This window comes from Shinella sp. BE166 (genome assembly GCF_051201095.1).
Classification (GTDB): Bacteria; Pseudomonadota; Alphaproteobacteria; order Rhizobiales; family Rhizobiaceae; genus Shinella; species Shinella lacus.
Genome location: NZ_JBPEHL010000026.1, coordinates 1 through 47,752 on the forward strand (window position 1 = coordinate 1; position 47,752 = coordinate 47,752).

At 60.9% G+C, this 47,752-nt stretch carries 44 protein-coding genes; 25 read left to right on the top strand and 19 right to left on the bottom strand.

Going from position 1 to position 47,752, the window contains the following annotated elements; genetic code table 11:
- The 3 genes from J2Y63_RS32585 to J2Y63_RS32595 form a co-directional block, all read left to right on the top strand.
- Window positions 1-768 (top strand): FAD-dependent monooxygenase (locus tag J2Y63_RS32585; protein ID WP_435269435.1); only part of this gene is annotated, 768 nt, incomplete at its 5' end.
- A 13-nt stretch (window positions 769-781) separates the two neighbouring features.
- Window positions 782-2,008: an MFS transporter gene (locus tag J2Y63_RS32590; protein ID WP_435269436.1), complete on the top strand. Its 1,227-nt coding sequence runs from the start codon at window positions 782-784 to the stop codon at window positions 2,006-2,008.
- A 233-nt stretch (window positions 2,009-2,241) separates the two neighbouring features.
- Window positions 2,242-3,246 (top strand): patatin-like phospholipase family protein, encoded by a 1,005-nt coding sequence (locus J2Y63_RS32595; protein ID WP_435269437.1) that lies wholly within the window; start codon window positions 2,242-2,244, stop codon window positions 3,244-3,246.
- A gap of 38 nt (window positions 3,247-3,284) precedes the next feature.
- Here J2Y63_RS32595 and J2Y63_RS32600 read toward each other — a convergent pair whose 3' ends face one another.
- Window positions 3,285-3,638, bottom strand: a complete 354-nt coding sequence (locus J2Y63_RS32600; RefSeq protein ID WP_435269438.1) for a hypothetical protein — start codon at window positions 3,636-3,638, stop codon at window positions 3,285-3,287.
- Between J2Y63_RS32600 and J2Y63_RS32605 the strand changes: the two genes are divergently transcribed.
- The 7 genes from J2Y63_RS32605 (at window position 3,583) to J2Y63_RS32635 (ending at window position 13,237) form a co-directional block, all read left to right on the top strand.
- Window positions 3,583-4,863 carry an ABC transporter substrate-binding protein gene (locus J2Y63_RS32605; RefSeq protein WP_435269439.1) on the top strand — a complete coding sequence of 427 codons (1,281 nt, stop codon included), beginning with the start codon at window positions 3,583-3,585 and terminating at the stop codon, window positions 4,861-4,863. The two genes, J2Y63_RS32600 and J2Y63_RS32605, sit on opposite strands and share 56 nt — an antisense overlap.
- An 11-nt stretch (window positions 4,864-4,874) precedes the next feature.
- A complete protein-coding gene (locus J2Y63_RS32610; RefSeq protein ID WP_435269440.1) occupies window positions 4,875-6,779 on the top strand; it encodes an ATP-binding protein in 1,905 nt (634 codons plus the stop codon).
- Window positions 6,776-8,101 (top strand): sigma-54-dependent transcriptional regulator, encoded by a 1,326-nt coding sequence (locus J2Y63_RS32615; RefSeq protein ID WP_435269441.1) that lies wholly within the window; start codon window positions 6,776-6,778, stop codon window positions 8,099-8,101. Before J2Y63_RS32610 ends, J2Y63_RS32615 begins: the two co-directional genes overlap by 4 nt.
- 158 nt (window positions 8,102-8,259) lie before the next feature.
- A complete protein-coding gene (locus J2Y63_RS32620) occupies window positions 8,260-9,579 on the top strand; it encodes an ABC transporter substrate-binding protein (RefSeq protein ID WP_435269442.1) in 1,320 nt (439 codons plus the stop codon).
- Between the two features lie 109 nt (window positions 9,580-9,688).
- Complete coding sequence (locus J2Y63_RS32625; RefSeq protein WP_435269443.1) at window positions 9,689-11,401, top strand: ABC transporter permease; 1,713 nt, start codon at window positions 9,689-9,691, stop codon at window positions 11,399-11,401.
- Window positions 11,402-11,418: 17 nt separating this feature from the next.
- The gene (locus tag J2Y63_RS32630) at window positions 11,419-12,519 is read left to right on the top strand and encodes an ABC transporter ATP-binding protein (RefSeq protein ID WP_435269444.1); all 1,101 of its coding nucleotides are present in this window, start codon (window positions 11,419-11,421) and stop codon (window positions 12,517-12,519) included.
- A 58-nt stretch (window positions 12,520-12,577) separates the two neighbouring features.
- Window positions 12,578-13,237 carry a histidine phosphatase family protein gene (locus J2Y63_RS32635; RefSeq protein WP_435269445.1) on the top strand — a complete coding sequence of 220 codons (660 nt, stop codon included), beginning with the start codon at window positions 12,578-12,580 and terminating at the stop codon, window positions 13,235-13,237.
- A gap of 77 nt (window positions 13,238-13,314) precedes the next feature.
- Here the strand turns inward: J2Y63_RS32635 and J2Y63_RS32640 are convergent, their stop codons facing one another.
- The 3 genes from J2Y63_RS32640 to rnk form a co-directional block, all read right to left on the bottom strand.
- Entirely contained in the window at window positions 13,315-13,992 is a 678-nt protein-coding gene (locus J2Y63_RS32640) for a PTS sugar transporter subunit IIA (RefSeq protein ID WP_435269446.1), read from the bottom strand.
- Window positions 13,985-14,269: a DUF1127 domain-containing protein gene (locus J2Y63_RS32645; RefSeq protein WP_435269447.1), complete on the bottom strand. Its 285-nt coding sequence runs from the start codon at window positions 14,267-14,269 to the stop codon at window positions 13,985-13,987. The genes J2Y63_RS32640 and J2Y63_RS32645 overlap by 8 nt, the downstream gene beginning before the upstream one ends.
- A gap of 481 nt (window positions 14,270-14,750) precedes the next feature.
- A complete protein-coding gene (rnk, locus tag J2Y63_RS32650; protein ID WP_306040933.1) occupies window positions 14,751-15,194 on the bottom strand; it encodes a nucleoside diphosphate kinase regulator in 444 nt (147 codons plus the stop codon).
- A 1,166-nt stretch (window positions 15,195-16,360) separates the two neighbouring features.
- Here rnk and J2Y63_RS32655 point away from each other — a divergent pair.
- From J2Y63_RS32655 to J2Y63_RS32680, 6 genes are all read left to right on the top strand, one after another.
- The gene (locus J2Y63_RS32655; RefSeq protein ID WP_435269471.1) at window positions 16,361-16,861 is read left to right on the top strand and encodes an NUDIX hydrolase; all 501 of its coding nucleotides are present in this window, start codon (window positions 16,361-16,363) and stop codon (window positions 16,859-16,861) included.
- Window positions 16,862-17,070: 209 nt separating this feature from the next.
- Window positions 17,071-17,277, top strand: coding sequence for a hypothetical protein (locus J2Y63_RS32660; protein ID WP_435269448.1), 207 nt, complete (start codon window positions 17,071-17,073; stop codon window positions 17,275-17,277).
- A gap of 157 nt (window positions 17,278-17,434) precedes the next feature.
- Window positions 17,435-19,144, top strand: a complete 1,710-nt coding sequence (locus J2Y63_RS32665) for an FMN-binding glutamate synthase family protein (RefSeq protein WP_435269449.1) — start codon at window positions 17,435-17,437, stop codon at window positions 19,142-19,144.
- A 284-nt stretch (window positions 19,145-19,428) separates the two neighbouring features.
- Window positions 19,429-20,472, top strand: a complete 1,044-nt coding sequence (locus tag J2Y63_RS32670) for an ABC transporter substrate-binding protein (protein ID WP_435269450.1) — start codon at window positions 19,429-19,431, stop codon at window positions 20,470-20,472.
- Window positions 20,473-20,491: 19 nt separating this feature from the next.
- On the top strand, window positions 20,492-21,619 hold the full coding sequence (locus J2Y63_RS32675; protein ID WP_435269472.1) for an ABC transporter ATP-binding protein: 1,128 nt from the start codon (window positions 20,492-20,494) through the stop codon (window positions 21,617-21,619).
- Between the two features lie 2 nt (window positions 21,620-21,621).
- Entirely contained in the window at window positions 21,622-22,869 is a 1,248-nt protein-coding gene (locus J2Y63_RS32680; RefSeq protein WP_435269451.1) for an ABC transporter permease, read from the top strand.
- Window positions 22,870-22,888: 19 nt separating this feature from the next.
- On the opposite strand, the gene J2Y63_RS32685 is transcribed toward J2Y63_RS32680, so the two are convergent.
- On the bottom strand, window positions 22,889-23,227 hold the full coding sequence (locus J2Y63_RS32685) for a hypothetical protein (RefSeq protein WP_435269475.1): 339 nt from the start codon (window positions 23,225-23,227) through the stop codon (window positions 22,889-22,891).
- Here J2Y63_RS32685 and J2Y63_RS32690 point away from each other — a divergent pair.
- The gene (locus J2Y63_RS32690; RefSeq protein ID WP_312415018.1) at window positions 23,163-23,684 is read left to right on the top strand and encodes an ABC transporter permease; all 522 of its coding nucleotides are present in this window, start codon (window positions 23,163-23,165) and stop codon (window positions 23,682-23,684) included. The two genes, J2Y63_RS32685 and J2Y63_RS32690, sit on opposite strands and share 65 nt — an antisense overlap.
- On the opposite strand, the gene J2Y63_RS32695 is transcribed toward J2Y63_RS32690, so the two are convergent.
- Both J2Y63_RS32695 and J2Y63_RS32700 read right to left on the bottom strand, forming a co-directional pair.
- Window positions 23,685-24,560, bottom strand: coding sequence for a LysR family transcriptional regulator (locus J2Y63_RS32695; RefSeq protein ID WP_435269452.1), 876 nt, complete (start codon window positions 24,558-24,560; stop codon window positions 23,685-23,687).
- Between the two features lie 69 nt (window positions 24,561-24,629).
- Window positions 24,630-25,844, bottom strand: coding sequence for a M24 family metallopeptidase (locus J2Y63_RS32700; protein WP_435269473.1), 1,215 nt, complete (start codon window positions 25,842-25,844; stop codon window positions 24,630-24,632).
- Window positions 25,845-26,094: 250 nt separating this feature from the next.
- Here J2Y63_RS32700 and J2Y63_RS32705 point away from each other — a divergent pair, with 250 nt between their 5' ends.
- Complete coding sequence (locus J2Y63_RS32705) at window positions 26,095-27,195, top strand: GlxA family transcriptional regulator (RefSeq protein WP_435269453.1); 1,101 nt, start codon at window positions 26,095-26,097, stop codon at window positions 27,193-27,195.
- A gap of 107 nt (window positions 27,196-27,302) precedes the next feature.
- On the opposite strand, the gene J2Y63_RS32710 is transcribed toward J2Y63_RS32705, so the two are convergent.
- The 8 genes from J2Y63_RS32710 to J2Y63_RS32745 all read right to left on the bottom strand — a co-directional run bounded on the left by J2Y63_RS32710 (window position 27,303) and on the right by J2Y63_RS32745 (window position 34,812).
- On the bottom strand, window positions 27,303-27,482 hold the full coding sequence (locus tag J2Y63_RS32710) for a hypothetical protein (RefSeq protein ID WP_435269454.1): 180 nt from the start codon (window positions 27,480-27,482) through the stop codon (window positions 27,303-27,305).
- Between the two features lie 178 nt (window positions 27,483-27,660).
- Entirely contained in the window at window positions 27,661-29,022 is a 1,362-nt protein-coding gene (locus tag J2Y63_RS32715) for a sensor histidine kinase (RefSeq protein WP_435269455.1), read from the bottom strand.
- On the bottom strand, window positions 29,019-29,606 hold the full coding sequence (locus J2Y63_RS32720; RefSeq protein ID WP_435269456.1) for a response regulator transcription factor: 588 nt from the start codon (window positions 29,604-29,606) through the stop codon (window positions 29,019-29,021). The genes J2Y63_RS32715 and J2Y63_RS32720 overlap by 4 nt, the downstream gene beginning before the upstream one ends.
- A gap of 233 nt (window positions 29,607-29,839) precedes the next feature.
- Window positions 29,840-30,133 (bottom strand): hypothetical protein, encoded by a 294-nt coding sequence (locus J2Y63_RS32725; protein WP_435269457.1) that lies wholly within the window; start codon window positions 30,131-30,133, stop codon window positions 29,840-29,842.
- A 120-nt stretch (window positions 30,134-30,253) separates the two neighbouring features.
- Window positions 30,254-31,093, bottom strand: coding sequence for an alpha/beta hydrolase (locus J2Y63_RS32730; RefSeq protein WP_435269458.1), 840 nt, complete (start codon window positions 31,091-31,093; stop codon window positions 30,254-30,256).
- Window positions 31,094-31,110: 17 nt separating this feature from the next.
- Complete coding sequence (locus J2Y63_RS32735) at window positions 31,111-32,574, bottom strand: NAD-dependent succinate-semialdehyde dehydrogenase (RefSeq protein WP_435269459.1); 1,464 nt, start codon at window positions 32,572-32,574, stop codon at window positions 31,111-31,113.
- A gap of 14 nt (window positions 32,575-32,588) precedes the next feature.
- A complete protein-coding gene (locus J2Y63_RS32740; RefSeq protein WP_435269460.1) occupies window positions 32,589-33,788 on the bottom strand; it encodes an iron-containing alcohol dehydrogenase in 1,200 nt (399 codons plus the stop codon).
- A 19-nt stretch (window positions 33,789-33,807) separates the two neighbouring features.
- Window positions 33,808-34,812, bottom strand: a complete 1,005-nt coding sequence (locus J2Y63_RS32745) for an Ldh family oxidoreductase (protein ID WP_435269461.1) — start codon at window positions 34,810-34,812, stop codon at window positions 33,808-33,810.
- A gap of 73 nt (window positions 34,813-34,885) precedes the next feature.
- Here J2Y63_RS32745 and J2Y63_RS32750 point away from each other — a divergent pair, with 73 nt between their 5' ends.
- Genes J2Y63_RS32750 through J2Y63_RS32770 form a run of 5 tightly spaced genes read left to right on the top strand, consistent with a single transcriptional unit; the run spans window position 34,886 to window position 39,795 of the window.
- Window positions 34,886-35,599 carry a GntR family transcriptional regulator gene (locus J2Y63_RS32750; RefSeq protein ID WP_435269462.1) on the top strand — a complete coding sequence of 238 codons (714 nt, stop codon included), beginning with the start codon at window positions 34,886-34,888 and terminating at the stop codon, window positions 35,597-35,599.
- Window positions 35,596-37,188, top strand: a complete 1,593-nt coding sequence (locus J2Y63_RS32755; RefSeq protein ID WP_435269463.1) for a sugar ABC transporter ATP-binding protein — start codon at window positions 35,596-35,598, stop codon at window positions 37,186-37,188. The genes J2Y63_RS32750 and J2Y63_RS32755 overlap by 4 nt, the downstream gene beginning before the upstream one ends.
- The gene (locus J2Y63_RS32760; protein ID WP_435269464.1) at window positions 37,154-38,149 is read left to right on the top strand and encodes an ABC transporter permease; all 996 of its coding nucleotides are present in this window, start codon (window positions 37,154-37,156) and stop codon (window positions 38,147-38,149) included. The genes J2Y63_RS32755 and J2Y63_RS32760 overlap by 35 nt, the downstream gene beginning before the upstream one ends.
- A 29-nt stretch (window positions 38,150-38,178) precedes the next feature.
- Entirely contained in the window at window positions 38,179-39,147 is a 969-nt protein-coding gene (locus tag J2Y63_RS32765; protein ID WP_435269465.1) for a substrate-binding domain-containing protein, read from the top strand.
- A gap of 60 nt (window positions 39,148-39,207) precedes the next feature.
- A complete protein-coding gene (locus tag J2Y63_RS32770; protein ID WP_435269466.1) occupies window positions 39,208-39,795 on the top strand; it encodes a DJ-1/PfpI family protein in 588 nt (195 codons plus the stop codon).
- A gap of 171 nt (window positions 39,796-39,966) precedes the next feature.
- Here J2Y63_RS32770 and J2Y63_RS32775 read toward each other — a convergent pair whose 3' ends face one another.
- From J2Y63_RS32775 to J2Y63_RS32790, 4 genes are read right to left on the bottom strand one after another with little or no spacing between them, the layout of a single operon-like run.
- Window positions 39,967-40,212 (bottom strand): MoaD/ThiS family protein, encoded by a 246-nt coding sequence (locus tag J2Y63_RS32775; RefSeq protein WP_435269467.1) that lies wholly within the window; start codon window positions 40,210-40,212, stop codon window positions 39,967-39,969.
- A gap of 10 nt (window positions 40,213-40,222) precedes the next feature.
- A complete protein-coding gene (locus J2Y63_RS32780; protein ID WP_435269474.1) occupies window positions 40,223-42,475 on the bottom strand; it encodes a xanthine dehydrogenase family protein molybdopterin-binding subunit in 2,253 nt (750 codons plus the stop codon).
- 2 nt (window positions 42,476-42,477) lie between these two features.
- Window positions 42,478-42,954, bottom strand: coding sequence for a (2Fe-2S)-binding protein (locus J2Y63_RS32785; RefSeq protein WP_435269468.1), 477 nt, complete (start codon window positions 42,952-42,954; stop codon window positions 42,478-42,480).
- Entirely contained in the window at window positions 42,954-43,814 is an 861-nt protein-coding gene (locus J2Y63_RS32790; protein WP_435269469.1) for an FAD binding domain-containing protein, read from the bottom strand. The genes J2Y63_RS32785 and J2Y63_RS32790 overlap by 1 nt, the downstream gene beginning before the upstream one ends.
- Window positions 43,815-44,231: 417 nt before the next feature.
- On the opposite strand from J2Y63_RS32790, the gene htpG reads away from it, so the two are divergent.
- Together htpG and J2Y63_RS32800 are read left to right on the top strand one after the other, a co-directional pair.
- A complete protein-coding gene (gene htpG / locus J2Y63_RS32795) occupies window positions 44,232-46,124 on the top strand; it encodes a molecular chaperone HtpG (protein WP_435269470.1) in 1,893 nt (630 codons plus the stop codon).
- 810 nt (window positions 46,125-46,934) lie between these two features.
- Window positions 46,935-47,309 carry a VOC family protein gene (locus J2Y63_RS32800; RefSeq protein WP_031233257.1) on the top strand — a complete coding sequence of 125 codons (375 nt, stop codon included), beginning with the start codon at window positions 46,935-46,937 and terminating at the stop codon, window positions 47,307-47,309.
- Window positions 47,310-47,752: the final 443 nt, after the last annotated feature.

A 47,752-nucleotide genomic window follows, 5' to 3' on the forward strand; every position in this document is an offset into this window, starting at 1 on the left:
GAAAAGCTGATCGTCGAGCGGACGGGCCGCAACGAGGTGAAGGTCCACGACGTCAGTTGGGCATCGGCCTACGCTATGAACGCCCGACTAGCCGACAGATACAGGGTCGATCGCGTATTCTTGGTGGGCGACGCTGCTCATATCCACCCGCCCACCGGCGGCCAGGGTCTCAATACCAGCATTCAAGATGCCTACAATCTCGGCTGGAAGCTCGCGGCCGCGCTTTGTGGAGCCGGCGATGAACTTCTCGACACCTACCAGGCCGAGCGCCGTCCTGTGGCGGAGGAGGTTCTGGGTCTGTCAAGTCGACTGCTCGAAGCGGGAAAGCATGGCGAGATCCGTCGCGGGCGCGAGGTGCAGCAGCTCGACATCGGATATCCGCAATCGCCTCTCGCGTTGCGCGCAGCAAGCCGCAACAGCGGTCTGCAGGCGGGCGATCGCGCACCGGACGCGCCCATTAAGGGGGCAGGAGGGCAGCCTTCGCGGCTCTTCAGCTTGTTCATCGGGCCGCATTGGACGCTGCTCGTAAACGGAGAATGGAGCGTGGCATCGCGGCCGGGATTGCATATCCACCGCCTCGGCCAGCGCGGCGACGTGCTCGATGCGTTCGGTCATATCCGAGCCGCGTACGGATTGGAGGCGGATGAGTGCGTCCTCATCAGACCAGACGGGTATGTCGGTGCGATTCTGGCTTTTGACGCGGAAGGCGTGGCGCAACTGGAAGCCTATCTCGAACGCGTGGGCTTGCCGGCAGGCGAGGCCGTATAGGGGGGGATGGAATATGACGACCAAACCGCAATTCGACATAAGTCCATCCAAGCCGCTCGATTGGCGGATCATCCTTCCGGTCTTCGCAATCGTCTGCGCGAACGCCGCCGGCACCGCTTCCGTTTTGCCGGTTCTGCCCTTTCATGTCCGTGCAATGGGCGGCACACCGCTTGTTCTGGGAATGGTCATCGCCGCCGAGGCAGTCGGCCAATTCGCCTCTGCTCCTGCTCTTGGGCAGCTCTCGGATCGCTTCGGCCGCAAGCATGTCCTGTTGACGAGCCAGTGCGTTGCGGCGGTGAGCCTAGCTCTGCTTGCCGTCGCGCCGAGCGTAGCGTTCATCCTCGTCGCTCGTGCACTTTTCGGACTAACTTCGGGCAATATCTCTGTCACTGCGGCCTATATTGCGGATCATACCGATGCCGCAAATCGCAGGCCCGCCATGGGCATCCTCATGGGCGGCGCAGGCCTTGGCGGGATTGTTGGCGCGGGGCTTTCAGGCATTCTCTCCGGCATATCATTGATGATGCCCGTACTCGCGGCGCTGGGGCTTGTGGTCGCCTCCCTTGTCGTTACATCTCTTTGCCTGGGTGGAGGACGTCCAACAAAGACTTCAAAAGAGCAGCCCCACCGCGGAAACATATCGTTCCGCGCGATCCTCGCGTCGCCTGTCGTCCGTGCTCTCGTCATCGTCATGCTATGCCATTTCTTCGCCTACGGGACATACATCTCGCAAATGCCGGTCTTCCTCGCGGAGACGTTTCAATGGAATGGTCGTGTTTTCGGGGCGAAGGAATTGAGCTATCTCATCATGATGGACGGTGCGGTCAACGTCGTTGCCCAGTTGTTCCTACTCGGTTGGCTTGGCAAACACCTCACCGAACGGAACCTGATCCTCCTGATATTCCTTCTGATCTGCTTGGGGTTCATCACCGCTGGTATCGCTAGCAGCATACCGGTGCTGATTGTGGCGGTTGTGTGCGTCAGCACCGGCGATGCTCTTGCGAAGCCGACTTATCTCGCTGCGCTATCTATCCATGTCCCGTCCGAGCGGCAGGGCGTCGTTCTGGGCGTAGCACAGTCCCTGCTAGCGGTGACAGATATTGTCGCACCGGTTCTCGGTGGGTTCATCCTTGGATACGCGCTCTATAGTCTATGGATTGGCATTGCCGTAGCCGTTGCAATCGTTGGCGCGATCATAGCGGCGACCCGGCTTCCGCGTCAGGGCGGCGCTGAAGCGTGACGATGCGCTCCGTACCATGTTCCTGCGGGATTTGCACAAATCTCATTGTGCTATCTCTTCTCCTCATTCTCAGCGGGTGTACGGCACCCGCTCGCCCGACATACACCGCATCGGAAGCCGGGCGGGCACAAATCGTCGGCTTTGAAAATATAAGGGCTCACGTCGATGATCCCCAGCCCTCGGAGTCGGTGCACGCGTCCTGGCGACCCGTTGTCGGTAAACAAAAGCCGGTTATGCTGGCCATATCGGGCGGTGGCGCGGGAGGCGCGTTTTCCGTCGGAATTCTTTCCGCCTGGAGCGAACTTGGCAACCGACCACGCTTCGAGGTGGTCACCGGCGTGAGCACGGGCGCCCTGATTGCGCCGTTCGCGTTCTTGGGCTCCGCCTATGATGCGCAGCTGAGACGCCTCTATCTTTCCGATGAAGCTCGCAGCCTTGTCGACATCGACTGGAGAGGGCTTGGCCTTCTCTCAGCAAGCCTCCTTCAGGGGGATGCTCTTAGAAAGATGGTCGAAGACAACATTACGGATGAAATCCTGCGCGAAATCGCGCGCGAACATCAAGCGGGACGCCGTCTCCTGGTGATGACCACAAACCTCGACACGCAGCGGGCCGTCGTCTGGAACATAGGCGCCATCGCGGATAGCGGCAGCCGGGATGCTCTCGCCCTTGTGCGCCAGATACTGATCGCATCAGCAAGCGTTCCCGGCATCTTTCCGCCGGTTTCTATCCGGGCGGTGGTGGATGGGAGGCAGATTCGTGAACTGCACTCTGACGGAGGCAGCTCGTCGCAGTTTCTGACATTGCCCGAACATCTGTTCGTCGCATCGGGTGAGGCACGCAACGAGAACCTGCACATCTATGTGATCATCAACAACGCGCTCATTCCGGAGTTTTCGATGTCACCTGAAAGGGCGTTGCCAATTATGGCACGAGCATACGCGATCCTCCTCAAGTCACAAACGAAGCAAGGGTTGATCGCCCTTTACAACTATGGGCGGAGATCCGCCATTGATCTCAATATCACTTCGATCGATGAACAGGTGCCCTATTCCATGACCGACCCGCTGAACGGGAGCTACATGCGCACGGTGTATGACATCGGCTATCGAAATACGGTCGAAGGCCGTGTCTGGGCGCAGCAGCCGAAGTTTCCACGCTCACAACGACACGAAGCAAACCGGGGAAGTCGGCATTCGTGTTCAGATGTTGCCGGGACATGTGGGTCTGTTAGATGAACAGCCAGATCAGTTCACTGTCGTCAGTCACCGCGAGATCAGCGGTTCGGCTCATTTCGAGAGCTTTTGCCCATCAGGTGAAGCACGCCGCGCTCATCCCAGTAATTAGCAATTGTGTAAAATCGAACGTAGTCACATTGCACCAAATGATGAGAAGGATGGTTCGACCATAGCTGTGCATTAGGATAATGAGCAGGTTTGGCGGAATAGGTGACATCCGCGCGGAACGCGGTCATATTTTTGGCGCTGCGCGTATCGCGATCCAGTTCTTGAATCGACGAATTCGGCTTTGGATCGGCAAGGACATGATCGTTGCTTAAATCGGTTTCTGCATTTGTGATCTCCCTAGCTTTTACGCTTAACAGCGTAAAAGCAGCAGAGCTGTCTATCATCACCTCCTATCCGCCGTCCTTCTACGAGCCGTTCCAGCGGGCCTTCGAGGCGCGCAATCCGGATGTGCGTGTCACGGTCGTCCAGCGCAACACGGGCAGCGCGAGCCGTTTCATCCTTGAGAAGCCCGAGGTCGCGGCGGATATCTTCTGGGCTTCGGCGACGGATGCCTTCGAGCTTCTGAAGCGCAAGGGGGCGTTGCGGGCGATCCGCGCGCGGCAGACCGGCGCGCCCGAGCGCATTCTCGGTTATGCGGTCAACGATCCCGACGGTTTCTATCTCGGTTTTGCGCTGTCCGGCTACGGGCTCGTCTATAATGCGGCCTATCTCGCGCAATTCGACCTGCCGGCGCCGCAGAACTGGCAGGATCTGCTGAAACCCGTCTATGCCGGTCATATCGGTATCACCTCGCCCTCCCGTTCCGGCACCACGCATCTCATCGTGGAAGCCTTGCTGCAGGCCTATGGCTGGGAGCGGGGATGGGCGCTGCTGTCGGAGATCGGCGGTAATCTCTCAACCGTCACGGCGCGCAGCTTCGGCGTCGCCTCGGGCGTGGCGCAACGCCGTTTCGGCATCGGTGTCACCATCGATTTCCTGGCGAAGGCGCCGGATGTCGCTGGTAGCGAGAATGTCTTCGCGCTGACGCCGGACCCGATCTACGTGCCGGCCAACATCGCCATCCTTTCGCGGGCGCGGAACGGCGAGGCGGCCGAGCGCTTCGTCGATTTCCTGTTCTCTGAGGAGGGGCAGGATATTCTCCTGCGTCCGGCCATCGGGCGCATTCCGGTGCGGGCGGAGCTGAATGCTGGCCTGCTGCCGCCCGAAAGCACCGGCGGCTTGCTTGCCGCCAACGGTTTCGATGCGCGCCTTTCGGCCGAGCGCTACGGCATCGTCAACCTGATCTTCGACGACTATATCGTCCGCCGCCGGGCGATGCTCGTCCGCCTCTGGGCGCGGCTGCGGCAATTCGAGGGGGAGGCGACGGATGATGCCGCGCGGCGCAGCACGCTGGCAAGCGTGCGCCGGCTGCTCGGCACGCCGCCGCTTTCGGCCGGTGACGTCGAGAAACTGGCGGAAGAGCTGAAGGGCGAATGGCCGCGGGGCATTGCCCGCACGGCGGCGCAGCAGACCGTCGCGCGCGACATAAGGGGCGTCGTGGAGCAGAACCTTGCCCGGGCGGAAAGCCTGCTGGTGACGATCTCGACCCCGCCCGGCCGGCGATGGTAGAAGCTGGCGCGATGGAGACCCATGATGCATCACGACGGAAGGGGCCGAGGCGCTGGCGCTTCGGCATCGGCGCGCGCCTCGGCGCGGCCTTCGTCGCGATCGTTGGCCTTGCCGTCGGCGCCAGCCTCGTCGGCTGGCTTTCCTACCGGGAACTCTCGGGCGAGCTTTCGCGCATTGCCGAGGTGCAAATGCCGCAGCTTGCCTTCGCCTCGCGGCTCTCCAAGGCGGGCGCGGATATCGGCTCGGTCACGGCGGCGCTGACGGGTGCGGAGACGCGGGCGGAATATGACGAGACCCGCCGCATCTATGCCGAACGGCTCGCGGCCTTGCAGGCATTGCTGGAGGACAACGAGGCCGAACCTTCCGTGCAGAAGCTCCTGCCGCTGGCTGCCGAGATCAACGGCAATCTCGCGCGGATCGACCTTGCGGCCGGCAAGCGCTTCACGCTCGCCGAGGCCATGCGTGCGGATGTGGAGGAACTGCGCTGGGTACAGGCCGACCTCATCGAGGAGGCCGATCCGCTGGTCGACGACATCCGCTTCAACATCGAGGCGGAAACGCGCAACGGCCGCAGCACCGCGGCGCTCAGCGAGCAGCGTCGCAGCGAGGCGCTTTTGACTGTGGTCTCGCAGGCTAATCTCGCGACGGGTCTGATCGCCCGGCTCGTCAGCAGCGCGACGGCGGAGGAGGTGCAGGAGGCCAATGCCTTTCTCGGCGACAGCGCGGACGAACTGGCCGCGCGCCTTGCAACGCTGGAGGGCTGGCCGGACAGCCTGACGGTGCGCCAGCTTGCCCGGCGCATCCTGCAACAATCCGACCCCGGGACGGGCACGCCCAACCGCAAGCGCTCCGAAATGCGCGAGGCGGAGCGCCTCGGCGAACTGGCGAAGGAGAACGGCCGGTTGGTGGCGGCGCTCGGCCAGCGCATCGAGGCGGAGGTGGTGGCCATCGAGGCGAGCGCCGGCGCGGCGGCGCAGAGGGCGGCCGCGGCCATCGATCTCGGGCGAAAGCTGCTTGCGGCCATCGCCGTGCTGGCCGTCGTGCTCGCCATCGTCATCGGCGTCTTCTACGTGCATCGCAGCCTGCTCCGGCGCATCGACCAACTGGCCCATGCCGCGACGGCGATCAGCGAGGGCAATCCGGCCGCGCCCATCCCCTCGGGCGGCGACGACGAACTGGCCGACCTCGCCCGCGCACTCACCCTTTTCCGCCAGACGCGCGACGAACTGGTGCAGTCGGCAAAACTTGCGGCGCTCGGCCAGATGGCGGCCGGCATCGGCCATGAGCTGAACCAGCCATTGGCGGCGATCCGTGCGCATATCCACAGCGGCTCCACGCTGATCGCCCGCGGCAACAGCGAGCAGGCGCTGAACAACCTCGAAAAGATCCGCGCTCTGACGGCGCGCATGGCCGGGCAGATCAGCCATATCCGTCGCTTCGCGCGCCGGCCGGATGCGAAACTGCAGCCGGTTGATTTTGCCGCCGTCGTGCACGAGGCGCTGAGCCTGCTCGAACACCGTTTCGAGGAAGAGGGCGTGACGTTGCGGCTTGCCTTGCCGCCCGGTCTGCCGCAGGTCATGGCCGAGCCGGTGCGTCTGGAGCAGGTCGTGGTGAACCTTGTCGCCAATGCGCTCGATGCCGTGGCGGAGCGGCCCGAACGGGTGGTGACGGTGATGGCGGAGGCGAGCGGCGAGGGGGCGAGCCTGATCGTCGGCGATACCGGCGCGGGCATTGCCGCTGCGGATCGCGATGCGGTCTTCGATCCTTTCTTCACCACCAAGCCAGTCGGTGCGGGCCTCGGGCTCGGCCTTTCCATTTCCTACAACATCATCAAGGACTTCGGCGCGGATATCGCCGTGCTGGAGACCGGACCCGGTGGTACGCGCTTCATCGTGTCCCTGAAAGGAGCGGCATGACCGCATTGACAGACATCATCCTCGTCGACGACGACGCCAATGTGCTCGACGCCTGTCGCGAATTGCTGGAGATCGAGGGGTTTCGCGTTTCCGCGCATGGGTCCGTCGCCGCCGCGCTTGCGGGGCTTGCGGCCGATAGCGAGGCGGTCGTCGTCTCCGACGTGCGCATGCCGCGGCAGGATGGTTTCGACCTCGTTACCGCCGTGCAGGCCATCGATAGGGAAATACCCATCGTTCTGATGACTGGCCACGGCGATATCCCGATGGCGCTGCGCGCGATGCGCGATGGCGTCTGGGATTTTCTCGAGAAGCCGGCCGATCCGGTGCATCTCATCGAGACCGTGCGCCGTGCGCGCGATCATCGCCGCCTGCTCGTCGAGAACCGGCGCTTGCGGCTTTCCATCGCGGCCGATGGCTGGGAGGCGCGGCTGATCGGCCATTCGGCGCCGATGGTGACGCTGCGCGAGCGGCTGAAACGCATCGCGGGCGCGGCGACCGATATCCTCGTGCTCGGAGAGACCGGCACGGGCAAGGAGGTGACGGCGCGGGCGCTGCACGATTTCAGCGGCCGTAAGGGCCGCTTCGTCGCGGTCAATTGCGGCGCGATCCCGGAGACCATGCTGGAATCGGAACTGTTCGGCCACGAGGCCGGTGCCTTTACCGGGGCGAAGGACAAGCGCATCGGCAAGATAGAGCATGCCCATGGTGGCACGCTCTTCCTCGACGAGATCGAATCCATGCCGTTGCCCGCACAGGTGCGGCTGCTGCGCGTGCTGCAGGAGCGGGTCATCGAGCGGCTCGGCTCGAACGACGAGGTGGCGGTCGACCTTCAGGTCGTCGCCGCGACGAAGGCGGATTTGCACCAGCTTGCCCGGCAGGGCAGGTTCCGCGAAGACCTCGCCTATCGGCTCGACATCGCCCGTGTCGAGCTGCCGGCGCTTTCGGTGCGCCGGGGCGACGTCGCGCTGCTCTTCCGCCACTTCCTGGATCTGGCTGCCCGTCGTCAGGGCCGTGCGGCCCCGCATGTCGATGCGGTCTTTCTGGCCGATCTCGACCGCCGCAACTGGCCCGGCAATGTGCGCGAGCTGCGCAACGTCGCCGAACGTTACGTGCTCGGCCTTGAAGACCTGCCGACCGGTGGCGGCGCGGCCGGCGAGACGCTGGAGGCGCGCATGGACCGGGTGGAGCGGGCGATCCTCGTCGACAGCCTCGCCGAGCGGGACGGCCGCATCGGCGCGACCGCCGACATGCTCGGCATCTCGCGCAAGACGCTGTACCTGAAGATGCGCAAGCACGGTCTCGGCGGAGACGAGGAGGTCTGACGTTACCGTTTCGACCCCGAAAAACGGGGTCGATGTTACCTTTCTTTCCCATTTTTCGCGGGGGAATGCTGGAAAACCGGCATTTTCGAAACTGGCACGGGCCTTGCTGATATCCCGATGACCGCCGGAAAGCCGGCGGGCCATTGGGAGGAAACCATATGCTCAAGACCATTGCCGCGGCGATGCTGATGTCCGCTGCCGTTCTTTCGACCGTCCACGCGCAGGACGGCGGAAAAGTCACCGTCATCACGTCCTTCTCCAAGGACGTCACCGATCCCTTCAAGGCCGGCTTCGAGGCCGCCAATCCCGGTTATACGCTGGACGTTCAGAACAAGAGCACGAGCTCGGGCGTCAAGTTCGTCGACGAGACGAAGGGCAACAACCAGGTCGACCTGTTCTGGGCCTCCGCGCCCGACGCCTTCGAGAACCTGAAGAGCCGCGACCTGCTGGCCCGGTTCACGCCATCGGTTACGGGCCTGCCGGAAAAGGTCGGTTCCTATCCGGTCAACGATCCGCAGGGCTACTATTTCGGCTTTGCCGCGTCCGGCTACGGCATCATGTCGAATGACCGCTATCTGGAAGCCAACAACCTGCCGCAGCCGACCGAATGGAGCGACCTCCTGAAGCCGGAATATCACGACCATATCGCCATCGCTGCGCCCTCGCGCTCCGGCACGACGCACCTGACGATCGAGACGATCCTGCAGGGCGAGGGCTGGGAAAAGGGCTGGGCGACGCTGACCGGCATCGGCGGCAACCTCCAGCAGGTGACGGAGCGCTCCTTCGGCGTGCCGGATGCGGTCAATTCCGGCCAGACGGGCATCGGCATCGTCATCGACTTCTTTGCCTTCTCCGCCAAGGCGAGCGGCTTCCCGGTCTCGTTCAGCTATCCGTCGATCACGACGGTCGTGCCGGCCAATGTCGGCATCATCGCCAATGCGCCGAACCAGAAGGGCGCCGAAGCCTTCGTGAATTACCTGCTGTCGGAAAAGGGGCAGGCCGTTCTGCTCGAACCGGCGATCCGTCGCCTGCCGATCAATCCGGCGCTCTACAAGAATGCGCCGGAAGGCTTCCCGAACCCCTTCGAGGATCCGCGCTTCCAGTCGATGATCACCTTCGATTCCGACGTCTCCAAGCAGCGCACGGATGTTGTCGACGCCCTTTACGACCAGCTGATCACCTTCCAGCTCGACAATCTGCGCGATGCGACGAAGGCGATCCATGCTGCCGAAAAGGCGCTGGCAGCCAATGACCAGGCCGAAGCGCGCGCGCTGATCGCGGAGGCCCATGGCCTGATGGCCCGCATGCCGGTCTCGGCGGAAGAGGCGGCGACCGACGAAATGCGCGCGGCCTTCACCGGCGGCGAGGAAAAGACGGCCCGTCAGGCCGAACTGGAGCAGATCTGGGCGGCCTTCGCGAGCGAGAAATACGCTGCCGCCAAGTCCAAGGCCCAGCAGGCGCTCGACCTGATCAACTGATGTTGCCAGGGCCGCCCGCCCGGCGGGCGGCCTCCCTCCCAGCCCTGTCTTCGCTCCTCCCGGCGCCCTTGGTCGCCGGGCCGGCCGATCTCACTCCGGAGACTGCCTCATGGCCTTCGCACTTTCATCCCTTCCTGCCCGGCGCACCACGGCGCGGCCCGGTCAGGTTCTGGCGGTGACGCTGATCGCGCTGTTCCTCGCGATCTTCCTCGTCATCCCCGCCGGAACGGTGATCTACACCGCCTTCACGGAGAAGGGCACCGGCGCGCTCACCGCCGTGAACTTCGTCGATTTCTTCAACACCGATCTCTTCCGCCGCTCCTTCTTCAACTCGGTCTATGTCTCGGCCATGTCCGTGGTCTGGGCGAGCGCCATCGCGCTGCCGCTTGCAGTGCTGACGACGCGCTTCGAGTTCCGCGGGGCGCTGGTCATCCAGACGCTCGGCTTCGTGCCGCTCATCATGCCGCCCTTCGTCGGCGCGGTGGCCATGCAGCTGCTCTTCGGCCGCAACGGGACCGTCAACCTGCTGCTCAATGACTGGTTCGGCATCCGCATTCCCTTTATGGAGGGGCTGAACGGCGTGATCTTCGTGCAGTCGCTGCACTATTTCCCCTTCATCCTGATCAACCTCTCCACCAGCCTGCGCAACATCGACCGCTCCATGGAGGAGGCGGCACAGAACCTCGGCTCGTCCGGCATGCGGCTCTTTCGCCGCATCGTCTTCCCGCTCGCCATGCCCGGCTATCTCGCCGGCGCCTCGCTGGTCTTCGTCAAGGTCTTCGACGATCTGGCGACGCCGCTTCTGCTCAACGTGAAGGACATGCTGGCACCGCAGGCCTATCTGCGCGTCACCTCGGTCGGCCTCACGGACCCGATGGGCTATGTCATCTCCGTCATCCTCATCGTCGTCTCGATTTTCGCCATGTGGCTGTCGGCCGTCGCCATGCGCGGCAAGGACTATTCCACCACCCAGCGCGGCGGCGGCGGCCTGTCGCGTCGCAAGCTCGGCCTTCGGGAGAGCATCGTCGCCTATGGCGTCGTCGGCCTCATCCTGCTGCTCGTGCTCTCGCCGCATATCGGCCTGCTGATGCTGTCCTTCGCCACGGTGTGGTCCTTCAGCCCGCTGCCGGATGCCGTGACGCTCGCCCATTACGGCCGGGTGTTCGGCGAAAGCTCGATCTACATCAAGAACACGCTGATCTACGCCACGCTCGCCGGCCTCATCGACGTGGTCGTTGGCGGCGCCATCGCCTATCTCGTGTTGCGCACCAAGATCGTCGGCCGGCGCTGGCTCGATTGGGCGGCGACCTCGGCGCTCGCCATTCCCGGCGTCGTGCTCGGTATCGGCTATCTGCGTACCTTCTATGGCGTCTCCCTGCCGGATGGTACGCCGCTCGCCACGCTCTGGATCATGGTCGTGCTAGCGCTCGCCATCCGCCGCCTGCCCTATGCGCTGCGCGCCTGCTACGCCGCCCTGCAGCAGGTATCGGAATCGCTGGAGGAAGCGGCGGAGAACCTCGGCGCGACCAAGCAGCGGACTATTCGCCGTATTGTGCTGCCACTGATGACGGGGGGCCTCCTCGCCGGCTTCGTCACCAGCTTCTCCACCGCCGCCGTCGAGCTGTCGGCAACGCTGATGCTCATCCAGAGCAATTCCGACGCGCCGCTCGCCTACGGTCTTTATGTCTTCATGCAATCGCCGGCCGGCCGCGGCCCCGGCGCGGCTCTCGGCGTCATCGCGGTCGTCATGGTCGCGCTGTGCACGCTGCTGTCCCACTACGTCATCGAGCGCCGCCAGAAGGCGCTCGGCATCGGCAAATGATCCGGGAGGAACGGACTATGACCATCAATATCGACAAGGCTGCCCTCGCGGAAAGCCCCGCCAAGGCCATCAGCATCCGCGACGTGAACCTCTATTATGGTTCGCTGCATGTGCTGAAGGACATCAACCTCGAAATCCAGCCCGGCGAGTTCTTCGCCTTCCTCGGCCCGTCTGGCTGCGGGAAGACGACGCTGCTGCGCCTCATCGCCGGGTTCAACCAGGCCCAGAACGGCGCGGTCGTCGTCGGCGGCGAGGATGTGCTCGACATGCCGCCATGGAAGCGCGACATCGGCATGGTGTTCCAGTCCTACGCGCTTTGGCCGCACATGACGGTGGCGCGCAACGTCGCCTTCGGCCTGGAGGAGCGGCGCCTGCCCCGCGCCGAGGTGGAAAAGCGCGTGGCCGCGGCCCTTGCGCTGGTCGGCCTGTCGCATCTTGCCGACCGGCGGCCTTCGCAGCTCTCCGGCGGCCAGCAGCAGCGTGTGGCGCTCGCCCGCACCATCGCCATCGAGCCCAAGGTGCTGCTGCTCGACGAGCCGCTGTCGAACCTCGACGCGAAAATGCGCGTGGAGGTGCGGCGGGAGCTGCGCGAACTCCAGCAGCGCCTGAAGCTCACCACCATCTTCGTCACCCACGATCAGGAGGAGGCGAATACGGTCTGCGACCGCATCGCCGTCTTCAACGAAGGCAGCATCCAGCAGGTCGGCACGCCGATGCATCTCTACGAGAAGCCGGCCAACCTCTTCGTCGCCAATTTCCTCGGCACGGCGAACATCCTGGAGGGCAGCGTGAAGGGTGAGGGCGCGGTGCGCAGCTTCGAGGTTGCTGGCGGCGACAGCATTCCAGTGCCGGCGGGCGTCGAGGTGCCGGCGGGAGCGAAGCTCGTCTTCCGTCCACAATATGCGACGATCGGCACGGTGGAAGCCGATGCTGTCCCGCTATCCGGCACCATCGCTCATCGCGAATTCCTGGGTGCGACGGTGCGCTACGGCGTGGAGGTCGGCACGGCGACCGTGCTGGTCGACGCGCCCTTCCATTCCGGCGACGGCCTGCTTGCGCCCGGCAGCAGCACAGTGCTCGGCATCAAGCCGGCCTCGGCACTTTGGCTTGCCGACTGACAAAGACCGCCTTCGCCGCGCCCGCGGCGAAGGCTCCCCATGCGAGAGGCCACAAGACATGACTGATACCCTGCCCACCCTCCTCGTCATCCGCCACGGGGAGACCCAATGGAACGTCGCCGGACGCCTGCAAGGAAGCCTCGACACGCCGCTGACCATCAATGGCGTGCGACAGGCGCAGGCGGTCGCCGTGCGTCTTTCGGAGGCGGTGGCCGGCCTGGAGGGGGCGGCGTATTGGGTCAGCCCTCTTGGCCGCGCGCGGCAGACGGCTTCCATCCTCGCCGATCTCTGGTCTCTGCCTTTCGACCGCTTCGGTCACGAACCTCTGTTGGCCGAACGCTGTTACGGCGCCTGGGAAGGACGCCTGCACGGCGAGATCGAACGCGACCTACCCGAACAGTACGGCGCCCATGCATCCGATCCCTGGGAATACGCCATGCCGGGCGGTGAGAGCAGAACGGTGCTGACCGAAAGGCTGCGGGCTTGGCTCAAATCTCTCGACCGGAACCGCCCGCACGTCGCCGTGACCCATAGCGGCTGCCTGCGCGCCCTGCGCGGCATCTACAGCGCGGCTTCGCCCGCTGAAATCCTCGCCTATCGGGAGCCGCAGACATCGGCGTTTCTCCTGAGCGCGAGCGCGGAACGCGTACTCAACGTTCCCAAGGCGACGCTTGATGCCTTCGGCTGCGAAGGCGAGGGGCGGACGGTGTGGATATAGCGATGCCTAATATCGGCAATATCGCCGACCGAATGTAAGTGCTGCACGTGGCGTGAAGCACATTCCCAGACCTGCGATCAGAACGTGGCGCACCCTGCCGTGCGAACGCGAAGCGGGGTGAGAGATCGAAGTGCGCGGCTGCGAGCGTGGAGAAGACGACGAATGCGGCCGTGATCATCTGACTGCCGAACAACCTCAGCAAGGGTAGGATCTGAGAGAACCCGACTGGTCAATACGGAAAATCGGACAAAATCTCCGGCTCTGTGGTGAGGCCAAATCAGTGCAAGAACCACATCGACGTCGCGGTGGTCAGGAGCATCGAAGTCGACGGAAGTTGCCAGCCCGATCAGTGAGACCGCCGGGCGAAGACACGCCGGGGCGATAGCGTGCGGCATCGCGATTCCCTTGCCAAGAGCGGTGGAACCCAGCGCTTCTCTGCCAGTGAGCGCCGCTTTGACATCTCCATAAGCCATACCAGCCCTATCCGCGAGTCGGTCAGCGGCAAGGGCGATCGCCGCCTCCTTGTTCGGCACGATGGCGCCAAGAGATATGTCCATAGCCAGAAATAGCTCGTGATTGTCCAATGCACTCTCCGTTGGCTCCCCGTAAACAATATCGGGGTCTGCAGAAGCGTTGAGAATTACAAAATTCGGCTTAGAGTTCAGATCAACGCGAATGCGATGATCATGAGCGAAAGAAGGCCGGCGGCCACGATCGTTTTTGTTGCCAGATCCATCTCCTTCCTCCTCACTCAAACGCGCGATCTTTAGGGATTACGTGGCACAAGCGTCCCCAAGGATCTTTCATTTGGTAGGATCTTGACGATAGCTTGACTGCCGAAATGCGAAGAATGTCGTTGCGCGACATTCCGATGTCTTCCAACTGCCTGCGGTCAAGTTGAGAAAGCGTGGCCAAGGTCTGCCGATGGTGCCAGCGCGCTACGACGCCAGGAAAGAGGCCAATCAAGCCTGCACGAACGGTGGGCAGAAGATGCCATGCGCTCAGGACTGACGACCGATTGATTTTTGACATTGATTGTTGCTCCACTTCACAAAGTTCATCGAGCCAACGCGTTGAAGCGTGTCGGAATGAAGTTCCGCTGGTGCTTCCCAGAGGAGTTCAAAGCAGGAAAATGGGTGATTGTTATCCTCGAGCCCGCAAACGCGAGAGTTCACGCCGCTCGGGGAAAAGAGCGTGTCAGAAGTGGCGCTAAGAAACCGCAATTCTTTTTGCTATGACAGACGTGTGACATAAGTAATAATTAATTTAATCTTGGGATGTTTTCAATATGACCCGCATTGACGCGACTTCTTGTCGCGGGTTGCTTCGATTATTGCTGATTTTTACTCATTTCCGGAAAGTCTCACCTAGCAGAGAGGCTTTTGCCGCATCGCACCATTACAACCAATACCGGGGGAGTCTCCGGAGGCGCCGTGATCGAAAGGTGCATTTGGAATGAGTCTTTCCAGAAACGCCGCAATCGCCGGAAATCCGGCGATTGCGGCCCATATGACTATGCTGCCAAAACTCCGGCATGTCGCCGTTCTGAGAGAATGGCGTCTGTTTTTTCAACATGCTCAACGGTCATTTTGTGGGTGCGGCCGTCCCGGGCGGTCCACTCGATCGATTGCGAGGGTGAAAGACCGATGAGGGCCGCGCCGATGGGCGTCATAACCGATACCTTTCCCAATGCAATGTCAGCCTCTCCTGGAAACACCAAAGAGACGGTTCGGGTCTCCCCTGTATTAGTGGTGTACCGTACAGTTGATCCTATTTGGACAACGTCGTTTGAGATCCGCCTGTCTTCCACTACTCGAGCCCTGTCGAGTTCAGCCCAAACAAATTCTGACACCTCAAGATCTTTGGATGCCCAGGATTCAGCGAGGCGGGAAAGCGTCTCATAGTTACTTTGCGTCATCGTGATGACAGGATTGAGCGCGCCGGTGATGGTGGTCATGTTGAGACCTTTCTACATATGAGCGGTCGCCGACGCTATGAGCTTCGACGTTCGAAAGTTTGACTATGGGTGATTTGTCGCGATCCGAATCTGCTGCATATCGCAGTTCAGCAATATGTATGCCCCGCGGCCAGGCGCGACGGGACCGAGCCGGGGGTTATGTGGCCCAGATGGGCAGAGCTCGTTCGAGCTTTATGATAAAACGATCAATCGACATGATGCATAGGTGGGACACTCGGGACACAAAGTCAAGCTGCCTGAATATCAGGCAACTCGCCACGTTGAAGCATGCCGCGAAAGGGCATTGTACGGCGAATTTTCAAACCAGTCCCTGCGACTTACATGGCACAGGTCTTCGCCTTTCGTTTTCTGTCGCGTTGCCTAGCCGCCAGCCATTGTGAGGACCTATACCGCATCAGTGGTCCCGCTCGACAGCCACTATCAATTGAAACATCTCCTAAAGAACCGTGCCCTGTGAACGATTAGGCTGCCGGTGAGGTTGGGTGTGGCGGATGGCCGTCGACCAGCCTCGGCGTAAGCTGGAATCTAGCGCAGACGCTACACATCGTGTCCCTTCCAATGACCTGGGATGAAGGACCGAAAGCATGTCGCGCCGCTTAGAGACCTCGAAGCTGGGGAGACGCGGTTCAGCCGTGCGAATCGGAAGCGAGCAAACCCCTCTTGCTCAAGGTCGGGGCTCGTGTACGCTGAGCTTCCTCTCCATGTGGCGAAAGGTCGCCTTGCAGAATACGCAATCTCCGCCCACATGGGTGTAATGCAAAAGACAATACTCAATCGCTTTAGGCTTACCGATCAAGCATGCTCCCTTACCCGGAGCTGGCAGCCCTGATCCTGTAACGCCGCCACAGACCCCAGCCGCTCCGGGAACCACACTTTTGAAAGTGCGGTTCGTTTCGCGTCGTTCATGCGACGTGTCAATGGAGTGTATCCATGTCCCCTTTTCGATCTCGTCCCACCTGTGTCACGTGTAACCGGCATCTGCCGGGTGCTGCGGCCCGCTGCCCGTGGTGCAAGACGTCGATTCCCTCAACTGCTGCCCGCCGTGCTGCCATTCGCAAGCGCAGTGTGTTTCGACAGGCTTTTCTCTGGCTAAGGGAGGATGCCGGAGTATGACTTGCGCAACGATAACCAGCGATAACGTCCGGATGGCTTGCGATACGGGCGAGTTGCAGCAGGTCGGGGTGCTTCCCTGGCGTATCCGGCGTGATGGCGAGCGGAAGCTTCTGCTCATTACCTCGCGCAGGCGGGGGCGATGGATCGTGCCGAAGGGGTGGCCCATGAAGGGATATCCGCCCTTCGTCGCGGCCTCGCGAGAAGCCTTCGAGGAGGCAGGGATCATCGGTGATATCTCGTCGGTTCCAGTGACCGCCTATCGATACATGAAGGTTCGGGACGACGGATCGCAGGTCGCTTGCCGCGTTACCGTGTTCGGCATGAACGTGCGTGGTACGCTCAGCCATTGGCGCGAGAAGGGGCAAAGACAGCGACGATGGTTTTCTCTCGAAGCGGCAGCAGACAAGCTCGACGATGTCGAGCTTGCCAAGTTCGTAAGAGGGCTAGAAACGGACCCGGAGTGGCTGGAAGCAAGCGGCTTCTCCTATCGGCGAAGTTTGTCTTTCAGCAGCCTGCGTGCACCTGGAAGCTGAGGTGGCCACGATGTTTCCGACAGGTTTCGCAGGCCAGATACCTTCCGTCTTTCCCACCCGCAGGGTCAGTGCCGGACGCTGACTGCCTGGCGTCACTAACTGCGATGGTAAGAGTGGCGTCAGGCATTATTCGAATCCGAGACTGAAATCTGCGGAGCAACCCGGCCTCTCTGTGCCGAAGCATTGCCCATATACGGAAAGAACCAGAAATGACTTTCAGATACAGCCATACCTTCCCCATCAGCGGCCCTAACAAGTTGCCCCGTTTCAAGCAGTGGGCGGCCGAGAACATTCCGGGTGTTCCCGTATCCCTGCCGCCCCAGGTGCCGGTCAAGAGCGAGGCGCTCACGGTGCGGTTGAAATCCATCAATGATCGCAACACGCTGATCGGGAAACTGGAAGGCGTAAGCCTCTAACGGCCTGCTCGCGGCGAACGGTCGCCCGTTGTCATCCCATAAGCATTCTGTTGCACACAGATGGTTGTAGGAGGGGCGTGCCGTTCGCCACAATCTCTCTGCGTATCCCCGGTATACCGGCTCTCATTCGATATCAGCGAATTTCGGACAAGACATCATGTTAAAGGCTCTCGTTTCCAACCAGCGCTATGCGGTGTTTTTCGGCGCCGGGGTGGCCACGGCTGCATCTCTCGGCGGTGGAGTCTTCTACAATGGCTGGCTTTTTATCATTGCCGCGATCTGCGGTGCGCTTTTCCTGCTCGGTATCCACGATCTGCGTCAGCACAAGCATGCGATTCTGCGCAACTATCCGGTAGTCGGGCATCTTCGCTTCCTCCTGGAGAGCATCCGGCCGGAGATACGCCAGTACATCATCGAAGGCGACAACGACGCCGTTCCGTTCAACAGACAGGATCGCGGTCTCGTCTATCAGCGTGCCAAGGGTGTGGAAGACAAGCGGCCTTTCGGCACCATCGAAAATGTCTATGGTTCCGGATACGCCTGGCTCACCCATTCCGCCACACCGATCACTATTGCCGACACAGACTTCCGGGTGCGGGTCGGCGGTCCAGCCTGCAAGCAGCCCTACGAAGCCAGCCTCTACAATATCTCGGCCATGAGCTTCGGCGCACTCTCCGCCAGCGCGATACTTGCCCTCAACACTGGTGCAAAGAAGGGCGGTTTCGCCCACGATACGGGGGAGGGCAGCATCAGCCGCTACCACCGGCAGGGCGGCGGCGATCTGATCTTCCAGATCGCGTCGGGCTACTTCGGCTGCCGGGACGGGCAGGGCCGGTTCTCTCCGGAGAAGTTCGCCCAACTCGCGGCCGATCCCCAGATCAAGATGATCGAGATCAAGCTGAGCCAGGGCGCCAAGCCGGGACATGGCGGCATGCTGCCGGCCTCGAAGATCTCACCCGAGATCGCCGAAGCGCGCGGCATTGCGATGGGGGTAGACTGTACATCGCCCGCGGCGCACAGCACGTTCTCGACACCTTTGGGTCTGATGGCGTTCGTTGGCCAGCTACGGGAGCTTTCCGGCGGAAAGCCCGTCGGCTTCAAGCTGTGCATCGGGCATCGTCGCGAATTCATGAGCATGGTCAAGGCGATGTTGCAGACGGGCATTGTTCCTGACTTCATCGTCGTCGACGGTGCGGAAGGCGGAACGGGGGCAGCCCCTGTGGAGTTCGCCAATCGTGTCGGAATGCCGATGCTGGAAGGCCTGACCTTCGTTCACAATACGCTGCGCGGTGCAGGCATTCGCGACCAGGTGAAGATCGGTGCCGCCGGGAAGATTGTCTCCGCCTTCGACATCGCCCGCACGCTAGCCCTCGGTGCAGACTGGTGCAATGCCGCGCGCGGCTTCATGTTCGCCATCGGGTGCATACAGGCTCAATCCTGTCATACCAACCGCTGCCCCGTGGGGATCGCCACCCAGGATCCGATACGCCAGCGTGCGATCGACCTCGGCGACAAGAGCGACCGCGTCGCTCGCTTCCATCGCAACACGATGCGTGCGCTGGGTGAAATCGCAGGCGCCGCCGGTCTCGGCAATCCGAGCGACTTCATGCCCTACCACTTCATGTTCCGGCAGAAGGACAACGAGTTCCTGGACGGCAACGAAGCCTACCCCTACCTACCCGAGGGGTTCCTTGTGTCACGCGCGGAGATCCCCGAACTAGCGGATTGGCACGATCGATGGGACCGTGCCAGTGCCGACAGCTTCGCCCCGCCCGAAATTCCCCATGGACCGTTTAAGCGCAATCGGAAACAGAAGCCGCATGAGGAGCAGCGAGGGGCTTCTGGGACGCTCACCTCTGTTGCTTAGACGTCGAAATGGTTGGGTGTGTTCGGGGCTATCGTCGATCTTGGCAAAAGACTTTTTATGCACCGGTTCGCTCACATATATAGCCGCGAGTGTCCGCGGTCTGCGGCGTGATCTTGTGGTAGGGTACAGGAATTAGCCCGCAGCTCCGATAAGCGGCGCTCATGCTCACATGACAGCTACTTATTTGCGCCGCAGCATGTCGCAACATAGGCTTTCCTCATAGCTCGCAAGCAAGACGGGCGTCACGACGGGTAGATCAAATCTGTCTCCAGAGAGGAATTCCAATGTTCAGAACAAGAATGTTTCTGGCAGCGACAACGCTTGCCTATAGCTTGACGCTCGGCGTGGCACTCGCGGCCGAGCCGCTTTCGGTCATGAGCTTCGGTGGAGCTTATCAGGATGCCCAGCGAAAGGCCGTATTCGGCGCCTACAGCGAGGAAACCGGCCGACAGATATCCGAGCAGGAATACGGCGGCGAAATAGCCAAAATCAAGGCAATGATTGACAGCGGCAACACGACGATCGACGTGGTGGACGTTGACGCGCCGACCCTGTTCCAAGGCTGTGACGAAGGTCTTTTTGAAACAATCGACTGGGAAAAGATCGGCCCGAAGTCGGACTGGCTCGCCGGCACCACATCGGATTGCGGCGTCGGGACAATCGTCTATGCGACTATTCTCTCCTACGATCAGGACAAGCTGGAAAAGCCGCCGACGCGGCTTGCCGATCTCTTCGATCTCGCCAACTTCCCCGGCAAGCGTGGTCTTTGGAAAAACCCCGCGACCAATCTTGAATTCGCACTCCTTGCAGACGGCGTAGCGCCGCAGGATGTCTATGCGACGCTTGCAACACCAGAGGGTGTCGACCGCGCCTTTGCCAAGCTCGATACAATCAAGAGCCAGATCGTCTGGTGGGAAGCAGGCGCGCAAGCACCGCAACTCCTCGCCTCCGGCGAAGTGGCCATGACGACCGCCTGGAACGGGCGCATCTTCAATGCCAACAAGGAAGGTCGCAACTTCAACATCGTCTGGGACAATCAGATCCTCGATTCCAACTACTGGGTCATTCCCAAGGGCGCCAAGGATTTAGAAGGTTCGCTTGCCTTCATCCGCTTTGCCGTAGAACCGAAGATTCTGGCGGGTATCGCGAAGTATATACCCTACGGTCCCGTCCGCGCGAGCGCGGCCGCCGAAGTGGCGCCTGAAGATGCGAAGAACCTGCCAACGAGCCCCGCCAACCTGACGGCTTCGCTGACACTCGACAACGCCTTCTGGGCAGACCACGGCGACGAAATCCGCAAGCGCTTCACCACCTGGCTTTCCAACTGAGGAACGGCGGATGAACACGATGATCCTGGAAAGGGGGCGCTTCGACGAAGCGCCGCCAACCAAGAATGCTGTCGAGAAAATGGTCGCCTTCGAGCATGTGCAAAAAACCTATGATGGGCGAGCGCTTGTTGTCGAAGACTTGAACCTTACTGTGCGACGTGGTGAATTCCTCACCATGCTGGGGCCTTCCGGGTCTGGAAAGACGACCACGCTGATGATGCTCGGCGGTTTCGAACAGCCGACAAGCGGGCGCATCCTGCTCGAAGGGCAAGCCGTGGAGCGCCTGCCGCCCGAGCGCCGCGATATCGGTTTCGTCTTCCAGAACTACGCACTCTTTCCGCATATGACGGTCGCTGAAAATGTCGGCTTTCCCCTTCGCTACCGCAGCGTCAGGGGTGCCGACGCAACGCGTCGTGTCGAGGAAGCGCTATCCATGGTCAAGCTCACCGGCCTTGGCGAGCGTCGTCCTGCGCAACTTTCGGGCGGGCAGCAGCAGCGCGTGGCGCTCGCCCGCGCCATGGTCTTCAATCCGAAGCTCATCCTGATGGACGAGCCGCTCGGCGCTCTCGACAAGCAGCTTCGCGAGCACATGCAGGTGGAAATCCGAAAAATCCAGCAACGCCTCGGCATCACCATGGTCTATGTGACGCACGACCAGTCCGAGGCGCTCACCATGTCCGACCGGATCGCTGTCTTCCACGAAGGCAAAATCCAGCAGCTTTCCGATCCGGTCACGCTCTACGACCGGCCCGATAACCGTTTCGTCGCCGGCTTCATCGGCGACAACAACACGCTTTCCTGTGAGTTTGTCGGGACGGAAAACGGCTTCAACGTGGTGCGAATGGCGGATGGAACCCGGCTCTTGACAACGGGTGCCTCGGGCCAGGCCCCGTCGAACCTCACCATGTCACTGCGCCCGGAGCGCCTTGATCTCGACAGTGCGGAACGCAGCACTGCCGAAAACCGCATCCGTGCCCGCGTGCTCGACAAAACCTTTCTCGGCGACCGGGTGCGGTTGACACTCGAAGCCTTCGGCGGAAATCGCCTCGTTGCTTCACTGCCGGCGGCGTCTGGCGCAGCCATCCAGCCGGAAAGCCACATCGAGATGACCTGTTTCGCGGCTGATTGCCGAACGCTGACGAGGTAGCCATGACGCAGACCATGTCTCTTGCCCCTCTCGCCGCCGACGCCAATCTGGGTGCGGCGCTCCGCCGTGCGGAAAGACCGAACCGGCTCCGGGCATTCGCGCTGGCATTGCCGGCGCTCCTGTTTCTGCTCGTAACCTTCGCTGCCCCGATCGGCATTTTCCTGACGACGGCCGTCAGCAATCCGGAAGTGCGCGACGTCCTGCCGCAAACGATTGTCGCGCTTGACGGCTGGGACGGAAGATCCACCCCCGGCGAAGACGTCTATGTCGCGCTGGCGGCGGATCTTGCACGGGCAAAGGAGAACAATACGGCAGCCGCGCTCGGCAAGAGGCTGAACTATGAAAGCGCCGGCATGCGCAGCCGCATCATGTCGGTTGTTCGCCATCTCGGCAATTTCCGGGAGGGGGCTCTCGCCCCACAGTTCGCCGCACTCGACCCTGTCTGGGCGAGCCCGGATCTTTGGGCGATCCTCAAGCGCAACGCCGATCCCGTGACGCCCTACTATCTTCTGACGGCTGTGGATTTAGGGCAGGATGCGTCCGGTAGCCTCGTCAAGGTGCCACAGGACCAGGCGGTCTTTCTCGGCATCCTCGGCCGCACGCTGTGGATTGCCGCGCTGGTAACCTTCGCGACGCTGCTGCTCGGCTTTCCGACCGCCTATGTCATTTCGCTGGCGCCTGCCCGCATCGCCGGCTTCCTGCTCTTGATGGTGCTGTTGCCGCTCTGGACCTCGCTTCTGGTGCGTACCACCGCATGGGTCGTGCTGCTGCAAACGGACGGCATCTTAAACCAGATGCTGCTGGCACTCGGCCTCACGACGGAAAAACTGCAGCTGATGCTGACACGCTTCGGTACGGTGACGGCCATGACCCATATTCAACTACCCTTCACGATTCTCCCGATTCTCAGCGTGATGAAGTCTATTCCGAAGGGGCAGATGCGCGCCGCGCGCTCACTTGGCGCGCCACCATTCTTCGCCTTCTGGCGGGTTTATGCACCTCAGACGCTGCCAGGGGTCGCCGCCGGCTGCCTGATGACCTTTATCCTGTCGCTTGGCTACTACATCACGCCAGCGCTCGTCGGTGGGCCAAGAGACCAGATGATGTCGAACTTCATCGCCAACTACATAAACCGCGATCTGAACTGGGGCATGGCTGCGGCGCTCGCCTGCGTGCTCCTCGTCATGACGCTTTCCATCTACCTCCTGTTCCTGCGCCTCGTCGGTGCGGAGCGCATCAAGCTCGGATGAAAACCATGTGGCTTCCTTCCTATGCAACTCGAAGCGAGCGGCTCTGCCGTTTCGGCGTCGTCACCTTCGCGTTCGCCGTCCTTATCTTCCTGATCGGACCGCTTTTCGTCGTTTTTCCACTGTCGGTTTCAAAGGATCCTTTTTTCACCTTTCCGATCCAGGAGTATTCTTGGCGCTGGTATGCGGATTTCTTTGAGAACTCGCGATGGACACAGAGCCTTTTCAACAGCGTCGTCGCGGCTCTCTTCAGCACGGCGCTCGCCACGCTTTTCGGCACGCTGGCCGCGCTCGGCATCAGCCGTCCCGGTTTTCCTGCACGCAAGGCCGTCATGGCATTGATGATCTCGCCAATGATCATGCCCGTCGTCATTGTTGCCGTCGGCGCCTACATGTTCTTCGGCACGCTCGGGCTCACCAACACGCGCACGGGGCTGGTGCTGGCCCATGCGGCGCTCTCCATTCCCTTCGTGGTCGTCACGGTGCTTTCGGCGCTTTCCACCTACGATTCCAATCTCACACGAGCAGGTGCGAGCCTCGGCGCCGGGCCGGTCAGCGTGTTCTTCGCCGTCACGCTGCCTCTCATCGTGCCCGGCATCGTCTCGGGTGCGCTCCTTGCCTTCGCCGTTTCCTTCGACGAGGTGATCGTCGCCCTCTTTCTTACAGGCGCCGAGCAACGCACGTTGCCGGTGCAGATGTTCTCCGGCATCCGGGACCAGATCAACCCGACGATCATGGCAGCGGCCAGTCTGCTCACCACCGTCTCCATCGCCCTCTTCCTGGTGTTGAACCTCATCCGTCGGATGCGACGGACCTGATCACCCGTCCCGTGTGTCGGCGAGAAAAGCGTCGGCAAAATGCGCAGCAAAGCTCTCCGCCACCGGGGAGCGTTTGCGGTCGGAACTCAGATAGATACCGACGACGACGTCCGCGAGCCTGGGAAGGCCGAGGGCGTCGACAAGCGTCGATAGCTTGGTCGGCACGATGCGACGGGCCAGCACCGTGTTACCGAAGCCGGAACCGACTGCGGCCTCGAGGCCCGAAAGACTAGGGCTCGTATAGACGAGGTCATAACCACGTCCGTCTCGCTGCAGGGCCGTCAGCATCGCCCGACGGTAGAGACAGCCCTCCGGGTAGCAGACGATGCGCAGATTGCCAACGCCATCCGCAACAATGGAGGTCTCGTCGTCGCCCACCCAGGTGAGCGGCTCCTTCCAGGTCATGAACGCGCCTTCTGCCGGCCCGTCCGGCGTCATCGCTACCACGAGATCGTATAGACCGTTGCGCAAGCCTTGCAGCAGCATATGGGAAAGGTCGCAGACGACCTCGAAGCGGAAATCGTGGCCGCTGCGGGCAAGGCGCGGCATCAGCTTCGGCAGAAAATGGTCGGCATAGTCATTGGGAATGCCGAGGCGGATCTTGCCATGCTGGTCGCGCCGGGAGAGGCGCAGCACCATCTCGTCGTTCAGTGTCAGCATCTGACGGGCATAGCTCGCCACAAGTTCGCCGGCCTCGGTCGGCTGGGCACTGGCATCCTTGGCGAAGAGGGAGACATTGAGCAGTTCCTGCAACTTCTTCATCTGCAGGCTGATCGCCGGCTGGGTGCGGCCGAGCTGCTCGGCAGCACGCGTATGACTGCGCAAATCGATGACCGCAAGGAAAGTACGAAGAAGATCGGTCGGGATGTTTCTCACGAGTATGGTACCGCTTCCAAAAGGAAACGGGCCGATCGGACGGCCCGCTCCAAGTTGCCCGCATACGGGTCAGGCGGGGAGGATATTATGCTCCGGGCCGAAGGGGAAGCCCGTGATGTTCTCGCTGCCGGTCTCCGTCATCACGAGGATGTCGTGCTCGCGATAGCCGCCGGCACCCGGCATGCCATCCGGAATAGTCAGCATCGGCTCCATGGAGACGACCATGCCGGGTTGCAGCACGGTGTTGATGTCCTCGCGCAGTTCAACGCCCGCCTCGCGGCCGTAGTAATGGGAGAGCACGCCGAAGGAATGTCCGTAGCCGAAGGAACGGTAGCCGAGCAGGCCGTGCTCGCGGTAGATCTCGTTGAGCTCCGTCGCCACATCGCCGCAACGCGCACCCGGCTTCAGCAGTTCAAGGCCGCGGCGATGGACGGCGCAGTTGATCTCCCAGATGCGAAGATGCTCGTCGCTGGCATGGTCAAGGAACAGTGTGCGTTCGAGCGCTGTATAATAACCGGCGATCATCGGGAAGCAGTTCAAAGAGAGGATGTCTCCCTTCTGGACGCGGCGCGACGTCACCGGATTATGGGCCCCGTCGGTGTTGATGCCCGACTGGAACCAAACCCATGTATCCATCAGCTCGGCATGGGGAAAACGATCCGCAATGTGGCGGACCATGGCCTGCGTCCCAGCAAGCGCGACTTCATATTCCGGCACGCCTTCTTGCACGGCCTTCGCCACAGCGGCGCCGCCGATATCGGCCGTTGCGGCCCCTCCCTTGATGAGCACGATTTCTTCGGCCGACTTGATCGTGCGCAACCACATGGTCGGCGACCCGATATCGACGAACTCGACACTGGGGAAGGCCTCTTCCAACAGTCGGCGCAAGTCGAGATTCACCTGGTCGAACTCGATACCGATCCGTGAGACATTCGGCAGAAGCTGCTGCAGCGCATGGAAGAAATTGTCTCGCTGCCAGTCGGTATAGGTGATGTTGTCACCGAAGGTGCGGCGCCATGGCTGGCCGGCATCGATGCCGGCGGAGACCGAGGTCGCCTTTTCCGGCGTGATGACGAAGGCATAACGCCGGCCGAAGGAGCAATACAGGAAATCGGAAAAGTAGCAGATATTGTGGTAGGAGGTCAGTATCGCGGCATCGAGTTTCAACTCCTCCAGAATGCCACGCATCGCATTTTGTCGCCGCTCCATTTCGCCCGCCGAGAAAGTCGGCTGTACCTTCTCGCCATTGTGCATCTCCTGCAACCGCAGGAGCTGGTTCGGCATCCCTCGCGCAAACATGTTCATGTAAAAAACTCCTTCTCCGCGGCCAATCGCGCTGTTTGACGATACCGAGGGTAGGAAGGTTAGCGGCCGCTGGAAAATTAGAAGTTCCAATGCGGGCATAAGGAATTCGAACTTCCTGCGGATTGCTAATCCCGTCATTTGCGATCGAAATTTCCGTCGCGGCATCCGCTTCTATAGGGTTTCAGGAAGAGGGGCGGCGATCGGCCGTCGACTTAAGCGGGGAGAGCCGATGCTGGAGCGTGGAATTGGATATGTCGTCGCCGGACGCGGCAAGAACCAGGGCGCCGATCGTGGACCCGGCAAGCGATTGAGGGTCGGCTTTCTCCTTACCCGGAAATTCACCCTGAGCGCCTTCGCGCTGTTCGTTGATACGTTGCGGCTCGCCAGCGACGTGGAGGACAAGTCTGGCCGCCGCCTGTGCGACTGGGATGTCCTGAGCCCGAACACGCATATGATCCGATCAAGCTGCGGCGTACAGGTTGTTCCGACCACGGGTCTGGGTGATCCGGAGCGCTTTGACTATGTCGTCGTGATTGGCGGCCTTCTGGACGTCGAGGAACAGTTGCCCTCAGAATCTGTCAGCTTTCTTCAGCGGGCCCTCCAGAAGGGCGTCAGGCTGATCGGCGCCTGCACCGGCAGCTTCGTTCTTGCCAATTCCGGACTGCTGGACGGCAAGACGGCGTGTGTCAGCTGGCTGCATCACTCCGAATTCAAGGCACGCTTCCCGGCGATCCGGTTGACATCGCAACGGCTCTTCGTTGAGGACGGAACGGTGACGACGTGTGCCGGAGGAAGCGCCGTGGCCGATCTTGCCGCGTTGCTGGTCCGGCGGCATGTCGGCGAGGGCGCAGAACGCAATGCCATGGAAATCCTTCAACTCGATCGCCGTAGAGAAGGTTCGGATCTGCAGAGCCGCACGCCGATCACTCTGCCCGTTCACTGTGACGACCGCATTCGCGTGGCATTGCTCTGCATGGAGGAAAATATGGACGATAGGCTTGATATCGAGACGATCGCTGATCGCGTTGGCCTTTCCCGACGTCAGCTGGAACGGATTTTCCAGAACAAGACTGGCTTTTCGCCTGCTGCAGCCTACGAGAAGATCTGCATGAAAAAGGCCGCGCAGCTGGTCGAGCGAACATCCAAGACCGTGATTGAGATCGCGCTCGACGTCGGCTTCGCAAACAGCTCGCATTTTTGCAGGCGATTCCGAGCAAATTTCGGCATGACACCCAACAAGTTGCGGGAAAAGATGCGGAGCCGCGGTCAAAAGCACCTTGTCGCAGAAGATTGCCTTCACCGAACGGCACCTATCGGTGCGTCGTCATGACGCTCAAAGTTAGCGATACTGAACTGACCACCAACGAAACATACCGCCAGCCGAGGCTGAAGAACGCTACTACGCCATGCTGGACGAACCGGCCATGGCCGCATAATTCAAACCAAATGGCCTCCGGCAAACCCGGTGTGGTTCATCCCGTGATGAAAGGTAACAGTGGAGTTTTTGTCACTGTCGGTGAGGAAGCGTTGGCGACCATCTGGGGTGCGGATTTCCTCTAGCGACAGCAATTCGATCCCCTGCACCAAAAAGTCGGCGGTCTGAATACTGCCCGACAACTCTCATTCCGCAGAGCAGATACCTGACCCAATTGAGAAACTCGGAAAGATATTTTGCTCAACATCGGGATCATAGGTTCATATCCATTCAAGAGCATAGTATTATCGACGCCTGTGCCGAAACTCGCTCGGGGGCTCAGGTAAATGGGTCCTACCCCGGCCATAGGTCGCTGAACTATTAGAATGTGGCATTCGACAAGATGAGTGACCATACGGTTCCGCCGTTTTCCAACGGCAACAGCTTGATCTCGCCGCCGTAAAGCTCGACCAGTTCCTTGACGATGGTCAGACCCAAGCCGTCACCGGGGACTGTTTCGTCCAGTCGCTTTCCAGGAAGAAACGCCTCCGCAACATTGGTATCCGCAATACCCTGTCCGTCGTCTGCGATCGTGAGGACGATATCGGCGCCATCCTTTCGCGCAGAGATATCGACGTTGCCGCGCGCCCATTTGAACGCGTTGTCAATCAGGTTGCCGAGGATTTCGTCCAGATCCTCGACGGCGCAGGCGACCTTGAGATCAATTGGGATGTCAGCCTTAGCCTCGATACCGCGATCGGCATAGACGCGGGACATAACCAGCAGGAGGTCGTCGACCCGTGGCTTGATCGACGTGGCGGCGTTGATGCCGCCTGATGCGATTTTACGTGCGCGAGACAAATGATAGCGAATGCGCTGATCGATCCGGTCGACCAGCGCGCGAAGCTCGCCAGCGGGGTCATTGGCAGGGTCCAGCGCCACGGAAAGGCTTGCAACGGGTGTCTTCAGCGCATGCGCGAGGTTTGCAAAATGCAGGCGCGTTAGTGCCAGCCGCTCAGCGTTCTGTTCGATCAGTCGATTGATTTCCCGCGTGACCGGCTTGAGTTCCGCCACCTCGGCACTCGACACCCTGTCGCGGGTGCCGGCGGAGATAGCCGAGAGATTGGACGCCAATTGGTGAAGCGGGTACAGGCCATACCGCACCTGCCAGAAAATCCCGGCGACAAGGCTGGCACCCAGAAAGGCCATGACGGGGATGAGCCACATCAATGCCCGGCGGGCGGGCGCAGCGAGCGCCGAACGGGGCGCCGTAACAGTAATGTCGACGGTTTTTTCGCCGACGATTTCCTTCGCCGTCCGCGAATACAACGTCTCACCATGAAACGCGGTTTTATCGAGCTTTTGCGGTTCGCCGCTCAGGGTGTGCCGCCAGTCGAAAGGAGGTGGCGGATTGTCAATCGTTGCGCCCGCAAGCGAGAGCGAGGTGATTTCGATGCCGCTGCCCAGAACCTGCCAGTACCATCCGGATCCTTGCCGATCAAACGGTGGCCCGTCCATCGAGGCATTGACCACGGCATTGCCGTTTGCGCCGATGGACAGCGCGCCGCGCAAACCCTCGATTTGGGTATCGAGCCGTTGGTCGACCTGCTCACGAACTACGGACGCAACGATCAGATAGAGGATTACCGCCGCCACGAGCATGGTCACGCTGACGAACACGACCGAGAACGTAATCAACCGTCTCGATATCGAAGGCTGGCGATTGTCAGGGACAGGCGTCATGATGCGGCCGTCAACATGTAGCCGCGGCCGCGAACGGTCTCGATGCGCTCCGCGCCGATCTTCCTGCGGAGCCGTGCGACAATGACCTCCTTTCGAAGGATGAGGCAGGAGAGGACGCGCCATTCCAGGGCCGTCAGTTTGAGCGGCAAACCGTCGTAGTCGAAGGTACCGAGCTGTGCGTCGAAGACCAGCGGACCGCAACTAATTCTCGCGGCGGCATGGCCGTTGGAGCGGCGTACGAGCGCGCGCAGGCGCAGCAGCAGTTCCTCGACTTTGAAAGGTTTGGTCAGGAAATCGTCCGCGCCAGCCTTGAAGCTTTCGACCTTGTCCGGCCAGCCGTCCCGCGCCGTCAGGATCAGAACCGGTAAATTGCGCTCGGTAGATCGCCAGGACTTTAGAACCGAGACACCGTCCATCTTCGGCAGTCCGAGGTCGAGGACCGCCGCGTCATAGAGTTCGGTCAGTCCCAGATGCTCGGCATCCTCGCCGTTGCGGGCGATGTCGACCACAAAGCTCTCGGCTTTAAGGCTTGCGGCGATCCGCTTTGAAAGGTCGCAATCGTCTTCGACGAGAAGCACACGCATGTCTGATTCACCCATGACAATGCCTGACGTCTATGCGCAGGAGGCTTAACTCAACCTGAACCGCGACGTTCAGGGTAGCGGTGGCCGGTGACTGATAAAACCCTCTCCACTCAACAAAAGGAGACGACGATGTCAGTTTTGGAAGACAATGGCGCTGTGAAGCCGCATGAGGCCGCCGCGAAAGATCGGCGTCGTCGTGATGACCCCGGCGTTGATCCTGTCTCTTGCCGTACTCATCCTCCAGTAAGGTCCAATAGCCTGTCCAGCACCGCTTCGATATCGTCAAGGAGGCCGGCCCAAGTGCCGTCCTCGTCGATGCCGACAATGCGCAGCAAAAACAACCCTTCGACTGCGAGAAATGCTACCCTTCCTGCCTGTGCATTCGCTGACACTGCGCCAACCCGCTCGAAGATTTCTCGATGCCACTGGCGTGTCTCGCGTAAATTTCGGCGTCCGGGAGATAGGTGCTCATCAGACCTGTTACCTTTAGGGTTCATCGCGATGGTGGCCTCGGTGGAGGCCAGCAAGGATGGTGCGGCTGGCTCACTCGAGGCAACGAGCTACGAACTCGGCACCAGCCTGGGATTGCCGCAGTCGGCCCCACATGTTCTCATATAACGCGTTGATCTCTCCCAAGTGCCTTCATCTCAAAGCGATGAGATCATGTTCGTGACACGGCCGCCCAAATGGCCTGCGGGATCTGCCAGATCCAGAACGACGCTCATATGGTTGAGATCCGGGACGGGAAGGAGTTCGGAGGCGCTGCCCTGTGCATGGAGCTGTGCATTCAGAGCCGTCGCCTGCTTGTGGAAGGGGAGTGTTTCCTCCGCGCCGAAGGCGATGATCCGTTGAAGGCACGGAAGCTGGTTCGAGGTCAGAGGCGACCATGCCGCCGCTTCCGCCGGCGTCATCCTGGCCTCGTCGCGCAGAAAACTGTCCGGAATTTCCGAGAGATCGTAAATGCCGCTCACGAGAAGAAGTCCGTTTATGGAGGGCAAGGGTGGGCTTGCTGTCTCCTCTGGGCCGGCCGCCGCGAGAAAGGACGCCAGGTGCGCGCCAGCCGAATGGCCGCTGACCGTGAGCTTTCGAGGGTCTGCACCGAAATCGCCGGCGTGTTTCTCGAGCCAGAGCACGGATCGCCGTACCTGGCCGACCAGCACGTCGAGGCGCTGGCCGGGCATCAGGTCGTATTCAACGATGGCGGCCACACCGCCGGCCGCAAGGACCGGCGCAGCGACAAGGCGATAGTTTTCCTTTTCACCGGAACGCCAGTAACCGCCGTGGACGAACACATGCAGGGGTGCCCCGGCCTTGAGGCACGCAGGCAGAATGACGTCCAGCACCTCCCTGCCACGCGCGCCGTAGCGGATATCGGCCAAGACCTCCGCCCTTTCCGCAAGCTTCCGGCTGCGTTCTGCAAATTCGGCGGCAATGGCATCGAAATCGGGAACGAAGTCACGAATCCGGTAGAGGTCCTGGGACGTCATGGTGGTTTCCCTCACAGTCAATAATCCACTGCGTAATACTTGGCCTCCATGAATTCCAGTATGCCGGTGACGCCCCCTTCACGGCCGAGGCCGCTCTGCTTGACGCCGCCGAAGGGGGCGGCCGGGTCGGACATCAGTCCCCTGTTGATGCCGAGCATGCCTGTTTCGAGTTGTTTTCCAACCCTCATGGCGCGTTTCAGATCTTGACTGTAGATGTAGGCGGCGAGGCCGTATTCGGTATCGTTGGCAAGCCGGACGGCCTCATCTTCACTTTCGAACCGGTAGACCGGCGCGACCGGCCCGAAGATCTCCTCACGCGCGATCGCCGCGTCGGTGGGCACGTTTTCGAGGACTGTCGGCGGATAGAAATAACCATTTTCCGTCAAAGGTTTGCCGCCGGTGGTCGCGCGTGCGCCCAGGGTGATGGCATCGCAGACGAGCCTGTCGATCTTGCGGACGGCGTTCGTGGTGATCATGGGGCCGCATTGCGTGGCGGGATCATATCCCGGTCCCACCTTCAGCGCGGCCATGCGAGCCGTGAGGCCCGCGACGAAGGCATCGTGTATGCCGGCCTGGACGTAGAAGCGGTTGGCGGCGGTGCAGGCCTCGCCAGCGTTGCGCATCTTGGCGATCATCGCGCCGTCGAGAGCGGCTTCCAGGTCGGCGTCGTCGAAGACGAGGAAGGGGGCGTTGCCGCCGAGTTCCATCGAGCAGCTGACGACCGATTTTGCGGCTTCGGCAAGAAGTGTTCGTCCGACACCCGTCGAGCCCGTGAAGGAAAGTTTGCGCACACGCAGATCGGCAAGCATGGCGTTCGTCACCATTCCCGGTTTGCTGGTCGTGAGCACGTTCACGACGCCGGGCGGCACGCCAGCCTCTTCGCCGAGGCGTGCCATGGCATAGGCCGTCAGCGGCGTCTCGGATGCTGGTTTGAGAATCACCGTGCAGCCGGCCGCCAGCGCCGGGCCGATCTTGCGGGTGGCCATTGCGGCCGGAAAATTCCAGGGCGTGATCAGCACGGCAATGCCGACCGGCTCGTGATCAACGAGGATGTGATGCGAACCGGAAGGTGTGTGACGGTATTCGCCGGGCACACGGACTGCCTCTTCCGCATACCAGCGGAAGAACTCGGCGGCGTAGGCGACTTCGCCGCGGGCGTCTGGCAGGGCCTTGCCGTTCTCCAGCGAGATAAGGCTCGCCAGTTCCTCGGCGTGCTGCGTCATGAGCTGGAACCAGCGGCGCAATATTTCCGAACGTTGCCTCGCCGGCGTGGCCCGCCAGCCGGAGGCTGCGGCCTCTGCGGCATCGACGGCGCGCATCGCATCCTCGACGGTGGCATCCGCGACGTCGGCCAGTTTTTCGCCCGTGGACGGATTCATGACCGCTATTCCGTCGCCCTTGTGCCATTTGCCGCCGATGTAAAGGCCGGCGGCGTGCATGGTGGGATCGGCATAGCCGGTGATCTTGGCTTGGAGTGTCATGGTGGGAATCCTTTTCAATTCAGGCTCGAACAGTCGCCATGGTAGGCGGCGGCGACAAGGTTTCGCATTTCGTCGAGGTTCAAGGGGCGGGGATTGTTCTGAATGAGGCGCGCGATGCCGATGCTCTGTTCGGCCACCCAGAGAAGCCGGCTTTCTTCAAGCCCAAGTTCATGCAGCGTCGATGGAATGCCAATCCGGGCAAAGAGGGAAACGAGCTCGGGAATGACATCGTCGGGCCCTGGCAGCCCCGCTGCTTGCGCTATCCGGGCAAGCTCGTGCCGGATAACGGGCGCATTCCATGTCATGACATACGGCATGAGGCAGGCGACGCCGAGACCATGCGCGGTGTGGGTGAGGGCACCGACCGGATATTGGATGGCATGGGCTGCCGCGGTCCCCGCCACGCCGAAGGCCAACCCTGCCAGCGTCGCGCCAAGCATGACTTTTTCGCGCGCCGCACGGTCGCCGCCATTGGTGCATGCCGCTTCCAGGCCCTGCCAGAGCAGTGAGATGGCGCTGAGCGCGAACTGATCGGAGAGCTCGTTCTTGCCAACGAAGACGCGCTGTTGTGCGATGCCGGGAACAGGGTCGCGGCGGATTGCGGTAAGGGCCTCGAGCGCATGCGTCAACGCATCGGCTCCGGCGATCGCCGTGAGTGCGGGCGGGCAGGAGAGGGTCAGATCCGGGTCGCAGATGGAGACAGTCGGAATGAGATGCGGGCTTGAGATGCCGACCTTCAGGCTTCGTTCGGCATCGGAAAGCACAGCGACGGGCGTCACTTCCGAACCGGTGCCGGCGGTGGTGGGAATAGCAATTAGCGGCATGACCGGTCCGGGAACGGTGTGCTCGCCGTAATAGTCCTGTGGTCGTCCGCCATGCATGAGAAGCAGGGCGACGCATTTGGCCATGTCGAGGCAGGAGCCGCCTCCGATGCCGATGACGAGGTCGGGCGCGAAGTTCCGGGCATTCTGCGCGCTTTGTACGGCGGATTCGACGGGAGCGTCCGCTAGGGTGGAGCTGTCGATGGCGACCGCGATATCGGCGTCTTCGAGCTGCCTGACAAGCATGAGGAAATCCGGATCTCCGGCAAGGCGCGTATCCGTGATAACGAGTGCGCGCCGGCCGAGCCTTGCGGCGATGCTGCCGAGAGCATGTCGCTGCCCCGCGCCAAACAGCAGTTCGCGCGGCGCTCTCAATGTGCCGAAAAGGTTCATTCCGTTTCTCCTCCGATAATCAGGCGGCTTCGAGCGCCAAAAGGTGTTCCAAAAGCGGTTGGGGCAGCTCTATTCCCGAGCGTTCCGTCGCGGCGCGGCGCTGGCGGGCGCCATCGCCGGGGACGGCCACCGGGTTTGCGGGATCGGACGGGCGAGAGCCGCGCAGATGGTCGAGATAGGATGCAAGCGACCGGACGCTGCCGTCTCCCGCCGCCGCATCGATGAGGATGAGGAGATCACCCTTGTTGGCGGCGTGGATATCGTCGAGCGTTCCGTGCACATCGGGCGCGAGGTCCGAACCGGCCAGGGCGGCGGCCAGAAGCTCGATCGCGAGGCCCAGCCCGTATCCCTTGGCGCCGCCGAACGGGGCGATGGCACCCATCCTGGCCGCGGTCGCATCCGTTGTCGGCCGGCCATCTGCGTCCATGGCCCAGCCGGGCGGGATGGACATACCACGTATCGCGTGATGGTTGATCTTGCCCATGGAGACGACACTCGTCGCAAGATCGAGGAGGAAGGGCTGATCGCCGGAAGGGATTCCGATGGCGACGGGATTGGTGCCCAGCATTGCCCGCGTTCCGCCGAAAGGATGAACGAGCGCCTCGCTGGTCGACATGACGATGCCGATCAGGCCGCTCCTCGCTGCCGCCTCCGCATAATAGGCGAGCATGCCGATATGGTTGGCGTTGCGAATTGCGGCCATGGCAATCCCCGCCTCGTGCACGACGGGGCGCATGGTTTGCAACGCGTGCATGACCACCACCGGCCCGAGGCCGCGCTCGCCATCGACGCTGAGAAAGGAGCGCCTGCGCCATGTTCCGCTTCCGTATGCCTGCCCATCGGCCAAGCCCTTGTCTAGCCGTGAAAGGATGAGCGGCAGCCGCTGCAGGCCATGGGAAGGTAAGCCGCGCAACTCGGCTTCAAGAAGAAGATCAGCCTGAAGGCGAGCATTGGCGGAAGGGACGTTGCGTGCTTCGAGGAGCGCGCTCGCCAACCCACGGAGCCATTCCGGCGCGACGTTCATTTTTAAACCCTATATCAGATCATATACGATATTGTATTTGACATGCGATATCTTATTTGCAACAAATGCCGACATGTCAAGAAGCAGCTGGAGAACGGAAGTGGCATTTGCAACGGAACGGGAAGCCCGAGGGGCCAGCCTTCGACCGAGCAGTGTGGTCGATGGCGTCTATGACAATATCTACCATCGGCTGATGTCGCTGGAGATCGCGCCCGGTGCCCGGATTCCGATCGACGTGCTCGCCCGTGAAATCGGCGTTTCTCAGACACCGATCCGCGAGGCCCTGAGCCGCCTGGAGCGCGAAGGTCTCGTGCGCAAAGAGCATCTTGTCGGATACAGCGCAGCACCACAATGGACTAGGAAGCAGTTCGAGGATCTTTACGTTTTCCGCCTGCTGGTCGAGCCGGAGGCTGCCAGACTGGCCGCGCTCAACATGACCCCCGACGCTCTGCAGCAGCTTGAAAATTCCGCCGCGGACATGGGCAACGGTGCGGCACCCCTCGATCGCAACACGCGTTATTCGCGCTTCGCTCGCGCCGACGCGCATTTCCACGACGAGATCCTCAAGATCGCGGGAAATGAGGTCATCCGTAACACGCTTTCGAATCAGCATGTTCACCTGCACATCTTCCGGCTCATGTTCCACACGCGCGTGACGCAGGAGGCTCTTGAGGAGCATGAAAACCTGCTCGCGGCATTTCGCTCGGGTGATCCGCAGGCGGCGTCTGACGCCATGCGCATTCATATCGAACGTTCGCGCGACCGGCTCCTTTCGGCTTTCGAATGAACGCGGTCCTTTCTCCCCAATCCCTCGCACCGCCGATGGGATCGGCGGTCGCAGCCCTTCGAACCGAAAATCTGGGCAAGGCTTACGGCCAGATCACCGTCCTTTCCGACATAACGATTGATGTACGTACCGCAGAGGTTCATGCCATCATCGGTGAAAACGGCGCCGGCAAGTCGACGCTCATGAAGGTGTTGTCCGGTCACGTCGCGCCGTCGGAAGGCCGGCTGCTCTTGGACGGCAAGCCGATCGATTTTCGTAACGCGGTAGAGGCGGAACAAGCCGGCATCGTGTTGGTCCATCAGGAAATTCTGCTGGCACCGGATCTGACTGTTGCGGAAAATCTGTTCTTGGGGCGTGAAATCGGTCGCGGTCTGTTGGTTGATGATCGCGCGATGAACCGCCGGACCGCCGAACTTCTTGCGAAAGTAGGCTCGACGGCGCACCCGCGCGATCGTGTCGGGGAACTCCCGCTTGCCCAGCGCCAGTTGGTGCAGATCGCACGAGCACTTCTGGACGATCGCAAGGTCGTGATCCTGGATGAGCCGACGGCGGTTTTGGCCAATGACGAGGTCGCGGCCCTGCTGGGCATCGTGAGGATGCTGCGCGATCACGGCGTGGCCGTGCTCTATATCTCTCATCGCCTCGACGAGGTGCAGGCGCTTGCCGACCGCATCACCGTTCTGCGTGACGGCCGGATGATCGGCACCTGGCCGGCGGCGGGCCTCAGCCAGCGTGAAATGGCCGAGCTGATGGTCGGTCGCGAATTGGAGATGCTTTATCCCCCAAAGCGCCCTCCGGCTGAAGATGCGCCGATCCTCTCCGTTGCGGATCTGGCGGTTGATCATGGTGCGGATCGTGTCAGCTTCGACGTGCGGCCGGGCGAGGTGCTCGGTATCGGCGGCATGATCGGTGCGGGGCGCACCGAGCTCATCGAAGGGTTGATGGGCCTTCGTCCCTCACAGGCGCGCAATGTCGTTCTCAACGGCAAGGAGATCAAGCACCGGTCGGTCCGCACGATGATGGAAGCCGGCCTCGTCTATCTGACCGAAGATCGAAAGGGAAAGGGCCTGCTTCTGGAGGAGAAGCTTGGTCCGAACCTCACACTTCAGGCACTCGATGCCGTCAACCCGGGTGCTGTTCTGGACAAGCGGGGCGAGCTTTTCCGCCTTGCGAAGACGGTGGCGGACTACGATATCCGCGTCCGTTCTCTTCGCCTTGAAGCGGGAAAACTATCGGGGGGAAATCAGCAGAAGCTGCTGCTCGCCAAGGTTATGCTCGCCGATCCCTCGGTGGTGATCATCGATGAACCGACGCGCGGCATCGACATCGGCAATAAGAGCCAGATCTACGACTTCATCGACGCCATGGTGCGGGCAGGCAAGGCCTGCATCGTCATCTCTTCGGAAATGCCGGAGCTGGTGGGGCTCGCCGACCGTGTCCTGGTGATGCGGGCCGGCAGGATCGTCGCCGAACTTCGCGGCGCAGAAATCAATGAGGAAAACGTCGTCTATGCAGCCACCGTTGGTGGGCATGCAGGTGACCGGGAGGACGAACATGACCGCAGCGACCGCAACCATCATCCCCACTGACGAAGGAAGCCGCATCCGCTGGGCAGACCTTGCGCCATTCATCGCTCTGGCAGTGATCGTTTTGCTGGGGGCGCTGGTGAATTCCAACTTCGTTGCGCCTGCAAACCTGATCAATGTGATCACGCGCAGCGCCTTCATCGCGATCATCGCGGTCGGAGCAACCTTTGTCATCTCGTCCGGCGGCCTCGACCTTTCGGTCGGTTCCATGATGGCCTTCGTCACGGGCATCATGATTATTGTGATGAACCATCTCGCGCCGGCCTTCGGGACATGGGCCCTTCCGATGGGGGCAGGCGTGGCGCTTGTCGTCGGTGCGCTGTGCGGGCTTTTCAACGGGCTCATCGTGACCATTGGGAAGATAGAACCCTTCATCGTGACGCTCGGCACGATGGGCATCTTCCGGGCTTTCATTACCTTCATGACGGACGGTGGATCGTTGCCGATCGACCGGAGCCTGCGCGAGGCCTATCGGCCGGTCTATTTCGGTAGCCTGTTGGGCATCCCCTATCCGGTCCTGATCACGTTCGTCGTGGTGATGCTGGGTGCGTTCCTGCTCTACAAGACGAAGTTCGGCCGCCGCTTGACGTCGGCCGGCTCGAATGTCGAGGTTGCACGCTTTTCTGGCGTCAATGTCGCGACCGTCCGCACCATCGCCTATGTGATCCAGGGTGTATGCGTCGCCGTCGCGGCCATCTGCTACGTGCCTCGCCTCGGTGCGGCGACGCCGACGACCGGGCAGCTCTGGGAACTGCAAGTCATTACCGCCGTCGTGATCGGCGGCACTCTTCTGCGCGGTGGACGGGGGCGCATCGGCGGCACCGTGGCCGGCGCTCTCATTCTCGAGGTCATCGCCAACGTCATGGTCCTCTCGGACATGGTTTCCGAATACCTCGTCGCCGCCGTGCAGGGCGCGATCATCATCATCGCCATGCTGGCGCATCGCTTTACCGCCAACCGCTGAAAACAGCACTGACTTCAAAGGAGGAGAAAATGAAGTCTATTATCCGGAAAACCGGTCTATTGTTGTCGACTGTCGCACTCACCCTGGCCCTGCCGCTTGGCAGCGCACAGGCGGAAGGTGAGAAGGTTACCATAGCTGTCTCTATCCCGGCGGCGACACACGGATGGACGGGGGGTGTCGTCTATCACGCCGAGCAGGCCGAAAAGGAAATCGAGGCTGCATTCCCAAACATCGATGTAGTCCTGTCCACCGCTTCTTCGGCTCCCGCGCAGGTTTCCGCGCTGGAAGACCTCTCGGCGAGCCGAAAGCTCGATGCGCTGGTCATTCTGCCCTTCACGTCGGAAGAACTGACCGGGCCGGTTGAGCAGATCAAGCAGAAGGGCACCTTCATCTCCGTCGTCGACCGTGGCCTCACGGACCCTTCGGTCCAGGATCTCTATGTAGCCGGCGACAATATCGCGGTCGGCGCCAACACGGCGCACTGGCTCGCCGACAAGCTCGGAGGCGAGGGGCAGATCGTCGTGTTGCGTGGCATTCCGACCGTGATCGACGACGAGCGCATCAAGGGCTTCTCAGACGTCATCGCCAAGACGAATATCAAGATCCTCGATATCCAGTATGCCAACTGGAACCAGGACGAAGCCTTCAAGCTGATGCAGGACTATCTTGCGAAGTATCCGAAGATTGATGCCGTCTGGGCAAACGACGACGACATGCTGCTTGGCGTCATCGAGGCCGTCGACAATGCCGGTCGCAAGGACATCAAGTACGCTCTCGGCGGCAACGGCATGAAGCAGGTCATCGAGATGGTGAAGGAGAAGAACAAGCGCACGCCGATCTCGACGCCGTATCCGCCGTCGATGATCAAGTCCGCCATCTACATGACTGCGGCCCAATTCAACGGGCAGGCGCCGGTGCGCGGTTCCTTGCTGCTCGGAGCTCCGCTGATCACGCCTGATAACGCCGACCAGTTCTACTTCCCCGATTCCCCGTTCTGACCCTTAGCGATGCCCGGCCAGTCCGGGCATCGTCCCATCATTGACAACAGGAGATATGACATGAGCGGCAAAAAGATCCTCATGCTGACCGGCGAGTTCACCGAGGAATACGAGATTTTCGTCTTCCAGCAGGGGATGGAAGCGGTGGGCCACACGGTCCACGTCATCTGCCCGGATAAGAAGGCCGGAGACCGTATCAAGACGTCGCTGCACGATTTCGAAGGCGACCAGACCTACACGGAAAAGCTCGGCCACTATGCCGACATCAACAAGACGTTCTCCGAGGTTCGGGTCGAAGAATACGACGCAGTCTATGCCGCGGGTGGTCGCGGCCCCGAGTACATCCGCACCGACAAGCGCATCCAGGATATGGTTCGCCATTTCCACGAGACCGGCAAGCCGATTTTCACGATCTGCCATGGCGTGCAGATCCTCATGGCCGTCCCCGGTGTGCTCAAGGGTCGAAAGGTCGCCGGCCTCGGCGCTTGCGAGCCCGAAGTGACGGCGGTCGGCGGCATCTTTATCGACGTAAAGCCCACGGAAGCCTACGTCGATGGCAATATGGTTTCGGCTAAAGGCTGGACCGGGCTTGCCGCGTTTATGCGCGAGTGCCTCAATGTCCTCGGAACGAAGATCACGCACGCCTGAGCTTCGCGCAATATAAGACGATCCGCCCCCGCATCTCGATGCGGAGGCACTCGCGAACATGACGCGAGCGCAACGCGGTGCGAGCCTTATGGGTAAATCAACTCCTCTGGAATGCAGCCCGCAGGTCTTGGCTTTCAACGGAACCTCGACGACGCAAACTTTTTGTCGGTACTATCCGCCCACCAGCCTTGGGAGAAGATAGATGTCCGCACCCGTCGGTAGTTCCTTCGACCATGTGTCTCGATAGATCGTCCCATTGATCGCAACCGCAATCCCGCGATCCATCAGTGGCGCGAGCCCAGGGAACCGTTCGCTCAACCTCTTGAACAGTTCCCTGATATTCCTTGCCTCGATCTCGACCTTGGTATTTCCCTCGGCCGCTGCGGCGAGGGCACCCCAGAGCGTCACCTCGACCATCCGGGCCTCCTTATGCTTCGAGCGCCGCCAGGATCCGAGGCGGGGACATGGGGATATGCTGCATTCGCACGCCCATGGCATTGGACACTGCATTGGCCACCGCCGCCAGTGGGGGGACGATGGATGTTTCCCCGACGCCGCGTATCCCATAGGGATGATTGGGGTTGGGAATCTCCAGAATCTGCGTGTCTATCATTGGCAGATCCGAGCACACTGGAATGCGGTAATCGAGAAAACCCGCATTCTGTAGCCGGCCATCCTCGCCGTAGATATACTCTTCGTTGAGCGCCCAGCCGATGCCCTGCGCGGCACCGCCTTGGTATTGTCCCTCGACATAGGTCGGATGCACGGCTTTGCCGGCGTCCTGTACCACCGTGTAGCGTAGGACCTTGGTTGCCCCGGTTTCTGGATCGACCTCGATATCGCAGATATGGGTCGCGAAGGACACGCCAGCGCCGTCGGCGACGATCTCGCTATGACCGGCAATCGGGCCGCCCGTGGTGCCGGATGCGGCCGCGATCTCCTTCAAAGACAGTTTCGGAAGGTTTCCGTGCGTCTCGCCCCTCGCAACGGCATGGCCCTTTTCCCAGGTCACATCCTCGACAGGAATGTCCCACATTTGCGCCGCACGCGCGCGCAGGATTTTGATTGCGTTGCGGGCGGCGGAGATGGTGGCCATCGAGGACGAAAAGGTTCCGCGGCTGCCATCCGTCATGTCATTGTAACCGAGGCTTGACGTATCGGCGATCACCGCTCTGACCTGCGCGTAGTCGATCCCGAGCTCCTCTGCAGCCACCAGCGAGAGCGATGCGCGCGAACCACCCACATCCACCGTGCCAACCGCAAGTGAGACCGTGCCATCCATCCCGATATTAAGATCGGTGCAAGTCTGGCCCCCGAAGTTGAACCAGAAGCCGCATGCCATGCCACGCCCCTGATTTTTGCCAAGCGGCGCTTTCATGTGCGGATGGTTTTTTACAGCCTCCAATGTCGGGCCAATGCCGATCGGGCCATAGACCGGACCATAAGACGCTTTGGTCCCTTCGTGTGCGGCGTTCTTGATACGGAAGTCCACGGCATCCATGCCGACCTTCTTGGCAATTTCGTCGATGGCGCTTTCCACGGCAAACGCTGCCATCGGCGCTGAAGGCGCGCGATACGCCGCAGTCTTCGGCCGGTTCACCAGCACTTCGTAGCCGACGGTTCTGACATTCTCGAGCTTATAGCAGGCGAATGCGGTCATGGCACCGACCTCGGCCCACGATCCGGCATAGGGACCGCACGAATAGCGAAGCGTCGCATCGGCGGCGATGATCGTTCCGTCCTTCATCGCGCCGATTTTCACGTCGATCGACGTGGCACTGGTGGGGCCGGTTGCGCGAAACACTTCGTCACGCGTCATGACCAGCTTGACCGGCCTGCCCGCCTTGCGCGACAGCGCGAGCGCGACCGGTTCGGCCCAGACATGCGTCTTGCCGCCGAAGCCGCCGCCGATTTCCGACGACGTCACGCGCAGTTTCGAGGCATCCATGCCGAGCAGCTGCGCGCAATGCTGGCGATAGACGAAGTGGCCCTGCGTGCAGACCCACAAATCCGCGGTGCCGTCCGAACTGACATTGGCCACGCAGGCATGAGGTTCGATATAGCCCTGATGGGTCTGTTCGGTCCTGAAAGTCCGCTCGACCACGAAATCCGATTTCGCCATGCCGGCATCGACATCGCCATGCCCGAACTGGCTGCGCATCGAAACGTTGGAAGCACGATCCGGCTTTGGATCAACGCCCGTTGTGATGATCGTCTCGTTGATGAGTGGAGCATCTGCAGCAAATGCCTGGTCGACGTCAGTGACGTGTGGCAGCAATTCATACTCGACTTCTATCAGCTTGAGCGCCTGTTTGGCGGTGCGTGCATCGATCGCCGCCACGGCGGCCACGGCATGCCCGTCGTAAAGCGCCTTCTTGCGCGCCATACAGTTGTCAAGAATATCATACATCGACGTGTCGCCGTTGGTGAGATCGGGCAGGTCCGCCGCCGTCACCACAGCCTTCACTCCAGGAAGTTGCTCGGCCTTCGACGTATCGATCTTGCGAATGACGGCGTGGGCATGGGGGCTGCGCAAAATCCGTCCGATTAGCTGGCCGGGCATGTTGAAATCGGCCCCGTAGCGCGCACGGCCCGTCACCTTGTCGACCCCATCAGGTCGGATGGGCCTCGTGCCAACGGACGAGAAGCTGCGTGCCGCGTGGCTGGGATCAAAAGTCATGGTCATGCTCCTCTCATAACGCTGGCGGCGTCCTGAACGGCACGCACGATCTTGTCATAGCCAGTGCAACGACAGAGATTTCCGGCAAGGCCGAAGCGTATTTCCTCCTCGGTCGGGTCCGGGTTTTTGGCCAAAAGATCCTTGGCAGCGATAAGAAAGCCGGGTGTACAGATCCCACATTGCAAGGCGGCATGCTCAAGGAATTTTTGCTGCAGCGGGTGAAGCTTGTCACCCAGCGCCATGCCCTCTACGGTGGCGATCTGACGGCCTTCCGCCTCTGCACCGAGCACCAGGCAGGAGCAAACCAGGCGGTCGTCGAGGATGATGCTGCAGGCGCCGCAGTCGCCAGTGCCGCAACCTTCCTTTACACCCAGGAGCCCTAGACGTTCACGCAGCACTTCAAGCAGCGTCTCGTCGGGATGACAGAGAAACTCAGCGTGATCGCCATTGACTGTCGTCGAAACTGCTATGCCTGCCATCACTTTTGTCCTGCACGTTGATAGGCGGTCAGCGCGACCCGCTTGGCCAGCACGCCCGCGACTTTCTTTCGGAATTCCACAGTGCCTCGCTTGTCGTCTATGGGGCGACAGGCGTCGGAACAGGCTTCGGCAAGGCGGTTCAACGTGCCGTCGTCGATGCGGGAGCCAACCAGGATCCTGGCGGCCTCTTCGACCAGGAGCACTGTCGGCGCGGCGGCGCCGAGCGCGACGCGGGCTGACTCGACGACGCCGTGATCATCAAGGGTGAGATTTACTGCGGCGCTAATGACGGCGATATCCATCTCGGTGCGCGGCGTGAACCGTTGATAGGCGTCGCCAGAACGTGGCCGGCGCTTGTCGAGCAGTATGGCTTCGATGATCTCGCCGGGCGCAAGCGATGTTCTGCCGGGGCCGACTGGTATCATTTCGACAGCAATCGTGCGGGAGCCGGCTGGCCCTCTGATCAGCGCCTTGGCGCCAGCGGTTACCAATGCCGGTACGCCGTCAGCTGCCGGGGATGCATTGCAGAGGTTTCCAACAATTGTGCAACGTCCCTGCACCTGCTTGGAGCCAATAAGTTTGGCTCCCTCCACCACGCCGGGCCAAGCGCGCCGAAGCGCTGCATTCTCGCCAAGGACTGCGCAAGGCACCGCGGCGCCGATGACGAAACCCTCGTCATTTTCGATCACGTGCCCCAGAGCGTCTATGGATTTGATGTCGATGATAAGTTCCGGCTCAATGAAACCGCCCTTCATTCTTACCAGCAAATCGCTCCCGCCCGCCAAAATCGCGGCCCTGCCTGACGCCTCAACCAGCAGTCCAACGGCCTCCTTCAATGAGCTTGGGCGAATATAGCGCAAAAGAATACTCCTTGTAAGGAAGTTGAGTTGGCAGCGAACATCGCAACCCGCTATAGCCTATGTCGCGACGATAGGTGTGTAGCAACCGCGGGACAAGACTACTGGATGCACGGGTCCGCAACAAGCCGCGTCATCATATCACCCGGCCACAGATTGGCCGGTTCGCATCCTTTCAAGAGTACGCGATAGGTAATTCAGCCTGCTAAAACGTCCACGGAACGAGGACCCAGACCGTTTCCGCGGAAACTTTGGCCAAACCTGAAGAAATTTGGAGAGTTGCCGATCAACATATGTGGAGAGGGCGGCAAAATCTGTCCAAAGACATCACCCCGACCCTCGTCACGCGGCGTACGGCGCTTGAATTCTTATCCCAGAAAAACCATTTGACCGGCGATTTCTGTACGGATGGAGGTATCAATGACGACAGTAGAAGAGCGGCAGCCCGAGCAACACGTATTTGAGGCCGATGTCAGCCGGCTCCTGCATATGATGGTGCATTCGGTTTACTCAGATAAAAATGTATTCCTCCGAGAATTGATCTCGAACGCTGCAGATGCCTGCGAAAAGCTGCGGTATGAGTCTATTTCCAAGCCGCAGCTCTCGTCCGATGGGACCCAGCCGGAAATTCTCGTGTCGGTCAATGAGGAGGCGCAGACACTCGTTATCGAGGACAACGGCATCGGCATGAACCGCGACGAGATGATCGACGCGCTTGGCACGATTGCGCGCTCGGGGACAAAAGCGTTCATGGAGCGGCTTGAGGCGGCCAAAGCTGGGGAGAAGGCGGAACTGATTGGCCAGTTCGGCGTCGGCTTCTATTCCTCGTTCATGGTCGCCGATCGCGTCGATGTCATATCCCGACGCGCCGGCGAGGGCGAGGCCTGGAAATGGTCTTCCGACGGCAAGGGAAGTTATCACGTCGTAGCAGTCGATCTCGCCGAAGCGCCGGCGAGGGGAACGCGTGTCATTCTGCATCTCATGGAGGATGCTAAAGGATATACCAGGAAATGGACGGTAGAGAAGATCATTCGTGATCAATCCGGCCACGTGCCCGTTCCTATCCGTCTCGTTGAAAAAGACGGCGCCGAACCGTCACAGGTCTCCGATGGTGCAGCGCTTTGGACCAAGCAGAAGAGCGAGATATCTAAGCAGGACTACGACGATTTTTATCGTAGTGTCTCGGGCCAGTACGAGGAGCCGCTGGCTAACGTGCATTTCCGCGCTGAAGGACGCCACGAATATACGACGCTTGCCTTCATCCCCGGTGCTCAACCATTCGACCTGTTCGATCCAGACCGACAGGGTCGGATGAAGCTATATGTGAAGCGCGTCTTCATCACTGACGAAGCTGAGTTGCTACCGCGCTACCTGCGGTTCGTCCGTGGCATCGTTGACACCTCGGATCTGCCGCTTAACATCTCCCGGGAGATGATCCAGGAAAGTCCCGTGCTTGCCGCTATCAAAAAGGGCGTGACGAGCCGAATTCTTTCCGCGCTGGAGAAGATGGCCGAAGGCGACGCCAAGACGTTCTCTAAGATCTGGGATCTGTTCGGCGCGATTCTCAAGGAAGGTATCTACGACGACTTCGAGCGGCGCGCGCAGTTGCTGAAGCTTGCGCGCTTCCGTAGTACCGTGTCCGCCGAGGCAACTCGGAGCCTGGCCGACTACGTGGCCGGAATGAAGGAGGGGCAGTCGGCGATATATTACATCAGCGGCTCCAGTCTCGACCAACTGAAATCGTCGCCGCAACTAGAGGGTTTTCGGGCCAAGGGTATCGAAGTCCTTCTTCTTACAGATGGCGTAGACAGTTTCTGGCCGACCAACGCCCCCGATTTCGAGGGCAAGGCTTTTAAATCGGTCACTCAGGGTCTTGCCGATCTGAACGCTGTGGCCGGCGAAGGCAGCACCGATGAGGGGGGGCGGCTAGCTTCTCCCGAAGTTACAGCGTTCATCGATTTCGCTCGAAGCACTCTCGGTGAGGAAATCGCTGACGTGCGGGTTTCCGATCGGCTGACCGAAAGCGCGGTCTGCCTTGTCGCGTCGGAACATGGCCTCGATCGCCAGCTCGAAAAACTCCTCCAAGGGGCAGGGCGGTTGCAGACAGCATCGAAGCCGATCCTGGAGATCAATGCGCAAAGTGAGCTCGTTAAAAACATCGCATCGATGGGCGATCAAACGTTTCGCGAGGATGCGGCGTGGCTTTTGCTGGACGAAGCACGCATTCTTGATGGGGACAAGCCCGCCAACCCGCGCGCGTTTGCGGACCGGCAGGCCAGGCTGTTTGCGCTTGCGATCGGGCACGGCAAGTAACAGGTCTTGGCGAGGTGGTCTTTGACTGCCTCGCCAGAAAGCCTCGGAAGTGGGTAGATCAACATGATCGCTGAATGTTTTGCATACTCTGGGAATGAAACGCAATGCAGGTCGTCACCAGTCCACCGAGTGCAATGCGGACGAAGCTGAGCCGATATTTGAATATTTCAACTGGCTTGGACTTAGCAGGTCGACGGTTCGACTCCCTTCAAGAGCACGTTGAAACTGTCAGACCCGCTATCGAGTGGTCATAACGCATGTCTGTTTCGCTATCCTGCTTGACGGGCTCCGGCCGGACCAATCGGTCACCAGACAATTTGGCGCTCGGCGGACGTCTCGGCGTGACGTTCGTCGTCGAGGGCATCGAAACGGAAGTACAGCGAGTCTGCCTGAACGCTAAAGCTACCGATCAGTTGCAAAGGTTCGTGTTCTGACGTCGTGAGATCATGGAACGGAAAATTTCCGCTTTAGAGCAACAGCCGCAAGCGACACCCACGCCGCGCCCAGCGTTTCCGCTTTGTTAACCATGATCCGCTAGTTTGGAATTTCCGACGCGATCTCCTCCCTGCGCGTCGTTGAGAAAAACTTGGGCCGTGAGACATCGTCTCCGGCCCTTTTTCGCGTCATAGCGAATTTGCTCCACTAACTCCCCTGTAAGCGAACTCAGCCGGCTGTACGCTTTAGCATCAGCAATCTCCCCTTTGCGGCTTCGCGACTGTCAGTTATCAATTCAGGCATTTTGTGGCTGCCCCCCGCGGCGGACAAATACCTCGGATCGAAGCCCCTGGGTACCAGACTGGAGATAAGACCATGTTCACGCACGTCATGATCGGCAGCAACGACCTGGAGCGGTCGAGAGACTTCTACGATGCCACGTTCGCTGCATTGGGAGGTCAGCCCGGCGAGATGGATGCGAGAGGTAGGCTGATCTATCTGCACGATGGCGGTCGACTAATGATCACGAAACCGATCGACGGTAAGCCGGCGACCACCGCCAACGGCGGAACGATCGGTATCGCCGCTGCCAGCCGCCAGCATGTTCTGGCGTGGCACGAGGCCGGCACCACGCATGGTGGGATATCAATCGAGAGCCCGCCAAAAGAGCGTCCGAACGGGGCCTTCGTCGCCTATCTTCGCGATCCGGACGGACATAAAATTACCGCACGGTCTCAGCCGACAAAGTAAAGCTAGCAGCTAAAACGCTTTGTTCTGCCCGCTATGCGGACGGGGTTCCTACATCGAGCCAAAAATCTGATTTGATGTCGATGGCCGTCTGGTGAAAGCGTCTTTTTCAGGGTTATTTCAGACTGCGCTGCTGCCACTGAGGATCTCAATGCTAGACGAGCCAAAGTACCAGATCACCTACACCCTTACCGCGTGGGATTATGCTGCGATGGCGCGGGCGCTCACTCGCCGGCCCTGGCACCGCAGCGTAATCACGTTGGCGCTTTGGCTGCTCTCTGTCTGGTGCCTTCTGGTTTTCTTCACAGATCTCTACAATCCGGTCACCTTGATCAACGCTATTGCTGAAAGTGAATAGCCCCGAGTTTCGTAGACACCCTCGGGTTAGATTTTCTGCTGCTTCTCGAACTCGACGGGCGACAGCATCCCGTTCCTGACGTGTTTGC

Excerpts from the sequence above, each read along its gene's own strand:
- J2Y63_RS32590 (WP_435269436.1), top strand. The coding sequence starts at position 782 with ATGACGACCAAACCGCAATTCGACATAAGTCCATCCAAGCCGCTCGAT.
- J2Y63_RS32595 (WP_435269437.1), top strand. The coding sequence starts at position 2,242 with ATGCTGGCCATATCGGGCGGTGGCGCGGGAGGCGCGTTTTCCGTCGGA.
- J2Y63_RS32600 (WP_435269438.1), bottom strand. The coding sequence starts at position 3,638 with ATGATAGACAGCTCTGCTGCTTTTACGCTGTTAAGCGTAAAAGCTAGG.
- J2Y63_RS32610 (WP_435269440.1), top strand. The coding sequence starts at position 4,875 with ATGGAGACCCATGATGCATCACGACGGAAGGGGCCGAGGCGCTGGCGC.
- J2Y63_RS32615 (WP_435269441.1), top strand. The coding sequence starts at position 6,776 with ATGACCGCATTGACAGACATCATCCTCGTCGACGACGACGCCAATGTG.
- J2Y63_RS32620 (WP_435269442.1), top strand. The coding sequence starts at position 8,260 with ATGCTCAAGACCATTGCCGCGGCGATGCTGATGTCCGCTGCCGTTCTT.
- J2Y63_RS32625 (WP_435269443.1), top strand. The coding sequence starts at position 9,689 with ATGGCCTTCGCACTTTCATCCCTTCCTGCCCGGCGCACCACGGCGCGG.
- J2Y63_RS32630 (WP_435269444.1), top strand. The coding sequence starts at position 11,419 with ATGACCATCAATATCGACAAGGCTGCCCTCGCGGAAAGCCCCGCCAAG.
- J2Y63_RS32635 (WP_435269445.1), top strand. The coding sequence starts at position 12,578 with ATGACTGATACCCTGCCCACCCTCCTCGTCATCCGCCACGGGGAGACC.
- J2Y63_RS32645 (WP_435269447.1), bottom strand. The coding sequence starts at position 14,269 with ATGTCAAAAATCAATCGGTCGTCAGTCCTGAGCGCATGGCATCTTCTG.
- rnk (WP_306040933.1), bottom strand. The coding sequence starts at position 15,194 with ATGACCACCATCACCGGCGCGCTCAATCCTGTCATCACGATGACGCAA.
- J2Y63_RS32655 (WP_435269471.1), top strand. The coding sequence starts at position 16,361 with ATGGCTTGCGATACGGGCGAGTTGCAGCAGGTCGGGGTGCTTCCCTGG.
- J2Y63_RS32660 (WP_435269448.1), top strand. The coding sequence starts at position 17,071 with ATGACTTTCAGATACAGCCATACCTTCCCCATCAGCGGCCCTAACAAG.
- J2Y63_RS32665 (WP_435269449.1), top strand. The coding sequence starts at position 17,435 with ATGTTAAAGGCTCTCGTTTCCAACCAGCGCTATGCGGTGTTTTTCGGC.
- J2Y63_RS32670 (WP_435269450.1), top strand. The coding sequence starts at position 19,429 with ATGTTCAGAACAAGAATGTTTCTGGCAGCGACAACGCTTGCCTATAGC.
- J2Y63_RS32675 (WP_435269472.1), top strand. The coding sequence starts at position 20,492 with ATGATCCTGGAAAGGGGGCGCTTCGACGAAGCGCCGCCAACCAAGAAT.
- J2Y63_RS32680 (WP_435269451.1), top strand. The coding sequence starts at position 21,622 with ATGACGCAGACCATGTCTCTTGCCCCTCTCGCCGCCGACGCCAATCTG.
- J2Y63_RS32685 (WP_435269475.1), bottom strand. The coding sequence starts at position 23,227 with ATGATCATTGGCGAGATCATCAATGCCATGACGGCCTTGCGTGCAGGA.
- J2Y63_RS32700 (WP_435269473.1), bottom strand. The coding sequence starts at position 25,844 with ATGCCGAACCAGCTCCTGCGGTTGCAGGAGATGCACAATGGCGAGAAG.
- J2Y63_RS32705 (WP_435269453.1), top strand. The coding sequence starts at position 26,095 with ATGCTGGAGCGTGGAATTGGATATGTCGTCGCCGGACGCGGCAAGAAC.
- J2Y63_RS32715 (WP_435269455.1), bottom strand. The coding sequence starts at position 29,022 with ATGACGCCTGTCCCTGACAATCGCCAGCCTTCGATATCGAGACGGTTG.
- J2Y63_RS32720 (WP_435269456.1), bottom strand. The coding sequence starts at position 29,606 with ATGCGTGTGCTTCTCGTCGAAGACGATTGCGACCTTTCAAAGCGGATC.
- J2Y63_RS32730 (WP_435269458.1), bottom strand. The coding sequence starts at position 31,093 with ATGACGTCCCAGGACCTCTACCGGATTCGTGACTTCGTTCCCGATTTC.
- J2Y63_RS32735 (WP_435269459.1), bottom strand. The coding sequence starts at position 32,574 with ATGACACTCCAAGCCAAGATCACCGGCTATGCCGATCCCACCATGCAC.
- J2Y63_RS32740 (WP_435269460.1), bottom strand. The coding sequence starts at position 33,788 with ATGAACCTTTTCGGCACATTGAGAGCGCCGCGCGAACTGCTGTTTGGC.
- J2Y63_RS32745 (WP_435269461.1), bottom strand. The coding sequence starts at position 34,812 with ATGAACGTCGCGCCGGAATGGCTCCGTGGGTTGGCGAGCGCGCTCCTC.
- J2Y63_RS32750 (WP_435269462.1), top strand. The coding sequence starts at position 34,886 with ATGTCAAGAAGCAGCTGGAGAACGGAAGTGGCATTTGCAACGGAACGG.
- J2Y63_RS32755 (WP_435269463.1), top strand. The coding sequence starts at position 35,596 with ATGAACGCGGTCCTTTCTCCCCAATCCCTCGCACCGCCGATGGGATCG.
- J2Y63_RS32760 (WP_435269464.1), top strand. The coding sequence starts at position 37,154 with ATGACCGCAGCGACCGCAACCATCATCCCCACTGACGAAGGAAGCCGC.
- J2Y63_RS32765 (WP_435269465.1), top strand. The coding sequence starts at position 38,179 with ATGAAGTCTATTATCCGGAAAACCGGTCTATTGTTGTCGACTGTCGCA.
- J2Y63_RS32770 (WP_435269466.1), top strand. The coding sequence starts at position 39,208 with ATGAGCGGCAAAAAGATCCTCATGCTGACCGGCGAGTTCACCGAGGAA.
- J2Y63_RS32775 (WP_435269467.1), bottom strand. The coding sequence starts at position 40,212 with ATGGTCGAGGTGACGCTCTGGGGTGCCCTCGCCGCAGCGGCCGAGGGA.
- J2Y63_RS32780 (WP_435269474.1), bottom strand. The coding sequence starts at position 42,475 with ATGACTTTTGATCCCAGCCACGCGGCACGCAGCTTCTCGTCCGTTGGC.
- J2Y63_RS32785 (WP_435269468.1), bottom strand. The coding sequence starts at position 42,954 with ATGGCAGGCATAGCAGTTTCGACGACAGTCAATGGCGATCACGCTGAG.
- htpG (WP_435269470.1), top strand. The coding sequence starts at position 44,232 with ATGACGACAGTAGAAGAGCGGCAGCCCGAGCAACACGTATTTGAGGCC.
- J2Y63_RS32800 (WP_031233257.1), top strand. The coding sequence starts at position 46,935 with ATGTTCACGCACGTCATGATCGGCAGCAACGACCTGGAGCGGTCGAGA.